The sequence below is a fragment of the Rhizobium sp. RU36D genome (assembly GCF_900176345.1).
Lineage (GTDB): Bacteria > Pseudomonadota > Alphaproteobacteria > Rhizobiales > Rhizobiaceae > Allorhizobium.
Genome location: NZ_FWXU01000021.1, coordinates 53701 through 109317 on the forward strand (window position 1 = coordinate 53701; position 55617 = coordinate 109317).

At 62.6% G+C, this 55617-nt stretch carries 59 protein-coding genes and 1 tRNA gene (2 of these 60 cut by a window edge); 26 read left to right on the forward strand and 34 right to left on the reverse strand.

What is annotated here, in order from left to right; all coding sequences use genetic code 11:
* The 3 genes from B9A97_RS21630 to B9A97_RS21640 form a co-directional block, all read left to right on the forward strand.
* Nucleotides 1–740, forward strand: partial view of an adenosine deaminase gene (locus B9A97_RS21630; protein ID WP_084367894.1) — the 3' portion only. Its footprint begins 226 nt before the window's first position; 740 of the gene's 966 nt are visible here — the last part of the coding sequence; its start codon lies off the left edge, out of view; it ends in the stop codon at nt 738–740.
* A gap of 94 nt (nt 741–834) precedes the next feature.
* Nucleotides 835–1464: a uracil phosphoribosyltransferase gene (gene upp / locus B9A97_RS21635; protein ID WP_084367895.1), complete on the forward strand. Its 630-nt coding sequence runs from the start codon at nt 835–837 to the stop codon at nt 1462–1464.
* 163 nt (nt 1465–1627) lie between these two features.
* Nucleotides 1628–2134 (forward strand): TIGR02281 family clan AA aspartic protease, encoded by a 507-nt coding sequence (locus tag B9A97_RS21640; protein ID WP_084367896.1) that lies wholly within the window; start codon nt 1628–1630, stop codon nt 2132–2134.
* A 47-nt stretch (nt 2135–2181) separates the two neighbouring features.
* On the opposite strand, the gene deoA is transcribed toward B9A97_RS21640, so the two are convergent.
* The 10 genes from deoA to B9A97_RS21690 form a co-directional block, all read right to left on the reverse strand.
* Entirely contained in the window at nt 2182–3489 is a 1308-nt protein-coding gene (gene deoA, locus B9A97_RS21645) for a thymidine phosphorylase (RefSeq protein WP_084367897.1), read from the reverse strand.
* 3 nt (nt 3490–3492) lie between these two features.
* On the reverse strand, nt 3493–4266 hold the full coding sequence (gene deoC / locus B9A97_RS21650; RefSeq protein WP_084367898.1) for a deoxyribose-phosphate aldolase: 774 nt from the start codon (nt 4264–4266) through the stop codon (nt 3493–3495).
* Nucleotides 4253–5068, reverse strand: coding sequence for a purine-nucleoside phosphorylase (locus tag B9A97_RS21655; RefSeq protein ID WP_084367899.1), 816 nt, complete (start codon nt 5066–5068; stop codon nt 4253–4255). Before B9A97_RS21655 ends, deoC begins: the two co-directional genes overlap by 14 nt.
* Nucleotides 5065–5457 (reverse strand): cytidine deaminase, encoded by a 393-nt coding sequence (locus B9A97_RS21660; RefSeq protein ID WP_084367900.1) that lies wholly within the window; start codon nt 5455–5457, stop codon nt 5065–5067. Before B9A97_RS21660 ends, B9A97_RS21655 begins: the two co-directional genes overlap by 4 nt.
* Nucleotide 5458: 1 nt before the next feature.
* Nucleotides 5459–6430 (reverse strand): ABC transporter permease, encoded by a 972-nt coding sequence (locus B9A97_RS21665; protein WP_084367901.1) that lies wholly within the window; start codon nt 6428–6430, stop codon nt 5459–5461.
* Nucleotides 6423–7574 carry an ABC transporter permease gene (locus B9A97_RS21670; protein ID WP_084367902.1) on the reverse strand — a complete coding sequence of 384 codons (1152 nt, stop codon included), beginning with the start codon at nt 7572–7574 and terminating at the stop codon, nt 6423–6425. Before B9A97_RS21670 ends, B9A97_RS21665 begins: the two co-directional genes overlap by 8 nt.
* A gap of 6 nt (nt 7575–7580) precedes the next feature.
* The gene (locus B9A97_RS21675; RefSeq protein ID WP_084367903.1) at nt 7581–9092 is read right to left on the reverse strand and encodes an ABC transporter ATP-binding protein; all 1512 of its coding nucleotides are present in this window, start codon (nt 9090–9092) and stop codon (nt 7581–7583) included.
* Between the two features lie 73 nt (nt 9093–9165).
* Complete coding sequence (locus B9A97_RS21680; RefSeq protein WP_084367904.1) at nt 9166–10158, reverse strand: BMP family lipoprotein; 993 nt, start codon at nt 10156–10158, stop codon at nt 9166–9168.
* 231 nt (nt 10159–10389) lie between these two features.
* Nucleotides 10390–11040 carry a peptide-methionine (S)-S-oxide reductase MsrA gene (gene msrA / locus B9A97_RS21685; RefSeq protein WP_084367905.1) on the reverse strand — a complete coding sequence of 217 codons (651 nt, stop codon included), beginning with the start codon at nt 11038–11040 and terminating at the stop codon, nt 10390–10392.
* Between the two features lie 37 nt (nt 11041–11077).
* Nucleotides 11078–11395, reverse strand: coding sequence for a hypothetical protein (locus tag B9A97_RS21690; protein WP_084367906.1), 318 nt, complete (start codon nt 11393–11395; stop codon nt 11078–11080).
* 190 nt (nt 11396–11585) lie between these two features.
* Here B9A97_RS21690 and B9A97_RS21695 point away from each other — a divergent pair.
* From B9A97_RS21695 to B9A97_RS21705, 3 genes are all read left to right on the forward strand, one after another.
* Nucleotides 11586–11675: transfer RNA gene (locus tag B9A97_RS21695), tRNA-Ser, on the forward strand.
* Nucleotides 11676–11958: 283 nt separating this feature from the next.
* Nucleotides 11959–12753, forward strand: a complete 795-nt coding sequence (locus B9A97_RS21700) for a glycosyltransferase family 25 protein (RefSeq protein ID WP_084367907.1) — start codon at nt 11959–11961, stop codon at nt 12751–12753.
* Complete coding sequence (locus B9A97_RS21705; RefSeq protein ID WP_084367908.1) at nt 12750–13460, forward strand: polysaccharide deacetylase family protein; 711 nt, start codon at nt 12750–12752, stop codon at nt 13458–13460. Before B9A97_RS21700 ends, B9A97_RS21705 begins: the two co-directional genes overlap by 4 nt.
* A gap of 30 nt (nt 13461–13490) precedes the next feature.
* On the opposite strand, the gene B9A97_RS29855 is transcribed toward B9A97_RS21705, so the two are convergent.
* From B9A97_RS29855 to B9A97_RS21795, 18 genes are all read right to left on the reverse strand, one after another.
* Entirely contained in the window at nt 13491–13802 is a 312-nt protein-coding gene (locus B9A97_RS29855; RefSeq protein ID WP_179145355.1) for a hypothetical protein, read from the reverse strand.
* 74 nt (nt 13803–13876) lie between these two features.
* Nucleotides 13877–14326, reverse strand: a complete 450-nt coding sequence (locus tag B9A97_RS21715; protein ID WP_084367910.1) for a CoxG family protein — start codon at nt 14324–14326, stop codon at nt 13877–13879.
* Nucleotides 14327–14350: 24 nt separating this feature from the next.
* The gene (locus B9A97_RS21720) at nt 14351–15175 is read right to left on the reverse strand and encodes an XdhC family protein (RefSeq protein ID WP_084367961.1); all 825 of its coding nucleotides are present in this window, start codon (nt 15173–15175) and stop codon (nt 14351–14353) included.
* Nucleotides 15176–15186: 11 nt separating this feature from the next.
* The gene (locus B9A97_RS21725) at nt 15187–16392 is read right to left on the reverse strand and encodes a vWA domain-containing protein (RefSeq protein WP_084367911.1); all 1206 of its coding nucleotides are present in this window, start codon (nt 16390–16392) and stop codon (nt 15187–15189) included.
* Nucleotides 16389–17267 carry an AAA family ATPase gene (locus tag B9A97_RS21730; protein WP_084367912.1) on the reverse strand — a complete coding sequence of 293 codons (879 nt, stop codon included), beginning with the start codon at nt 17265–17267 and terminating at the stop codon, nt 16389–16391. Before B9A97_RS21730 ends, B9A97_RS21725 begins: the two co-directional genes overlap by 4 nt.
* A gap of 238 nt (nt 17268–17505) precedes the next feature.
* Nucleotides 17506–19926 (reverse strand): aerobic carbon-monoxide dehydrogenase large subunit, encoded by a 2421-nt coding sequence (locus tag B9A97_RS21735; RefSeq protein WP_084367913.1) that lies wholly within the window; start codon nt 19924–19926, stop codon nt 17506–17508.
* Nucleotides 19923–20423 carry a (2Fe-2S)-binding protein gene (locus tag B9A97_RS21740; RefSeq protein ID WP_084367914.1) on the reverse strand — a complete coding sequence of 167 codons (501 nt, stop codon included), beginning with the start codon at nt 20421–20423 and terminating at the stop codon, nt 19923–19925. The genes B9A97_RS21735 and B9A97_RS21740 overlap by 4 nt, the downstream gene beginning before the upstream one ends.
* Before the next feature lie 14 nt (nt 20424–20437).
* Nucleotides 20438–21304 (reverse strand): FAD binding domain-containing protein, encoded by an 867-nt coding sequence (locus B9A97_RS21745; RefSeq protein WP_084367962.1) that lies wholly within the window; start codon nt 21302–21304, stop codon nt 20438–20440.
* A gap of 159 nt (nt 21305–21463) precedes the next feature.
* Nucleotides 21464–22693, reverse strand: coding sequence for an MHYT domain-containing protein (locus B9A97_RS21750; RefSeq protein WP_084367915.1), 1230 nt, complete (start codon nt 22691–22693; stop codon nt 21464–21466).
* A 104-nt stretch (nt 22694–22797) separates the two neighbouring features.
* Complete coding sequence (gene pncB, locus B9A97_RS21755) at nt 22798–24102, reverse strand: nicotinate phosphoribosyltransferase (protein WP_084367916.1); 1305 nt, start codon at nt 24100–24102, stop codon at nt 22798–22800.
* A gap of 134 nt (nt 24103–24236) precedes the next feature.
* Nucleotides 24237–24533, reverse strand: a complete 297-nt coding sequence (locus B9A97_RS21760) for a hypothetical protein (RefSeq protein ID WP_084367917.1) — start codon at nt 24531–24533, stop codon at nt 24237–24239.
* A 99-nt stretch (nt 24534–24632) separates the two neighbouring features.
* The gene (locus B9A97_RS21765; protein WP_084367918.1) at nt 24633–25595 is read right to left on the reverse strand and encodes a 2-hydroxyacid dehydrogenase; all 963 of its coding nucleotides are present in this window, start codon (nt 25593–25595) and stop codon (nt 24633–24635) included.
* Between the two features lie 22 nt (nt 25596–25617).
* The gene (locus B9A97_RS21770) at nt 25618–27246 is read right to left on the reverse strand and encodes an ABC transporter ATP-binding protein (protein ID WP_084367919.1); all 1629 of its coding nucleotides are present in this window, start codon (nt 27244–27246) and stop codon (nt 25618–25620) included.
* Nucleotides 27243–27701, reverse strand: a complete 459-nt coding sequence (locus B9A97_RS21775) for a type II toxin-antitoxin system VapC family toxin (protein ID WP_084367920.1) — start codon at nt 27699–27701, stop codon at nt 27243–27245. The genes B9A97_RS21770 and B9A97_RS21775 overlap by 4 nt, the downstream gene beginning before the upstream one ends.
* Before the next feature lie 3 nt (nt 27702–27704).
* Entirely contained in the window at nt 27705–27959 is a 255-nt protein-coding gene (locus B9A97_RS21780) for a hypothetical protein (RefSeq protein ID WP_084367921.1), read from the reverse strand.
* A 69-nt stretch (nt 27960–28028) separates the two neighbouring features.
* Nucleotides 28029–29168 carry an ABC transporter permease gene (locus tag B9A97_RS21785; RefSeq protein WP_084367922.1) on the reverse strand — a complete coding sequence of 380 codons (1140 nt, stop codon included), beginning with the start codon at nt 29166–29168 and terminating at the stop codon, nt 28029–28031.
* 1 nt (nt 29169) lies between these two features.
* Nucleotides 29170–30264, reverse strand: a complete 1095-nt coding sequence (locus tag B9A97_RS21790; RefSeq protein WP_084367923.1) for a microcin C ABC transporter permease YejB — start codon at nt 30262–30264, stop codon at nt 29170–29172.
* A gap of 132 nt (nt 30265–30396) precedes the next feature.
* On the reverse strand, nt 30397–32238 hold the full coding sequence (locus tag B9A97_RS21795) for an extracellular solute-binding protein (protein WP_084367924.1): 1842 nt from the start codon (nt 32236–32238) through the stop codon (nt 30397–30399).
* A gap of 254 nt (nt 32239–32492) precedes the next feature.
* Here B9A97_RS21795 and mepA point away from each other — a divergent pair, with 254 nt between their 5' ends.
* The 6 genes from mepA (at nt 32493) to B9A97_RS21825 (ending at nt 38444) form a co-directional block, all read left to right on the forward strand.
* Nucleotides 32493–33464 carry a penicillin-insensitive murein endopeptidase gene (gene mepA, locus B9A97_RS21800; protein ID WP_244564314.1) on the forward strand — a complete coding sequence of 324 codons (972 nt, stop codon included), beginning with the start codon at nt 32493–32495 and terminating at the stop codon, nt 33462–33464.
* Nucleotides 33465–33572: 108 nt separating this feature from the next.
* Nucleotides 33573–33953: a methylglyoxal synthase gene (locus B9A97_RS21805; RefSeq protein ID WP_084367926.1), complete on the forward strand. Its 381-nt coding sequence runs from the start codon at nt 33573–33575 to the stop codon at nt 33951–33953.
* A 26-nt stretch (nt 33954–33979) separates the two neighbouring features.
* On the forward strand, nt 33980–35023 hold the full coding sequence (locus B9A97_RS21810; RefSeq protein ID WP_084367927.1) for a glucokinase: 1044 nt from the start codon (nt 33980–33982) through the stop codon (nt 35021–35023).
* A gap of 129 nt (nt 35024–35152) precedes the next feature.
* On the forward strand, nt 35153–36961 hold the full coding sequence (locus B9A97_RS21815) for an ABC transporter ATP-binding protein (protein ID WP_084367928.1): 1809 nt from the start codon (nt 35153–35155) through the stop codon (nt 36959–36961).
* Between the two features lies 1 nt (nt 36962).
* Nucleotides 36963–37787: a 4-hydroxy-tetrahydrodipicolinate reductase gene (gene dapB, locus B9A97_RS21820; RefSeq protein WP_084367929.1), complete on the forward strand. Its 825-nt coding sequence runs from the start codon at nt 36963–36965 to the stop codon at nt 37785–37787.
* Between the two features lie 21 nt (nt 37788–37808).
* The gene (locus B9A97_RS21825) at nt 37809–38444 is read left to right on the forward strand and encodes a 2,3-bisphosphoglycerate-dependent phosphoglycerate mutase (protein WP_084367930.1); all 636 of its coding nucleotides are present in this window, start codon (nt 37809–37811) and stop codon (nt 38442–38444) included.
* Nucleotides 38445–38638: 194 nt separating this feature from the next.
* Here the strand turns inward: B9A97_RS21825 and phnF are convergent, their stop codons facing one another.
* Nucleotides 38639–39376: a phosphonate metabolism transcriptional regulator PhnF gene (gene phnF / locus B9A97_RS21830; RefSeq protein ID WP_084367931.1), complete on the reverse strand. Its 738-nt coding sequence runs from the start codon at nt 39374–39376 to the stop codon at nt 38639–38641.
* 83 nt (nt 39377–39459) lie between these two features.
* Between phnF and phnG the strand changes: the two genes are divergently transcribed.
* Genes phnG through B9A97_RS21845 form a run of 3 tightly spaced genes read left to right on the forward strand, consistent with a single transcriptional unit; the run spans nt 39460 to nt 41658 of the window.
* Complete coding sequence (phnG, locus tag B9A97_RS21835; RefSeq protein WP_084367932.1) at nt 39460–39936, forward strand: phosphonate C-P lyase system protein PhnG; 477 nt, start codon at nt 39460–39462, stop codon at nt 39934–39936.
* Nucleotides 39936–40544: a phosphonate C-P lyase system protein PhnH gene (gene phnH / locus B9A97_RS21840; protein ID WP_084367933.1), complete on the forward strand. Its 609-nt coding sequence runs from the start codon at nt 39936–39938 to the stop codon at nt 40542–40544. Before phnG ends, phnH begins: the two co-directional genes overlap by 1 nt.
* A 4-nt stretch (nt 40545–40548) precedes the next feature.
* Nucleotides 40549–41658: a carbon-phosphorus lyase complex subunit gene (locus B9A97_RS21845; protein WP_084367934.1), complete on the forward strand. Its 1110-nt coding sequence runs from the start codon at nt 40549–40551 to the stop codon at nt 41656–41658.
* A gap of 32 nt (nt 41659–41690) precedes the next feature.
* On the opposite strand, the gene B9A97_RS21850 is transcribed toward B9A97_RS21845, so the two are convergent.
* A complete protein-coding gene (locus tag B9A97_RS21850) occupies nt 41691–41873 on the reverse strand; it encodes a hypothetical protein (RefSeq protein ID WP_084367935.1) in 183 nt (60 codons plus the stop codon).
* Between the two features lie 65 nt (nt 41874–41938).
* Between B9A97_RS21850 and B9A97_RS21855 the strand changes: the two genes are divergently transcribed.
* The 11 genes from B9A97_RS21855 (at nt 41939) to phnN (ending at nt 52363) form a co-directional block, all read left to right on the forward strand.
* Nucleotides 41939–42820: an alpha-D-ribose 1-methylphosphonate 5-phosphate C-P-lyase PhnJ gene (locus B9A97_RS21855; protein ID WP_084367936.1), complete on the forward strand. Its 882-nt coding sequence runs from the start codon at nt 41939–41941 to the stop codon at nt 42818–42820.
* Nucleotides 42821–43157: 337 nt separating this feature from the next.
* Nucleotides 43158–43934 carry a phosphonate C-P lyase system protein PhnK gene (phnK, locus tag B9A97_RS21860; RefSeq protein WP_084367937.1) on the forward strand — a complete coding sequence of 259 codons (777 nt, stop codon included), beginning with the start codon at nt 43158–43160 and terminating at the stop codon, nt 43932–43934.
* A 16-nt stretch (nt 43935–43950) separates the two neighbouring features.
* Nucleotides 43951–44658, forward strand: a complete 708-nt coding sequence (phnL, locus tag B9A97_RS21865) for a phosphonate C-P lyase system protein PhnL (RefSeq protein WP_084367938.1) — start codon at nt 43951–43953, stop codon at nt 44656–44658.
* Nucleotides 44655–45269: a DapH/DapD/GlmU-related protein gene (locus B9A97_RS21870; RefSeq protein ID WP_084367939.1), complete on the forward strand. Its 615-nt coding sequence runs from the start codon at nt 44655–44657 to the stop codon at nt 45267–45269. Before phnL ends, B9A97_RS21870 begins: the two co-directional genes overlap by 4 nt.
* Before the next feature lie 125 nt (nt 45270–45394).
* Nucleotides 45395–46252, forward strand: coding sequence for a phosphonate ABC transporter ATP-binding protein (gene phnC, locus B9A97_RS21875; protein WP_084367940.1), 858 nt, complete (start codon nt 45395–45397; stop codon nt 46250–46252).
* A gap of 85 nt (nt 46253–46337) precedes the next feature.
* A complete protein-coding gene (phnD, locus tag B9A97_RS21880) occupies nt 46338–47243 on the forward strand; it encodes a phosphonate ABC transporter substrate-binding protein (protein WP_084367941.1) in 906 nt (301 codons plus the stop codon).
* 96 nt (nt 47244–47339) lie between these two features.
* Nucleotides 47340–48302: a phosphonate ABC transporter, permease protein PhnE gene (gene phnE, locus B9A97_RS21885; protein WP_084367942.1), complete on the forward strand. Its 963-nt coding sequence runs from the start codon at nt 47340–47342 to the stop codon at nt 48300–48302.
* 11 nt (nt 48303–48313) lie between these two features.
* Complete coding sequence (phnE, locus tag B9A97_RS21890) at nt 48314–49822, forward strand: phosphonate ABC transporter, permease protein PhnE (RefSeq protein ID WP_084367943.1); 1509 nt, start codon at nt 48314–48316, stop codon at nt 49820–49822.
* 102 nt (nt 49823–49924) lie between these two features.
* Nucleotides 49925–50614 (forward strand): DUF1045 domain-containing protein, encoded by a 690-nt coding sequence (locus B9A97_RS21895; protein WP_084367944.1) that lies wholly within the window; start codon nt 49925–49927, stop codon nt 50612–50614.
* 19 nt (nt 50615–50633) lie between these two features.
* A complete protein-coding gene (locus B9A97_RS21900) occupies nt 50634–51773 on the forward strand; it encodes an alpha-D-ribose 1-methylphosphonate 5-triphosphate diphosphatase (protein WP_084367945.1) in 1140 nt (379 codons plus the stop codon).
* Nucleotides 51773–52363: a phosphonate metabolism protein/1,5-bisphosphokinase (PRPP-forming) PhnN gene (gene phnN, locus B9A97_RS21905; protein WP_084367963.1), complete on the forward strand. Its 591-nt coding sequence runs from the start codon at nt 51773–51775 to the stop codon at nt 52361–52363. Before B9A97_RS21900 ends, phnN begins: the two co-directional genes overlap by 1 nt.
* A gap of 26 nt (nt 52364–52389) precedes the next feature.
* On the opposite strand, the gene B9A97_RS21910 is transcribed toward phnN, so the two are convergent.
* The 4 genes in view from B9A97_RS21910 to B9A97_RS21925 are tightly spaced (at most 10 nt apart) and all read right to left on the reverse strand, a layout consistent with a single transcriptional unit that may run on beyond the window.
* Nucleotides 52390–53448, reverse strand: coding sequence for a 3-carboxy-cis,cis-muconate cycloisomerase (locus tag B9A97_RS21910; protein WP_143530648.1), 1059 nt, complete (start codon nt 53446–53448; stop codon nt 52390–52392).
* A 2-nt stretch (nt 53449–53450) separates the two neighbouring features.
* Nucleotides 53451–54656, reverse strand: coding sequence for a 3-oxoadipyl-CoA thiolase (gene pcaF / locus B9A97_RS21915; protein ID WP_084367946.1), 1206 nt, complete (start codon nt 54654–54656; stop codon nt 53451–53453).
* A 10-nt stretch (nt 54657–54666) separates the two neighbouring features.
* Nucleotides 54667–55356, reverse strand: a complete 690-nt coding sequence (locus tag B9A97_RS21920) for a CoA transferase subunit B (protein WP_084367947.1) — start codon at nt 55354–55356, stop codon at nt 54667–54669.
* Nucleotides 55353–55617: the end of a 3-oxoacid CoA-transferase subunit A gene (locus B9A97_RS21925; RefSeq protein WP_084367948.1), read on the reverse strand. 467 nt of this gene lie beyond the right edge of the window; only the last 265 of its 732 coding nucleotides appear in the window; the start codon falls outside the window, past its right edge; its stop codon occupies nt 55353–55355. Before B9A97_RS21925 ends, B9A97_RS21920 begins: the two co-directional genes overlap by 4 nt.

A 55617-nucleotide genomic window follows, 5' to 3' on the forward strand; every position in this document is an offset into this window, starting at 1 on the left:
TGGAACTGGCGGCCGCCAATACCATCTATAGCGAGCTCTTCATTTCCCCCGATCACGGCGAGGCGGTGGGCATGGACCCTGTCGATTATATCGACGGGCTTGCCGCCGGCATCACCGCCGCGCGGGACAAGACCGGCATCGAGTGCCGCATGATCATCATCGGCGAGCGCCATCTCGGTCCGGAAAACGTGCTGCGTCGCGCAGAATGGACGGCAAAGCTCGACCATCCCCTGGTGACCGGCTTCAACATGGCCGGTGAAGAGCGGATGAACCGCGTGGCGGATTATGCCCGGGCATTCGATATCGTCCGTGAGGCCGGCTACGGCATCACCATCCATGCCGGCGAGCTGTGCGGCGCCTTCAGCGTGGCGGATGCGCTTGATCTCGTGCGGCCATCGCGGATCGGCCACGGCGTGCGCGCCATCGAGGACCCGGATCTCGTGCGGCGCCTCGCGGATCTCGGCACGGTGCTGGAGGTCTGCCCCGGATCGAACATCTCGCTCAAGGTATTTCCGGATTTCGAAAGCCATCCGCTGCGCGCCTTCGTGGATGCCGGCGTGCGGGTGACGCTCAATTCCGACGATCCGCCTTTCTTCCACACCTCGCTGCAACGCGAATACGACATCGCATCTGACATCATGGGGTTCAGCGACGAGGAGATCGACCGGATGACGCGGACGGCGCTGGAGGCCGCCTTCGTGGACGAGGAGACGCGAAGCCGGCTGTTGGCCAGGCTTTGAGTTCATCTTGCGGGGGATAAGGCGTCCATCGGCTCTTGCTCAGGCAAGCGCAAACGTGGAAAAACGGACTATCAGCGAAAATAGGGATACATCCATGGACGGCGTCACAGTCATCAATCATCCGCTCGTGCAGCACAAGTTGACGATCATGCGCCGCAAGGAGACCTCGACGTCCAGCTTCCGGCGGCTGCTGCGCGAAATCTCGACGCTGCTGTGCTACGAAGTGACTCGCGACCTCGAACTGACGATGCAGACCATCGAGACGCCGCTGACGGAAATGCAGTCGCCTGTTCTCGAGGGCAAGAAGCTGGTCTTCGCCTCCATCCTGCGCGCCGGCAACGGCTTGCTGGAAGGCATGCTGGAACTGGTCCCGGCCGCCCGCGTCTCGCATATCGGGGTCTACCGCGATCACGACACGCTGCAGCCGGTCGAATATTACTTCAAGGCCCCCGATGCGCTGGACGAACGCCTGATCATCGTCGTCGATCCGATGCTGGCGACCGGCAATTCGTCCATCGCCGCCATCGACAAGCTCAAGGAACGCGGCGCGAAGAACATCCGTTTCCTGTGCCTGCTGGCCGCACCCGAGGGCATCAAGAATTTCCGCGAGGCCCATCCGGATGTTCCGGTCTTCACCGCGTCGATCGATAGCCACCTCAATGAAAAGGGCTATATCGTGCCGGGTCTCGGCGATGCCGGCGACCGGATGTACGGCACGAAATAAGGGCTGCGGTCCTCAATTCATTTACCGTGACTGCAGGTGGCCGTGGATAGCGGCCAACCTTCGAGCATCGGCGCGATTTCCTTAGCAGCTTGTCAAGCATCGCTGGTTAGCGTGGCAGCGTGCCGCTTTTGGCGGCCGCGTGTCCATGACGCAGGAACAACAGATGCTTTTGCGGATCTCCGTCTTTGCCGCCCTCGTGGTTGTGGCCGCCGTCCAGTTTCCGGCCATCTACACCAAGGTGGCCACAGCGCCGGAACCTGCCCAGGAGACGGCAGCACCTGTGATGGCTGCAACGCCTTCCAATCTGGTGACCCTGAAGGCCGACGGGCGGGGACACTATAGCGGCACGTTCAAGATCAACGGCAAGCCGGTGGACGGGCTGATCGATACCGGGGCCTCGCTTGTCGCGATCAATGAGAGCACTGCGCGGCGGCTGGGCTATACCGCTGCTACCCTCAAGTTCGAGCACGAGATCAACACGGCCAATGGCAAGACCGATGCCGCCTATGTGAAGCTTTCCAAGATCGAAATCGGCGGGATCCGGGTCGACAATGTCGATGCCTTCGTGCTGCGCGACAACGCACTCTCGTCAACGCTGATCGGCATGAGCTTTCTCAAGAAACTCGGCGGCTATACGGTCAATGGCGACCGCATGAGCCTCAAGCGATAGGGCTTGTCCCGCAAACACCGACATAGACATGCCCCAGGCTTCGGTCGTCAAATGCGCCTTGCCACGACGGGCGTTTCGGTCGGAGCGCTGTCGCCAATGACGTAGAGCGCCGCCACGCCGGCAGCGATGCGTGCGCCGGATTCGCGGTCTGCCGCATGGACCCGGGCGATCACATCGCCTTTTTCCACCTGGGTTCCCAACGGCTTCAGGCCATCAAGCCCCACGCGATGATCAATGGCATCGGATGGACGCAGGCGTCCGCCACCGAGTTCGACCACGGCGAGCCCCAGCGCCCGCGCGTCGCAAGATGACAGCCAGCCAGCTGTCGGCGCCTCGACCTCGACCACCACAGGCGCCGTTTCAAGATAGGCGTTTGAACGCTCCATGAAATCGGCTGGTCCGCCGAGGGCATGCACCATCCGCCCGAAGATCTCCGCCGCCTGCCCGCTGTCCAGCGCCCGGCGGCAGAGAGTTTCTGCCGCAACCAGATCTGGGGTTGTGCCGGCATTCACCAGCATTTCGGCGCCAAGCGCCAGGGTCACCGCCTCAAGCCGCGATCCAGATTTGTTGCCCTTGAGGAAATCCACTGAATTGCGCACTTCCAGCGCATTACCGGCGGCGTCGGCAAGCGGCTGGTTCATGTCCGTCAACAGGGCCGATGTCTTGACGCCGGCACCATTGGCGACCCGAACCAGGGACTGGGCCAGGGCTTCCGCCTCCTCAAGGCTGGCCATGAAGGCGCCATTGCCGAATTTCACGTCGAGCACGAGGGTTTCAAGCCCGGCGGCGAGCTTCTTCGACAGGATGGAGGCGGTGATCAGCGGGATCGATTCCACCGTGGCCGTGACATCGCGAATGGCGTAGAGGCGGCGGTCGGCCGGCGCCAGATCCGCCGTCTGGCCGATGATGGCGCAGCCGACCTGATCGACCGTCCGGCGAAACAGCGCCGGATCCGGCATGACATTATAGCCTGGTATGGACTGCAGTTTGTCCAGCGTGCCGCCGGTATGGCCGAGGCCGCGACCCGAGATCATCGGCACCGCCAGCCCGCAGGCCGCGACGATGGGCGCCAGCATCAGCGAGACATTATCGCCCACGCCGCCGGTCGAATGCTTGTCGGCAACCGGGCGGCCCAGCCCCTGCCAGGACAGGACCTCGCCCGAATCGCGCATGGCAAGCGTCAGCGCCACGATCTCCTCGGAGCTCATGCCCCGAAAGAACACGGCCATGGCGAAGGCCGCGACCTGGCCCTCGGAGATCGTCTCGTCGGAAAGGCCTGATATGAAGCCCGCAATCTCAGCAGCGCTGAGAACAGCGCCATCACGCTTCCGGCGAATGATCTCCTGCGGGATCATGATTCAGTAGCCGGATGCCTGGGCGAGCGGCTTGGCGCCGGAAAGGATGCCCAGGACATCATCCAGCAGGCCCGACGCGCCGAACCGGAAGGTAGACGGCATGACCCAATCCTCGCCCATGATGGTATCGGCAAGTCTGAGATACAGTGCCGCCTCGGCAACCGTGGAAATGCCGCCGGCGGGCTTAAAGCCGACCTTGCCGCGACTGTCACGGATCGCCTGCAGCATGATATCGGCGGCTTCGAGGGTGGCGTTGACCGCGACCTTGCCGGTGGAGGTCTTGATGAAATCGGCACCTGCGGCGATGGCAAGTTCGCTTGCCCGGCGGATCAGGCTGACATCCTTCAGTTCGCCGGTCTCCAGGATCGTTTTCAGCACCAGCGGCGCCGGGCAGGCCTCACGCACCGCAGCCACCATGGCGGTGACGGCGGCTTCGTCGCCCTGCATCAGCGCGCGATAGGGGATCACGAGGTCGATGTCATCGGCGCCATCAGCCACGGCCTGGCGGGTTTCGGCGACAACCGTATCGATATCGAGGTCGCCTGAGGGGAAGTTGACGACGGTCGCAATGCGCACCGCACTGCCCTGCCCCAGCAGCGCGCGCGCCTGGGCGACGAAGCGGGGCCAGATGCAGATGGCGGCCGTGCTGCCAAAGGCCGTATGCGCGCGGGCGCACAGCGCCTCGATCGCCTCGGGCGTGCAGTCGTCCTTGAGATTGGTCAGGTCCAGAAGGGACAGGGCTCTCGCCGCTGTTTCGCGCATGTCATGGCTCTCCAAGGCTCGCGCCACCCTGGACGATCATCGTCCGCAGGATAGCCGCAAGTCGTTTACCTCCAATGGGTGCCATGTCCTTGGTTTCTTCGTGACTGAGTTCGGCACCCGTCATCCCCGCACCATAATTGGTCAAAACCGATGCGGCCGCAACACGCAGTCCCAAAAAGCGCGCGATCAGCACTTCCGGAACAGTGGACATGCCAACGGCATCGGCCCCGAGCGTGCGGGCCATGCGAATTTCGGCCGGCGTTTCGAAGCTCGGGCCGGAGAACCACATATAGACGCCGCTATGCAGCTCGATGTTTTCTGCCTTGGCAGCGGCATCCATGGCGGCGGCAAGCCTTGCGTCATAGGCATTGGTCATGCCGACGAAGCGGCCATCGCCTTCCGTTCCGATCAGGGGATTGGTGCCGGAAAAATTGATGTGGTCGCTGATGCGCATCACCGAGCCGGGCGGCATGTCGTGCCGCAGGGAACCCGCGGAATTCGTCAGCACCAGCGATTGCACGCCGAGCTCCTTCAGCACTTCGAGCGGCCGGCGCATGGCATTGGCGTCGCCGCGCTCATAATAATGCACCCGGCCTGACAAGGCGATGATCGGCTGCGCGCCAAGATAGCCGGCAACCAGCTTGCCGGCATGGCCCGAGACGCCGCTGACCGGGAAGCCCCGCAGATCCTCGTACGGGAAGCTCACCGCGTCGCTGATTTCGTCCACGAGGGAGCCAAGGCCGGAGCCGAGGACGACGGCAAGACGGGGCTTGAAGCCGCCAAGGCGGGCGGTCAGGAACTCAGCGGCTTCGCTCATCCCAGGATGTCCGTCTGGAAGGAAAAGGGCAGCAGTTCGTCCATGGTCAGGGTCTTCTTCACCCCTGTTTCGTCGCAGAGATAGATGCGGGTGCCGGCCGAGGCAAATTCCGCAATCTTCTGGCGGCAGCCGCCGCAGGGCGGGCACAGCGCCAGTTTCTCGGCGATCACGGCCATTTCCACGATCTTCTTTCCGCCGCCCATGACCATGCAGCCGATGGCGGTTGGTTCCGCGCACCAGCCCTGGGGAAAGGAGAGGTTCTCGATATTGGCGCCGGTATAGACCTTGCCGTCATCGGCGCGGATGGCCGCGCCGACGGGGAATTTCGAATAGGGCGCATGGGCAAAGGCCATGGCGCCGCGCGCCGCCTCGAACAGTTCGTGGGACATCTCAGCGCTCCTTCACATAGGGCACGCCGCCGGCCTTGGGCGGATTGGCGGCACCGATGAAGCCGGCCAGCAGGATGCAGGTCAGCACATAGGGCAGCGCCTGGAAGATCTGCACCGGCACTTCACCGATCAGCGGCATGGACTTGCCCTGCATGAAATTGGCAAGCGCATCGAGGAAGCCGAACAGCAGGCAGGCGAACATGACCGGCACTGGCTTCCACTTGGCAAAGATCAGTGCGGCGAGCGCGATATAGCCCTTGCCGGCGGACATGTTGTTGATGAAGGCAGCCGACTGAGCGATGGCAAGATAGGTGCCGGAAAAACCGCAGAGGAAGCCCGCGACGATGACGGCGCGATAACGCAGCCACGTGACCGAGATACCGGCGGTATCGACGGCGCCGGGGTTTTCGCCGACGGCCCGCAGGCGAAGGCCGAAGCGCGTGCGATAGAGCACCCACCAGGACAGCGGGATCGCGAGGAAGGCAAGGTAGGTCAGCAGGTTGTTGCCGGAGATCACGTTGGCATAGAGCGGGCCGATGATCGGCACATCGCGCACGAGATCGACACCAGGCAGCGTGATCGGCTGGAACCGCGCCGTGCCGGGCAACTGGGGCGTGCGACCGCCCTGGCCGAACCAGGTCTGGCTGAGGACGATCGTCAGGCCGGCGGCCACGAAATTGATCGCCACGCCGGACACGATCTGGTTGCCGCGGTTGGTGATCGAGGCAAAGCCGTGCACCAGCGAGAAGGCGATCGACACCAGGATCCCGGCGGCAAGCCCCGTCAGGGCCGAGCCCGTGAGGTGGGCCGCGACCGCTGCCGCGAAGGCGGCGGCCAGCATCTTGCCTTCAAGCCCGATATCAAAAATGCCCGCGCGCTCGGAAAACAGTCCCGCAAGAGCCGTAAAGATCAGCGGGATCGACAGGCGAACGGTCGATCCGAGAATGCTGACCAGAATATCGAAATTATCCATGGGTGCCTCCCGCGGGAACAGTGCCTGCCCTTGAGCGCGTCATACTCCTGCCGATCGACTGATAGAGCACCACGATGGCCGGACGGAACATGAATTCGAGCGCGCCGGCAAACAGGATGACGAGGCCCTGGATCACGACGATCATGTCGCGGGTAATGTTGGGCATGTCGAAGGAGAGTTCCGCGCCGCCCTGGTAGAGAATGCCGAACAGGATGGCGGCGAGCACGATGCCGAAGGGGTGGTTGCGGCCCATCAGCGACACGGCGATGCCGACGAAACCGGCGCCGGCGACGAATTCCACCTGCAAGCGTCCCGATGCACCCATGACTGGGTTCAGCGCCATCATGCCGGCGAGACCGCCCGAGATCAGCATAGTGACGATGACAATCTTGACATAGGAAATACCGGCATAATCGGCCGCCGAGCGGCTCTTGCCCAGCGTGCGCATCTCGAAGCCGAGCTTGGAGCGCCAGATCAGCACCCAGACGGCCACGCACATGACAAGCGCGATGAGGAAGGAGACGTTGAAGGGCGCCGGGCCAAGCTTCAGGCCGAACAGGGCCATCAGCCAGTCGAGCTTCGGCAATTGTCCGCCTTCCAGGAAGGTACGGGTCTCCGGCGCCATCTTGCCGGGCACGATCAGCACGTTCACCAGCAGATAGACCATCAGCGCTGCGCCGATGAAATTGAACATGATGGTGGTGATGACGACATGGCTGCCGCGCTTGGCCTGCAGCCAGGCCGGGATCAACGCCCAAGCGGCGCCGAAAATGGCAGCGCCAATGACCGCGAAGGGCATGGTGACATACCACGGCACGTAATGATCGAAGGCGAGTGCCACGAGCGCCGCCCCAAGGCCGCCGAGATAGGCCTGGCCTTCCGAACCGATGTTGAACAGGCCGGCATGGATGGCCACGGCGACCGACAGCCCGGTGAAAATGAAATTGGTGGCAAAGAACAGCGTCATGCCAATGCCATAGCCGCTGCCCAGCGCGCCCTGCACCATGAGGACCAGGGCTTCGATGGGGTTCTCGCCGATGACCCAGACGACGAGCCCTGAGATCAGCAGCGCCATCAGCAGGTTGAGGAACGGCAGGAGCGCGTAGGTGATCCAGTTCGGCAAGGATACGGATGCAGTACTCATGTCACCTCACGCAGCTATGCCGGCCATCATCAGGCCGAGCGTCTGTTCACCCGTCTCCGGTGTCTTTTCACCGACGACGCGACCGGCAAACATGACCAGGATGCGGTCCGACAAGGAGCGGATCTCATCCAGCTCGACGGATACCAGCAGCACGGCCTTGCCGGCGTCGCGGGTCTCGACGATGCGCTTGTGGATGAATTCGATGGCGCCGATATCGACGCCGCGGGTCGGCTGGCCGACGATCAGAAGCTTCGGGTCACGCTCGATTTCGCGTGCCACGACGATCTTCTGCTGGTTGCCGCCGGAAAAATTGGCCGTCTTCAGCCGGGGATTGGGCGGACGGATGTCGTATTTCTCGATCTCGACCTCGGCAGCCGCCTGGATGGCCTTGGGATCCAGCAGGAAGCCCGCGCCATAACGCGGGTCGCGGTGGTAGCCGAGGATGGCGTTTTCCCGCTCCTCGAAGCTCAGGACCAGGCCCATGTGGTGGCGATCTTCCGGAATATGGGCAAGGCCAATGGCACGCAGCTCTGCCGGATCATAGCCGGCGACCGGCTGGCCATCGATGAAGATTTCGCCCGATGTCGGCTTGCGGATGCCGGTGATGGCCTCCAAAAGTTCGCTTTGTCCATTGCCCGCCACACCGGCGATGCCGACGATCTCCCCGGCCCGGACGTCGAAGGAGACGTTGTCGACCATGGTCACGCCCCTGTTGTCCTTGACGGTGAGGTTGCGCACGGACAGTGCCACGGCCCCCGGCTTGGCGCTGCCCTTTTCCACATGCAGAAGCACGCGGCGGCCGACCATCAGCTCGGCCAGTTCTTCCACGGTGGTTTCAGAGGTCTTGCGGGTGGCGACCATCTCGCCGCGGCGCATGACCGACACGGTATCGGTGATGGCCATGATTTCGCGCAGCTTGTGGGTGATCAGCAGTACCGTCTTGCCCTGGTCGCGCAACACCCCAAGGATCTTGAACAGGTGATCGGCCTCGGCGGGGGTGAGCACACCGGTCGGCTCGTCGAGAATGAGGATCTCGGCGCCACGATACATCGCTTTCAGGATTTCGACGCGCTGCTGAAGGCCGACGGGCAGTTCCTCGATGACCGCGTCGGGATCGACATCAAGCCCGTAATCGTCGGCAAGCTTTTTCAGCGCCGCGCGGGCATTTTCCACGCCCTTGGCCAGAAGCGCGCCGCCTTCGGCGCCCAGCATCAGGTTTTCCAGGACGGTAAAATTCTCGACCAGCATGAAGTGCTGGTGGACCATGCCAATGCCGACGCCGATCGCCGCCTGGCTATCCTTGATGGTCACCGGCTTGCCATCGATTTTGATCGTGCCGCTATCGGCGCTGTAGAAACCATAGAGGATCGACATCAGGGTCGATTTGCCGGCCCCGTTTTCACCGATGATCCCATGGATCGAGCCCTTGGCCACTGTCAGGTTTATGTTCTTGTTGGCATGCACCGCACCGAACTTCTTGTCGATGCCGATGAGCTCGATCGCGGGGGCTTGGCTCATTCAAGGACTCCGGATTACAGACGAAAAAAGGGCGCAAGCCGAGCATCATGCCCGGCTTGCGCCCCGCATCAGATCACTTCGGGCAGGAATTGTCCGTCATGTAGTCGTGAACCTTGACCGTGCCGGCAATGATGTCGGCCTTGGCCTTCTCGACGGCCGCCTTCATGTCGTCGGTGACGAGCTTGGCGTTGTTGTCGTCGAGAGCGTAGGCAACGCCGTCTTCCTTGACGCCGAGTGCCTGGACGCCTGGGGTGAACTTGTCACCCTTGAGGTCGGCATAGGCATTGTAAACCGCCAGGTCGACGCGCTTGACCATGGAGGTCAGGACCGAGCCGGGATGCAGGTGGTTCTGGTTGGAATCCACACCGATCGACAGCTTGCCGGTGTCGGCAGCGGTCTGGAGAACGCCGAGACCCGAAGCGCCGGCTGCCGCATAGATCACGTCAGCGCCCTGGTCGATCTGGTTCTTCGCCAGTTCACCGCCCTTGACCGGGTCGTTCCAGGCAGCACCCGTCGTGCCGACCATGTTCTGGAACACTTCGGCGTCGGCCTTGGCAGCCTTCGCACCCTGTGCGTAGCCGCAGGCAAACTTGCGGATCAGCGGAATATCCATGCCGCCGACGAAGCCGACCTTGCCGCTCTTCGATGCCATGCCGGCGAGGATGCCGACGAGGTAGGAGCCTTCTTCTTCCTTGTAGACGACCGAGCGGACATTCGGCAGGTCGACAACGGAATCCACGATCACGAACTTGGTGTCCGGGAATTCAGCAGCGACCTTCTCGATAGCCGAGGTCCAGGCGAAGGACACGGCGACGACCGGGTTAAAGCCCTTGGACGCGAAGTTGCGGATCGCCTGTTCGCCCTGGGTGTCGCCCGTCGGCTCGAAATCGCGATAGTCGATGCCGGTTTCTGCCTTGAACTTCTCGGCGCCGGCATAGGCTGCTTCATTGAACGACTTGTCGAATTTGCCACCGGTTCCGTAGACCAGCGCCGGCTTGACGTCAGCGGCCATCGCCGTTGCCGACATCGCGGCCAGTGCAAAGAGTGTCAAAAGGGATTTCTTCATGGTGCAGCCCTGTTGTTGCTATTGATCTTTTTGGGTCCTCCCGCAAGCCTCCAGGAGGCATGTCTGCGGTGCCGCCGGCCGTCTTTCGACAGCCAAGCTTGATTTATCCTTGCATGGCTGAACCAAAAATTCACCCGATTTTTTTCATCTGGTAAAGAAATTCGGGTTCCGCCCCGGGACCGCGCACAACGCTGAAATTTTTGGCGGAATTGATCTCGAACTGCCGCTTAACTAGTCGATGGGGCAGGCGATTCCGAGGCCGCGCAACCCGCCCGGCGCGCCGGGATTTTTAGCGAGATACTGTTGATGGTAATCCTCCGCGGGATAGAAGCGGGCCGCGGAGAGCACGTCTGTCGCAACCTTGGCGTTGCGGCCCGCGGCCGTCAGCGCCTGCTGATACGCATCCCGCATGGCGAGCGCGACCGCACGATCGTCATCATCCTCGACGTGGATGAAAGATCGATAGGCAGTGCCGATATCATTGCCCTGGCGCATGCCCTGGGTGGGATCATGCCCCTCGAAGAACCGCTTCAAAATGTCTTTGAGCGATAGAACTGCCGGGGCATAGACGACCCTGACGACATGGACATGGCCCGTCAGACCGGTGATCGTTTCCTGGTAAGTCGGGTTGGGGGTAAAGCCGCCCTGGTAGCCGCAGGCGGTGATCCAGACGCCCGGCACCGTCCAGAAGGCCTTTTCCGCGAACCAGAAATTGCCCATGCCCAAATGGATGATCCGGAATCCGGAGGGATAGGAGCCCCAAAGTGGCCTGCCACTCACATGGTGACTGACCGCCGTGGGTATGGGGTCATTGCGTCCGGGCAGAGCCGTTTCCGCGGTCGGCATCGTCGTCTTGCGATTGAACATGTCGATCAGAAACATGCGTCTTCCTCCTCCCGCATTGCGGCGCCGCCGTCGGTCAGGCGGCAAACCGGCTTGGCGGCGGGCGACGATAGCCTATCATCCAAAATATCAGGGAAAGCGCAAGGAATACGCTGAAGGTGGGCTGGCGCAGAGTCCAGTCCACGGCCGCAAGCACGTAGGCCTGATCGACATGGCGGTCCAGGATTTCCTGGGCTCGATCGAGGCTTTGCGCATCAAGATCCTGCCAGGCCGAACCGAAGGGGGTGAGTATGACCTCGGACGAGGACACCGACTGGATCGAATCCATCGCCGCCGTCACCACGGCCAGCAAAAGCGCGAGAAAGCTGAGCGCCCTGAAGAAAAACCTGATCATCTCGTTGGTTCCCGAATTTCCCACCGCCAAGCCAGATAGGCCGAGCGGAGCGTGAGAGGCAAGAGAGCATCGAAACGCGATTTGTTCGGGCAAGTCAAAAATCTGTTAGATTCCGGTTGATCCGTGATGAATCCTCGGTATATATCCCGCCCCAACGGCTGCGTTGCTCCTCATGGCACTGGCTGGTAACGGACAGGTGGCCGAGTGGTTTAAGGCGCACGCCTGGAACGCGTGTGTGCGTGAAAGCGTACCGAGGGTTCGAATCCCTCCCTGTCCGCCACTATATTTTCCGAAAAATCCAATTTCGAATTCCGCTCGGATCGCTAGCAGCAATGTGTCGGGCATGTGCGCGTGAGCGGCGTCCGTGCCCCAGCATAGGCCCAACCCCTGCAATCAACCCAATTATCAATAAAATTCAGATACATGCAGGGTTGTATTTTTGCAATCACCCAAAATTGGACAGCCTATAATCCCCTGTTTCCTGTAGAGGCTCGCCAAAGCGCGTTGCCGCGAATCGCCTGGGCGAAAGGCGGCAACGCTTTGGAAATGCCTTTGGGGGCCATTTGGGCATCGAATTATTCGTCATTCATCTCGCCCGTGCGCAATCGCGCGCGCCGAACGTCAAGCACCTGATCGAATCCCTGCCCCTACCGGGCCGGATCATCGAGGCTGTCGACGGTCGCGACCTGACCGATGATGAGGTTCGCGCCGTCTACCGACCGAGGCTGCACCGGCCGCTCTATCCCTTCGCGCTGAGCCGCAATGAGATCGCGTGCTTCCTGTCGCACCGCCGCGCCTGGCAAGCCATTCTCGACCATGATCTCGATGCGGCCCTCATCATGGAGGATGACGCGGCGCCGAACGGCGATTTCCTGGCCGGTCTCAACCTCGCCATCGAGAATTTGCAGACATGCGGGTTCATCCGGTTTCCGTTTCGCGATGGTCGGGAATGGGGCTGCAGGACCAAGGTCGCCGGACAGGTTCGTCTGATGGCCCCGCGCCTTGTCGGGCTCGGCATGGTGACGCAACTGGTCAGCCGGACCGCGGCCGCGCAATTGTTGCGCGCCACCGAGGTGTTCGACCGACCCGTCGACACGCTTTTGCAGATGCCTTGGGCGAGCGGCATTGCACCCTGGTCGGTCAGCCCCGCCACCGTCAGGGAAATCTCCCCTTCCATCGGCGGCACCACGCTGCAAAAGCAGCGCGACAGGGCGGCCAAGCTTCATCGGGAGATCATGCGGCCTTTCTATCGGCTGCAACTCCTCCTGCATTCCGGCTTTTCCAGCATCCGAGTTGCCGATCGTTCGCTTGACGGGGACATGCCCATTGCAGCGACCGAGGCGCCGCCGACAGCATGACCCAGCGCGCCTTTCCCATCCTGATGTATCACCAGGTCGGCACGCCGGCCCCGCGCGGAACACCCTCGCGCAGCCTCTGCGTTGCGACCGATGATTTTGCGTCACATATGCGCTGGCTGAAGCGGTTCGGTTATCGCGGCGTGTCGATGCGCGATCTGATGCCGTATCTTGAGGGCAAGAAGACCGGGAAGGTGATCGGCATCACCTTCGACGACGGCTATCGCAACGTCCATGTTAATGCCCTGCCGGTGCTGCAGGAGCTCGGCTTCACGGCCACCAACTATTTCGTTTCAGGCGAGATCGACGGATTCAATCGCTGGGATGTCGCAAAGGGCATTCCGCAGGCGGCCTGCATGTCCAAGGCGGAACTGCGGGAATGGGCCGCCCTCGGTCACGAGGTAGGGTCCCATACGTCAAGCCATCCGCGTCTCGACCAGATTGCCCCGGCTGACGCGCGGCAGGAAATCCTTGATTCGCGGCATCGGCTGGAGGATCTGATCGGTGGCCCCGTGGACGCCTTCTGCTATCCCCATGGCGGCGTGAATGCTGCGGTTCGGGACATGGTGGAGGAGGCTGGCTACACCAATGCAACAACGATCAAAAGCCGTCGCGCGCGTGCCAACGACGATCCGCTGCTTTTGCCACGGCTGACGGTGAGGCGGGGTTATGGCTGGGCGCGGGTGCTGATAAAAAGCCTTATCGGCTAGGTCGTGCTGCCCTCAGCAACCGGATCGGTTTCAGTGAACGGTCTCGGCAGCGATCTCTTCTTGCAGCAGATGCAGGGTTTCCAGGAGGGCACCGACGAGAATGTCGGTCAGTTCGTCGCCTTTGCGTTCGACGAGCAGGATTTTCGCAGCCGCTTCCTGCTGTTCGAAAAATCGATCTGGCTCATCCGACATCAACGCATTCCTTCCTTCGCCGCGCACCGCATTCATGTTCGCCAAGCTAACGCCGCACACTTGCGCCGGGCTGGACACGGCTGAGACCACACTGGCGGCCTTTTGCCAACGCCGGACACGCGGATTTGATCCGCAGGAACAGACGTTCACGAACGCATCACCGGCGACGCCCCAGCGTTTCCGGTGATGCAGCTATCAAAGAGAAAGCTGTCAAAATGCTGTCGTCAGGCGCCGGCGGCCACCAGTTCTCCGAATTTGGAGAAAAATTCGCCTGCGAGCTTCTTCGAGGTCGAATCAATCAGGCGGCTGCCGAGCTGGGCGATCTTGCCGCCCACCTCCGCCTTGACGGTATAGCTCAGGATCGTGGCGTCGGGTCCATCGGCCTCCAGGGAGACATCAGCGCCGCCCTTTGCGAAGCCGGCAATGCCGCCCTTGCCCTCGCCCGATATGGTGTAGGAATGCGGCGGGTTGAGATTCTGCAGTTCCACCGCGCCTTCGAAGCGCGCCTTGATCGGCCCCACCTTCAACACGACCTTGGCGGTCATGTTGGTGTCGGATGTCTTTTCGAGGCTTTCGCATCCGGGTATCGCCTGCTTCAGGATCTCAGGATCGTTGAGTGCGCGCCATACCGCGTCGACCGGTGCCTCGATCCGCTCGCTGCCATTCATATCCATGCGTGGTTCCTCTTCCCTTTTCTGTTATGCGCCGGCGCTGCGTTGGCCGCGACGGCGAAGACCTGTGATTTCCGCCAGGATCGACAGGGCGATTTCCTCCGGCGTGATGGCGCCGAGATCCAGGCCCGCCGGCCCCTTCACCCTGTCCAGACTGTCTCGATCAATGCCCTCCTCCAGCAGTTCCGCCTTCAGGGCCTCCATCTTGCGCCGGCTGCCGACAAAACCGCAATAGGGCGATTGTAGCATCAGCGCCTGGCGCAGCGCCGCTTTGTCGCCCTTGCCCTGGGTCGAGACGACGACGAAGCCGGGTGGGCGATCCGCGGGATCAACCGCGAAACCGTCGATCCAGCGATCGGCCTCGGGTTGCGTCGCGAGGTCTGCCGCAGGTGCTGCGACGGTGACGTGATAGCCGAGACCGCGCGCCATGGAACACAGCGCCAAGGCCACAGGGCTTGCGCCGAATACAACAAGGGCCGGGCGCGGCAGAACCGGCTCGATGAAGACATCCATGGTGCCGCGGCTCGGGCACATATTGCGCGCAAACTGCACGCCATCGCGGGCTTCGCCAGGCTTGATGCCGAGGTCCGACAGGAGATCATCCGGCTGGACCGAGACAAGGCGCGCCTCGCCATCGACGAGGGCCTGGCGGGCGGCCCGCAGCACAGCGCCGCGGGCACAGCCGCCGCCGATCCAGCCGGCGGCAATGCTGCCATCGGGCCTGATCACCGCCTTGGCACCGGCCTTGGCGGCGGTCACGGAGACGGTTCGAACGACCGTCGCCAGCACGAAGGCCTCCTCGGCCGCCTTCATGCGCGACACCAGGTCCATCACATCGACATGCAGGGTCACGATACGCTCCTTCACATCTTCGCCAGATAGGGTTCGAGATCCGCCAGGCTTTGCAGGCTATGGGCCGGGGCGTGCAGGTCGACATAGGGAAGTGCGGCCTTGATGCCGCGCGCCTCCGGCGCATAGCCGTCCCAGCCGATCATCGGATTGAGCCAGACGATGCGGCGGCAGCGGCGGCGCAGGGCCGCCATTTCCATGCCCAGCCGCTCGGCATCACCGGTTTCATAACCGTCCGACACGATCATCACGCAGGTGCGGGAATGGATGACGCGAACCGCATGATGGCGGTTGAACTCGGCGAGGCATTCACCGATCCGCGTCCCGCCGCCCGCCCCTTGCGCCATCATCGACAGGCGATCCAGGGCGCGGGCCGGATCGCGCTCCTTCATGGCGTCGGACACATGCACAAGCCGGGTATGAAACAGGAAGGCGTCGGCTTCGCGGAAACTATCCAGCACGCCATGGACGAAACGCAGGAAGACGCCGGTATACATGCTCATCGAGCCGGAGGCATCGAGCAACAGCACCAGCCGCAGCGGCTTTTCCTTGCGGCGGCGATGGATCAGGTTCAGCGGAATGCCGCCCTGTCCGATATTGCGGTGGATGGTCCGCCTGAGATCGATGCGATAGCCGCGGCGGCGGGCGAGATCGCGGCGGGTCAGCCGCGTACGCATGGCGCGGGCCAGCCGCTCGGCAATCGCATGGGCCTGTTCGACGGCATCAGGATCGGAGAGCTTGCGGAAATCCGTGGTGGCGAGGTTTTCGACGACAGAGGCGCCTTCCATCCGGCCTTCGCCATTTTGGTCGACTGCGCCGTCATCACCCGCGGGCACCTGGTCGGTCGGTTGATTGCCATGGTTCTGGCGACTCGCGCCATCAAGCGACTTCAGGGCGGGATTGGACTGCCGTTCCGCCGATCCGGACACGGCAGCGCGCGACCGCACGCGCTTTCCCAGCCAGAAGGCGTCGAACAACCCGTCAAAACGATCCCATTCAGTCTTGCGGGCTGAGAAGAGGTGCTTGAAAGCCTCCCGCAGCAGCGCGGGTTTTTCCGCATAGCCCGCCGCCATCAAGGCCGCGGCATCGCGCGCCTCGGCAAGGCCGATGGCAAAGGCATTGCCGCGCAGGGTCTTGACGAAGGCGGCCAGCTTTTCGGACACCACCTTGCCGACGGCATCCATTTCCTCCTGCTGCATGGGGGCTCCGCAACAGCTCATGCCACCCTCCCGAGAATGCGGGCGGTGACCTCGGGGGTTACTCGCGCCTTGTCTTCCCGCGTCTTCAACAGACACAGCAGCGTTTCATGCACGGCCTCGGGATGATCATGCAGGTCACGGACATCGAGACCCACCAGCGCCGCGGCCCAATCCAGCGTTTCAGCCACGCCCGGCACGCGGCGCAGGTCCTCCTTGCGGATGCCTTCGACCATCCGGGCGATCTGCAGGGAGAGCGAGGCGCCAATGCCGGTTAGATGGGCCATGATGATGCGCGCCTCGCGATCCGGCTCGGGATAATCGACATAATGATAGAGGCAGCGGCGGCGCAGGGCGTCTGACAGTTCACGGGTGCCGTTGGAGGTCAGCACCACATGGGGGATGCTGCGGGCCGTGACGGTTCCCAGTTCCGGGATCGAAACCTGGAACTCGGAGAGCACTTCCAGGAGAAAGGCCTCGAACTCCTCGTCGGCGCGATCGACCTCGTCGATCAGCAGGACCGGCGGCTTTTCCTGGCGGATGGCGGCGAGAAGCGGGCGCTCCAGCAGGTATTTTTCGGAAAAGATCTCGTCTTCGATCATCGCCGCGTCGCGGCCCTGATGGGCCTGGATGGCGAGCAACTGGCGCTGGTAGTTCCATTCATAGAGCGCCGCCGACTGGTCCAGGCCTTCATAGCACTGAAGCCTAATCAGGTTGGTGTTGTAATGGTCGGCAAGGGCGGCCGCCACCGCCGTCTTGCCGACCCCGGCCTCGCCTTCGAGAAGCAGAGGCCGTTTCAGAAATGTCATCAGGGACACCGCCGTCGCCAGCTCGCCATCTGCAATGTAGCCGGCCGCGGAGAGGCCTGATGCGATGTCATCGCGGTTGAGCTTGGTCATGGTTCGTATCGCTTCTTTCGATGGTCACAAAACACCCGGCCTAGCTGACGACTCGCCCACAGGAAGGTAAAAGATTCCCCTCCCAACCCTCCCCACAAGGGGGAGGGCTTAACCCAGCCGAACCCTCGGCGGATAGAAGCGAGCGCTTTCCGCGATTCTTCTCCCCCCTTGTGGGGGAGATGGCTGCGCTTCGATGCAATCGAAGGAGGCCAGAGAGGGTTTTGTCTCGTCGCCTTCCTTACCCCGTCACGCCGAGCGACTTTGCGGCTTCCCAGTTGCGCCAGAAGTCATGCGGCATCTGGATATGGGTGGAGCCCAGGAAGCTGAAGGCGTCGTTGACGGCGTTGGAGAAGCAGGGGACGCTGCCGACATTGGGGCTTTCGCCGACCCCCTTGGCGCCGATCGGGTGATGCGGCGATGGGGTTACGGTGTGATCCGTTTCCCAACGGGGTGTTTCCACGGCGGTCGGGATGAAGAAGTCCATGAAGGACCCGCCCATCACATTGCCCGAATTGTCGTAGCGGATCTCCTGGCCCATCGCGATGGCAAAGCCTTCGGTGAGGCCGCCATGCACCTGGCCCTCGATGATCATCGGGTTGATGCGGGTGCCGCAATCATCGAGCGCGTAGAAGCGCCTGACCTTGTAGACCCCGGTATCGACATCGATGTCCATGACGCAGAAATAGGCGCCGAAGGGATAGGTCATGTTCGGCGGATCGTAATAGCTGACCGCCTCAAGCCCCGGCTCCATGCCCGGCGGCACGCTATTATAGGCCGCCCAGCAGATCTCCTTCATCGACTTGAACTTTTCCGGCAGGCCCTTCACCCGGAAACCGTCGACATCCCATTCCAGGTCGTCTTCGTGCACCTCCAGCATATAGGCGGCGATCATCTGCGCCTTGGCCCTGATCTTGCGGGCGGCGAGCGCGATGGCCGCACCCGCGACCGGGGTGGAGCGGGATCCATAGGTGCCGAGACCATAGGGCGCGGTGTCGGTATTGCCCTCCTCCACCATGATGTCATCGGCGGGAATGCCGATTTCGGTGGCGATGATCTGCGCCCAGGTCGTCTCATGCCCCTGGCCCTGGCTCTTCGTGCCCATGCGAGCAATACCGGCGCCGGTGGGATGCAGTCGGATTTCGCAGCTGTCGAACATGGCGATACCCAGGATATCGCAGTTCTTCGACGGGCCGGCACCGACGATTTCGGTGAAGAAGGAGGTGCCGATGCCCATGATCTCGCGGGTTTCGCCGCGCTTGAAGGCCTCGCGCTTTTCCGCCTGCTCGCGGCGCAGGCCGGCATAGTCGATGGTCTCCATCGCCTTCTTCATGGCCGTATGGTAGTCGCCCGAGTCATATTCCCAGCCAAGGGCGGAATGATAGGGAAACTGCTCGGCCTTGATGAAGTTCTTCAGCCGCAGTTCGGCGGGGTCCATCTCCAGCTTCTGGGCGAGGATATCCATGGCCCGCTCGATGCAATAGGCCGCTTCCGTCACCCGGAAGGAGCAGCGATAGGCAACGCCGCCCGGCGCCTTGTTGGTATAGACGCCATCCACGGCCAGATGCGCGACCGGGAAGTCATAGGAACCGGTGACGATGTTCATGAAGCCCGCCGGCCATTTCGACGGGTCGGCGCAGGCGTCAAAAGCGCCGTGGTCGGCCAGAACATGGACGCGCAGGCCCGTGACCTTGCCTTCCTTCGTGGCGGCGATTTCCGTCGTCATGTGGTAATCGCGGGCGAAGGAGGTGGTGGTGAGGTTTTCCATGCGGTCTTCGACCCACTTCACCGGCTTGCCTGTCACGATGGAGGCCACCGCGGCGCAGATATAGCCGGGATAGGCGCCGACCTTGTTGCCGAAACCGCCGCCAATATCAGGCGCGATCACATGGATCTTGTGCTCGGGGATCTTCGAGATCAGCGCCACGACCGTGCGGATGACATGCGGCGCCTGGAAGGTGCCCCAGATGGTCAATTCGCCCTTGATCTTGTCGAAGGAGCAGACGCACTGGCAGGTTTCCAACGGCGACGGATGGGTGCGGTGATAGGAGATCATTTCCTTGATCTTCACCTCCGCCTTGTCGAAGGCGATGTCGGTCATCTCCTTGTCGCCGACCTTCCATTCGAAGATGTGGTTGTGGTGCTTGCGGGGGCCATGGGCGCCCACCGTCTTGCCAGCCAGGTCCTCGCGCAGCACAGGTGCATCGGCGTTCATGGCCGTGAAGGGATCAACCAGAACCGGCAGGGCCTCATATTCCACCTCGACGGCGGCGATGCCGTCATCGGCAGCGTAGCGGTTGGTGGCAACGACGAAGGCAACTTCCTGGTTCTGGAACAGCACCTTGCCATCGGCCAGCACCATCTGCACATCGCCAGCGAGCGTCGGCATCCAGGCGAGATTGACGGTCTTCAGGGTCTCGGCGGTGATGACGGCGAGAACGCCCGGCACCTTCAGCGCCTTTTCCGTATTGATCGAAACGATACGCGCATGGGCATGGGGCGAGCGGACGAAATCGCCGTGCAGCATGCCGGGCAGCTTCACGTCATCGACGTAATTGCCCTTGCCCTGGGTGAACCTGATATCCTCGACGCGCTTGCGCTTGCAGCCCATGCCTTCAAGACGGGCTTCCCTCTGTTCCCGCGTGGGAGTCATGTCGTTCATTCTGCTGCCTCCTGGAACTCGGTGCCGTTGATCTTGGCGGCGGCGTATTGGATTGCCTTGACGATGTTCTGGTAGCCGGTGCAGCGACAGAGATTGCCGGCAATGCCGAAGCGGATTTCCTCTTCGGTCGGGTTGGGGTTTTCCTGCAGCAGGCGATGGGCGCGCACGATCATGCCGGGCGTGCAATAGCCACATTGCAGGCCATGCATCTGGCGGAAGCCTTCCTGCAGGGCAGACAGCGTGCCATCGGCATTGGCCACGCCCTCGATTGTCATGATCTCGGCGCCATTGGCCTGGACGGCGAACATGGTGCAGCTCTTGACCGACTTGCCGTTGATATCGACCGTGCAGGCGCCGCAATGGCTGGTTTCGCAGCCGATATGGGCACCGGTCAGGTTCAGGTTTTCGCGGATGAAATGAATGAGCAGGGTGCGGGGCTCGACGAGGCCTTCGACCTCCTCACCATTCACGCGGATCGTCACATGGGTCTTTGCCATGATAGCTTTCCTCCTCAGGATGCGGCGCGGGCGGCGGCGCGCTTCAGCGCCCGGGCCACCATGATGCCGCCGACATGGGTGCGATATTCCGACGTGCCGCGGGCATCCGCGGCCGGGTTCATGATGGCGCGAGCGGCTTCAACGGCTGCCGCAATCGCCTGATCATCCAGGCTGGTGCCAACAACCGCCGCTGCCGCGTCTTCTGCCAGCAAGGGTGTTTCGGAGAGATTGGTGAGCGCGATGGAACAGGTGGCCACCTTGCCGCCCGCCATGGTCAGCGTCACCGCCGCGGCGGCGGTCGCATAGTCACCCACCTTGCGCTTCAGCTTCTCATAGGCATAGCCGTGCCCTTGCGCAGGCAGCGGAATGGACACGGCGCTCAGGATTTCACCGGGCTCGAGCGCGGTGAAATAGGCGCCCTGGTAGAACTCGGAGGCCGGAACGTCGCGGGCGCCATCAGGGCCCTCAAGGCGGTAGGAGGCGCCCAGCGCCATCATGACAGCCGGCATGTCATTGCCCGGATCGCCATTGGCGACATTGCCGCCAAGCGTGCCCATGTAGCGGACCTGCGGATCGGCAATCAGCAGCGCCGTTTCCCGCAGCAGCGGCAGATGCGAGGCGATGTCTGCGGACGCGATGATGTCGCTCTGCGTCGTCATCGCACCGATCACCAGCGCATCGCCGTCGCGACAGATGCCCTTGAGGCTATCGATGGCGCTGAGGTCTACAAGGTGTTCAGGGGTCGCGAAACGCAGCTTCATCATTGGAATGAGGCTGTGGCCACCGGCCAGGGGCCGCGCCTCGTCGCCGAAATCAGCCAACAGCTTCACGGCGTCGGCCAGCGAAGCGGGCCGATGGTATTCGAATTCGCCTGGTATCATGGTCTCCTCCCATTCGTCGGTCTGGCGGGACACGAGCGATGCGGAAGGGTGTTCCGACTGTTTTTTCCGCGCAAGCCGCGAGCGGGCAGAGCCGCACGAGGACCGGATTTTCGCACGAATTGCGGTCGCGTCAGCACGAATTGCGTCAGGAATTCTGACTTATGGGCGCCCGGCCATGCTGCGGACGAGGCCGAGACGTGCCTTGACCTCGGCGATCTTGGCACGGCTGACGGGCACGAGATGAGCCACCTGTCCGCCGAGCTCCAGGATCGCGCCGTCACCCTCCTTGCGCATCAGGGTCACATGGGGCAAGGCGACGATATGGCTGCGATGCACCCGGGCGAAGAGTTCGGGATCGAGCCGCGATTCGGCTTCGGAAATGGACCAGGAACAGATGCGCTCGCGCTGGCCGTCATGCACCAGGGTGTAATGAGCGTCAGCGCGGATGCTCCTGATATCGGCGACATCGATCAGGTGCGTGCCGTCAGCGCTGGAGACCGGGATTCGCGAGGCTGGCTGCTGCCGTGGCGCGCCTATGCCGCCCAGCGGAGCGCTGCGACTGAAACCGCCGGCCTGGGGCGTCGGCGCCGGTACTGCGTTTTCCGGCGGAGGCTCCATCATCTCTGGGGCACCTGGAGGTTCCGCGAACAAACCGGGCGCCGCCGCGGGCTGCTGTTTCTGGCGCGGTTCCGGCACAAGAAACAGCAAGAAGCCCGCGGCAATGACGAAACAGAGGAGCGCCACCACCAGCGACAAGACCTGTGCGGAAGCCACCAGGCCGGCGGCATCGTGCCCGGCGCCGTCCATGGCTTCGAACTGCATGCCATACATGGCCGTGTAGTGCATGCCCGAGACGGCGATGCCGAAGGCGACAGCGCTCAGCACCAGCCGCATGCCGCCCTGGCGGGCGAGGTAAATCCGCAGGCCGCCATAGGCCGAGAGGATGGCGATCAGAGCCGACAGCAGGATCATATCCGTGCGATGAACGATGTGAAACGGACCGACCAGCGCATGCACGCCGACATAATGCATCGACACAATGCCCGCGCCGAGCAGGAGCGCCGAGGCCGGCAGCCGCAAGCCCGTGGTCTCGCCAATGCTGACGAAATAGAGCGACACGCCGACGACGAGCGCGCAAATGAGGAATGACACGATGGTGGGAAGTACCAAATAGACCGCCTCACCGGGGATGGGGGCTGCCAGCATGCCGACGAAATGCATGGTCCAGATGCCGACGGCCAAGAAAGCAGCCGCCCCGGCTAGCAGCACGCGACGCGGCAGCCCGGGCGTTCCCCTGATGCGCGCGGCGAGGCCGAACCCGGTATAGCCGCCCAGAATGGCGACGACGACCGAAAGCGCCACGAGATATGGATCGTGCCCTGCAAACATGTCCGCTTGGCCGCAACCTCTCCTGCCAGGTCACGGCTTCTCCTCATGCGGGAGTTTATAAGGCGCGGTCGCGCTTTGACAAGCGACCACGGCGCCGACAAATTTCAGACGAGCACGGCCTGCGCCACGCGATCCTTGGTGCCGAAGAAGTCAAGATAGCGCTGGACTTCTGCCGGATCGCCCGTGGCCTTGTTGGGATTATCAGACAGTTTGACGGCCGGACGGCCATTGGCATCCTTGACCTTGCAGACGATCGAGATGGGATTGAGGCCTGCAATCTCCTGCGGCGCGCAACCGGCGAAATCATTGGTGAGATTGGTGCCCCAGCCAAAGCTCATGCGGACCCGGCCCTCGAAATGCCGGTAGGTGTCGATGATCGCATCAACATCGAGACCATCCGAGAAGATCAGCAGCTTCTGGCGGGGATCGCGTCCCATCTTCTTCCACCAGGCGATGATTTTCTCGCCACCTTCGATCGGCGGCGCGCTATCCGGCCTGAAGCCGGTCCAGTCAGCGACCCAGTCCGGGGCATCGCGCAGAAAGGCCGTGGTGCCGAAGGCATCCGGCAGCACGATCAACAGATTGCCGCCATAGAGCCGGTTCCAGTCCTGCAGCACCTTGTAGGGCGCAGCCGCCAGTTCGGCATCCGTGCGCGCCAAAGCGGCGGCCACCATCGGCAGTTCGTGGGCATTGGTGCCGACCGCTTCCAGGTCGGAATCCATAGCCAGGAGGACATTCGAGGTGCCGGTGAAGGCCGGACCGATGCCTTCCTTCAGCGCCTCGACACACCAGCGCTGCCACAGGAAGCTGTGGCGCCGTCGGGTGCCGAAATCCGAGATGCGCAGACCCGGCAGGTCTTTCAGACGCTCAACCTTTTCCCACATCTTGGCCTTGGCGCGGGCATAGAGCACATCCAGGGTGAAGAAGCCGAGGGAGCGCATCGCCGCCCGGCTGCGCAGCTCATTGATGATGGCGAGGGCGGGAATTTCCCACAGTGTCGTCTCCATCCAGGTGCCGTGGAAGACGAGATTGTATTGGCCGTCCTGCTTGGTCAACTCGTATTCGGGCAGTTGCAGTGTAGACAGCCATGTCAGGAATTCCGGCTCGAAGATCTGGGCACGGCCGTAAAATGTATTACCGGCGAGCCAGATCATCTCCTTCTTGGAAAGCCGCAGCGAGCGGACGTGATCCAGTTGCTCGCGCAACGCGCCCTCGTCGATCTCATCTGCCAGACGAACGGAGCGGGTGCGGTTGATCAGCTCAAAGCTGGCATTGACCTTGGGATAGAGCTTCCAGATCATCTGCAGCATCAGGAGCTTGTAGAAATCCGTGTCGATCAGGCTTCTGATGATCGGATCCAGCTTCCAAGTGTGGTTGTAGACGCGCGATGCGATATCGGTCTTGGTCATCGAACCACTTTCCTGCGATCCGCGGCCCCGCGAAAAAGGCCGCAACTGATGCGGCCCAAATCACTTGTCGCCGCCCAAGCGGCAATCTTATGGGAAAAAGCGCCGGGGAAGTCCAGCCTTCGCAGCGCTCCAAATTAGGGTCGGGCTGGCGTGGCCTGACCGGGCGTTGGTGCTGCAGACTGGTCTGCTGCCGGGCTCGGTGCAGTTGCCGTAGGAGGCTGGTTCGCTGGATTTTCAGGCGCGATGGAGTTGCCCCACCATTCCACAGGGATCCAGAAAATCATTGCCAGCAGAAGTCCGCCAAGCAGCACGATCAACACGGGCTTTCCATAGGATCCCTGCCGCACTTCCGTTGGGGTCATCGGCTGTTGCCGCTGGCCAAAGGAGCGGCCTCGTTCTTCGTCTCGGGCGATATCGGTACGGCTCGGCATGATGACCTCCTTCGTGTTCCGGGCGCGACCTCAGCGTGCGGTCGCATTCGGGAACACAACGAAGGCCGGGTATTTATGTTCCGAGGAACGCAGAGAACTTCAGTATCCGGTGGTGCGATCCACCACGTGCTGGAGCTTTTCGCCACGCTCCAGGCGATCGATCTGTTCGGCTACATGGCGGAACAACGCCTTGACGTCAGAGGCCGCCGCAGCATGGGGCGTGATCACCACATTGTCCATCCGCCAGAGCGGGCTGTCGCCGGATAGCGGCTCGACCTCAAAGACATCGAGCGAGGCTCCGCCGAGGGTGCCATCCTTCAGCGCTACGAAGAGGTCGCCCTCGACCTGGCTGCCACCCCTGCCGGCATTGATGAAGATCGGTTTGCCGAGCGCGCCACCACGACGAAGTTTCGCAAAGAGGTCGCGGTTGTAGATGCCGCGCGTATTGTCTGTAAGCGGAAGCAGGCCGACGAGAATATCCGTCTGGCGCAGGAATTCATTGAGGCCGCTCTCGTCATAGGTCTGGATGCTGCGCATGTTCTTGCGACGGCGCGACCAGCCAATGACGTTGAACCCCATCACCCGGAGCTTTGAAACCGCATCCTTGCCGAGAACGCCGAGGCCCATGATGCCGACAGTCACATCACGCGCTTCCGGCTGGTTTTCCAACTCGTGCCAGAGCCGATCACGCTGCTGCACGGCATATTCCGGCATGCGCCTCAAATGCATGAGGCATTGCAGCACCACCCATTCGCTCATGCGGTCTGTCAGGCTGCGGTCGACGAAGCGGACGATCGGCAGATCCGGCAGTTCATAGGCGGTGAGGATGTGATCGACGCCCGCACCGCCGGAAAAGATCACCTTTAGGTCCTTGGCGCGGGAGAACAGCGTCGGGTTCGGCTTCCAGACCACGGCATAGTTCACGCCCGAGAGGTCACGGCCCGCATTCTCATGGTCAGCCATATCGATGATCTTGCGACCGGGAAAAGCACCCTTCAGCGCCTGCACGACACTTGGACGGGGGAACTTGAGGTCAAGGATGACGGGACTGAGGGCAGGCATGGTTGCTCCGTGAAGGAAGGTGTTACTGACGGATATCGCCGGTTTCGACAGCCTTCAGGTCAAAGGCCGCCGCCATCAGGGCACGGGTATATTCCGCCTTGGGGGCCGAGAAAATCTCGGTCGACGGCCCCTGCTCGACAACCTTGCCCATGCGCATGACGATCACCTCATTGGCAAGCGCCCGCACCACGCGCAAGTCGTGGCTGATGAAGAGATAGGCGAGGTCGTGACGCTGCTGGAGGTCGCGCAGCAGATCGACAACTTGAGCCTGCACGCTCATGTCGAGCGCGGATGTCGGCTCGTCCAGCATGACGAAGCGCGGCTTCAGGACCATGGCCCGGGCGATTGCGATGCGCTGCCGCTGGCCGCCGGAAAATTCATGCGGATAGCGCCAGCGGGTGGCGGCATCGAGCCCCACTTCCTCCAGGCCCCAGGCGACGCGGCGATCGCGCTCTTCGCCCGACAGGCCAGGCTCGTGAACACGCAAGCCCTCGGCGACGATTTCGCCCACGGACATGCGCGGGCTGAGCGATCCATAGGGGTCTTGGAAAACCACCTGGAGCCGATCCCGCAGCGGCCGCATCTGCTTGTAGGAATAGCCGCCGATTTCGCTGCCCAGAAAGGCAATGCGCCCCTGGGAGGAGATCAGGCGGGCGAGCGCCAGGCCAAGCGTGGTCTTGCCGGAGCCGGATTCGCCGACGACGCCCAGCGTCTGCCCGGCCCTCAGCGTCAGGTCGATGCCGTCAACCGCCTTCACATGATCAACGACCCGTCGAAGAAAGCCGGCCTTGACCGGGAACCAGACCCTGACATTTTCTCCGCGCATCACCTCGGGCTTGGCGGGATCGAGCGGCGGCGGCTCACCGCGCGGCTCGGACGCCAGGAGGTGGCGGGTATAGGCATGCTGCGGATTGGAGAAAATCTCGGCAACGGGTCCGGCCTCGACGATCCGCCCCTTGGTCATCACGCAGACCCGATCGGCAAACTTGCGCACGATGCCCAGGTCATGGGTGATGAACAGCATGGACATGCCGTGCTCTCTCTTGAGATCGGCAAGCAAAGCCAGGATCTGGGCCTGGACCGTGACATCAAGCGCGGTGGTCGGCTCGTCGGCGATCAGGAGTTTTGGGCGGTTGGCGAGCGCCATGGCGATCATGACGCGCTGCCGCTGGCCGCCCGAAAGCTCATGCGGATAGGCGCCGAGCCGCTTTTCCGGATCGCGAATGCCGACCTGGTTCAGCAGTTCCAGGGTCCGCGCCCGCGCAGCTGCGCCCGTCACGGACTGGTGGAGCTCGAGGATTTCGCCGATCTGCCGCTCGATGGTGTGGAGCGGATTGAGCGAGGTCATCGGCTCCTGGAAGATCATGGTGATGTCGTTGCCGCGAACCTGCCGCAGGTCTACATCGCTCAGCGTCATGAGGTCGCGACCCTCGAACAGGATCTCGCCGGAGGGATGGCTCGCCGCCGGATAGGGCAGGAGCTTGAGGATGGAATTGGCCGAGACCGATTTGCCGGAACCGGATTCGCCGACCAGCGCCACGATCTCGCCCGGCGCCACATCAAACGAGACATGATCGACCGCGAGGCTTTCCTTGCCCCCCTGGTGAAACGCCACCGACAGATCGCGGACGGAAAGGAGCGGGGCAGTCATGGGCGCAGGCCTTCGATCAGGGTGGTCAGGGTTGATTCGTCGGGGCGGAGGAATTGCAAGCGCACATAAGCGCTCTTTCCAGCCGCCAGCAAATCACTGTCTTCTGTCAAAAAGTCAGTGCAGTTGCGTTCCGAGGCTGTTGCCAGATGGATGGCGTCAGGAAGCTTCAATCCCTGCCTAGACGATCGCAATTGTGCAGCCTCCGTCAACGTGCGTCTGTCGACTGGTGCTATTTCCAACCATTTGTTCCCTGGATTGAACACTGCGTTGTAGGCACTTACCAGATGCTGATTGTCTTGCCGCAGCGGCAAAACGAGCAGTTCCGACAATGTCAATTCGCTGCTCACAAAGGAAGCAACTGTAGTGGAGGCCAGCATGCTCCCGAGACGATCGCTCAACTCATCTTTTCTTTCAAAAGCGGCGATGAATATGTTCGTATCGAGATATATGCGCACGCCTCAATAGTCCCATTCGTCGCGCAACTCGCGAATACGTGCGACGGCTTCCTCGCTGCTCACGGAGGGATAGCCGAGGTCCTTGTAACGGCGGATCATCTCCAAGGTCTCTTCTATTGTCAGCGGCTTTTTTGGCTCCGCAGAGGTTTCAGCTTCGGCCTCGATGACGATCTTCACGGTGGCGCTGTCGCCTAGGCCTTCGCGCAGGTCGGCGGGAAGCTTTTCGACCGGATAGTGATCTCGCACGATCTTATTCATGGCAGCCTGATCCCGAAGGTTCCTTTAGGAGGAACCTTACCCCGGAAAGCCGTTGAAGGCGAGCATCGGTCATCGGAACGTCTTCCTGGGATCGAAGGCGTCGCGAACCGCTTCGCCGACGAAGATCAAAAGCGACAGCATGATCGACATGGTGAAGAAGGCCGTCAGACCGAGCCATGGGGCCTGCAGGTTGCGCTTGCCCTGGGCGACGAGTTCGCCGAGCGACGGGGAGCCGGGCGGCATGCCGAAACCCAGGAAGTCCAGCGAGGTGAGGGTCGTGATCGAGCCCGAGAGGATGAAGGGCAGGAAGGTCAGCGTCGCGACCATCGCATTGGGCAGGAGATGGCGATACATGATCGTCCAATTGCCGACGCCTAACGCCCGGGCGGCGTTGACATATTCGAAGTTGCGCGCCCGCAGGAACTCGGCGCGTACGATGCCGACGAAGCCGACCCAGGAGAACATCAGCATGATGCCGAGCAGGATGAAAAAGCCTGGCGGCAGGATGGATGCGATGATCAGCAGGATATAGAGCACCGGTATGGACGACCAGATCTCGATGAAGCGCTGCATCAGAAGATCGGTCCAGCCGCCGAAATAGCCCTGGACCGCGCCGGCCGTGATGCCGACCAGAGCGGAGCCGATCGTCAGCGCAAAGCCGAAGAGAATGGAGATACGGAAGCCGTAGATCATCCGGGCGGCGACGTCGCGCGCCTGGTCGTCCGTGCCCAGCCAGTTCATGTTGCCGATCACGCAGTTTGGATCCGCGTCCTTCAGCGGATAGGCCGAACACCGCTCCGCCTTGTCCATGAGCCAGAACGGCGGCGTGGGGGCGGAATAGGGGATCTGCGAGTTCACCGTGAGATAGGAATAGCGGATCGGCGGCCAGATCATCCAGCCATTGGCATTGATCTCTTCAGAAATATAGTCGGTGCGGTAGTCCGTGACCGCCAGGAAGCCGCCGAATTTTTCCTCAGGATAGTCGATCACGACGGGGAACAGCAGTTCACCCTTGTAGGAGGCGATCAGCGGACGGTCATTTGCGATGAGTTCGGCGCATAGCGACAGGCCGAACAGCACGAGAAAGATCCAGAACGACCAGAAACCCCGGCCGTTGGCCCTGAAATTCTGAAGGCGCCTGATGGTGGTGGGCGACAGGCGTCCTTTCACGGGCGCGGTGTCGGTGGCTCCGGAGATGGTGTTCGCCATGTCAGACATCCCTTCTCTCGAAGTCGATGCGCGGATCGATCCAGGTGTAGATCAGGTCGGACAGCAGGCTCACGACCAGACCCATCAGGGAGAAGATGTAAAGCGTGGCAAAGACGATCGGATAGTCGCGGTTGACGATCGAGAGATAGCCGAGACGCCCCAGCCCATCCAGCGAGAAGATGTTTTCGATGAGCAGCGACCCGGTGAAGAAGGCCGAGATGAAGGCGCCGGGGAACCCGGCAATCACGATCAGCATGGCATTGCGGAACACATGACCATAGAGCACCTGCCGTTCGCCCAAGCCCTTGGCACGCGCTGTGACGACATACTGCTTTCGGATCTCATCAATGAACGAGTTCTTGGTCAGCAATGTGGTGGTGGCGAAGGACGAGATCAGCAGCGCGGTGAGCGGCAGGGCCAGGTGCCAGAAGTAGTCGAGGATCTTCTCCCACCAGGACAGCTCCGCGAAATTGTCCGAGACCAGACCCCGCAGCGGGAACCAATCGAAGAAGGACCCGCCGGCAAACAGCACGATCAGCAGGATGCCGAACAGGAAGCTTGGCACCGCATAGCCGACGACGATGACGCCCGACGTCCAGACATCGAAGGTGGAACCGTCCGATATGGCCTTGCGGATGCCAAGCGGAATCGAGATTGCGTAGGAAATCAGCATGATCCAGACGCCGAGCGATATCGAGACCGGCATCTTGTCGATGATCAGGTCGATCACCGAGGCATTGCGGAAGAAGCTCTCGCCGAAATCGAAGCGGATATAGTTCCACATCATCTCGATAAAGCGGGTGAGCGGCGGCTTGTCGAAACCGAACTGCTTCTCGAGCTTTTCGATGAGTTCGGGGTCCAGCCCCTGGGCGCCGCGGTATTTCGAACCGGATTCATCGACGGCGCCGGGCTGGCTCAAGAGGTCGCCGCCTCCGGTCAGCCGCTGATCCGCGCTTTCGCCCTGCCCCGTCAGCTGGGCGACAACCTGCTCGACGGGTCCGCCGGGCGCAAACTGGATGACAAGGAATGAAATGCCCATGATCCCGATCATGGTCGGAATCATCAACAGCAGACGTCGAAGAATATAGCCGCCCATTAAACCCTAGCCCCGCTCGTCACGCGGTATCCTTCGCTCGCATTCACTTGGCTCAAAACGACCCTTTCAAGATGGCTGCATCAGGCGATTCGCATTGCCCCATGTGAATGCGAGAACCTCGCGCAATGCAAGTCAGTTCGCGCCGGCCTTGGTGGACCACCAGATCGACGGCATGCCGATCGCAAATTCGGGCAGGTTGGCCGGGTGGGTGATCGTGTCCCAATAGGCGATGCGCGAGGATTTCGAGCTGTAGCTCGGCACCACGATGTGGTGGGCGAGAAGCACGCGATCGAGCGCCTTGACCGCGGCGATCTGCTCTTCCCGGTCCTTGGCGAACACGACCTTGCGGATGAGCGCATCGATGCCCGGGTCGCTGATGCCGCTGTAATTCTGCGACCCTTCCCGCGCGGCGGCCTGGGAGCCCCAATATTCGGCCTGTTCGTTGCCAGGGTTCATGGACTGCCCCCAAGCATTGTACATCACGTCGAAATCGCGCGAGCGCCAGCGATTGGTGAATTGCGACTGCTCGACGCTGCGAACAGTCACATCGATGCCGATGAGCTTGAGGTTGCGGGCGAAGGCAAGCGCCACGGGCTCGATGGTCGGACCGCCCAGCATGATCTCGAAATTCAGCGGCTGGCCGGTCTTCACATTGACCATCTGCGTGCCCTTGCGCTCGTAGCCCGCCTCCTTCAGCAGGCCAACGGCCTTACGCAGGTTTTCACGCAGTTTCGCGGGATCGCCATTCACAGGGTTGGTATAGGCCTCGGTGAACACCTTTGCCGGCACGAGATCCTTGACCTCGTTCAGGATTTCCAGCTCACGGCCCTGCGGCAGGCCTGAGGATGCCAGGTCGGTGCGGAAGAAGAAGCTGTCGATGCGCTCGTAGGAATTGAAGAAGATGGTGCGGCGCAGTTCCTCGAAGTCGAAGGCATAGTTCAAGGCCTCGCGCACCTTCGGATCGGCGAATTTCTCGCGCCTGAGGTTGAAGATGAAGCCGACCATGACGCCGACCTTGCGCATCTCGTTATCAAGCTCCTCGCGCTTGACGCGGCCATCCTTCACGGCGGGAAAATCATAGGCCGTTGCCCAGCGGCGGGCCATGTTTTCCCACCAGTAGTCCTCGTTGCCAGAGCGGAAGGATTCAAACATCACGTCCCGATCGGCGTAGTAGCGGTAGACGATCGAGCCGAAATTGTTTCGGCCGACATTGACGTTGATATCCTTGCCCCAATAGTCGGGCCGCAGTTCGTAGGTGATCGACGATCCCGGGGAAACTGCGGAGATCTTGTAGGGGCCGGACCCCATGGGCACTTCCATCGTGGTGCGGGAGATATCGCGCGGCTTGCCGTCAGGACCCGCAGCCTCCCACCAGTGCTTCGGCACGATGATCAACTGGCCGACGATCTGCGGCAGTTCCCGGTTGTTGGGCTCGTCGAAAGTGAAGGTGACTTCCCGCTCGCCGGTCTTTTCCGCCTTCACCACATGGCGATAGTAGAACTCCTGCTGCGGATCGCCCTTCTTGGCATTGTCGAAGCTGAAGATGACGTCTTCCGGCGTGACCGGCTGGCCGTCGGCCCATTTCGCTTCGGCACGAAGGCGAAACGTCACCGAGGAATAGTCGGCCGGGTATTTCACCCCATCCGCCAGCAGGCCATACATGGCCGAGAGCTCGTCTTCGGAGGAAATCATCAGGCTTTCGAAAACCAGCGACAGGCCGGAGCCGGCTTCGCCGCGGGCCAGGAGCGGATTGAGCGTGTCGAAACTGCCTTCCGCCGCGAGCCTCAGGGTTCCACCCTTAGGCGCATCGGGGTTCACATAGTCGAACCGTGGGAAGTCCTTCTGGTACTTCAGCTCCCCGATCGTGGCTATCCCGTTCTTCCAGTCCTGTTCCTGCGCGAAGGCCGACGGCGTGCCAGCCGTTATGAGAGAAAAGGACAGGATCAGTGAAGCCAGACGACAGGCCAGGACCATGCGGATACCCCTTTGATGTTCTTGTTTGGGCAGAGCATAGGACAATTCAGGGCAAAATACAGGCGTGTCGCGGTCACAAGCTTTTTATCGATCGGGCTCGGCGGCAAACTTCGTTTCAACAAAATCGTCTTTCACGGTAAATTGGACCAAAGTGATTTGCCAGGAAACGACGGACGGGCATGACATCTGCATTCAAGACGGTTTTTCGGGCAGCTGCGGCGATCGTGCTGGCGGGTGCGGTGTCCACTCCCGCCATGGCTGCGGAGGGCAAACCCGCCAAGGAACTGTTCGGCGCCATGAAACTGCCGTCGCGTGCCGCGCCGCAGCCCTTCGGCTCCTATGCCAAGGGTTGCCAGGCGGGTGCCGTTGCGATTGCAACCGACGGACCTACATGGCAGGCCATGCGCCTGTCGCGCAATCGCCGCTGGGGCCAGCCGGAGATGATCGCGCTGCTGGAGCGCTTTTCCAAGGACGCCGTGCAACTCGGCTGGGGGTCGGGCATCCTGATTGGCGACATCTCCCAGCCCCGCGGCGGGCCGATGCTCTCAGGTCATGCTTCGCACCAGGTGGGTCTGGATGCGGATATCTGGTTCACGCCGAAGCCGGCGCAGCCGCTGACCCCGGAACAGCGCGAGAAGATGCCGTTTACCTCTATGCTCGACAAGAGCAAGTTCCTGACGGTGGATTCGAAGCGCTGGACCAATACCCATGCCAAGCTTGTGGTCAGGGCCGCAAGCTATCCGCAGGTCGAGCGGATTTTCGTCAATCCGGCAATCAAGAAAAAGCTCTGCGACACATGGACCGGCGACCGGGCAGTGCTCGGCAAGATCCGGCCGATCTACGGGCATGACGAGCACTTCCATATCCGCATCAAATGCCCCGAGGGTGCCAGCGGCTGCAAGCCGCAGGCTGCCGTGCCGCCGGGCGATGGCTGCGACGCATCGCTGGCCTACTGGTTCACGCCCGCTCCCTGGGCTGCGCCGAAAAAGGACCCGAACGCAAAGCCGGCGCCGAAGCCGCGGGCGATGCAGCTTTCCGACCTGCCACAGGCCTGTTCCGCCGTGCTTCAGGCGCCGGCCGGGGATGCGGCCACAGCGGTTGCCAGCGGCATGGATCCCACACCGCCCACCGCCTCGGCCTTCGTGGAGCCGCAAACATCAAGCGATGCAGCCATGGCGCTTCCTCCTGTGATCCCGGTTCCCAAGGCGCGGCCGCTGCAGAACTGACGATCGATGCGAAAATCGGGCGTGCCCGGCGCGGGCGCCTTTGCAAGCGGATGGCAACTGATATAGTAGCCATCAAATCGATTTAAAAACTTGCGACGGTTGATATCCATGGCAGCCCAGAAGTGCATCGCTCTGATCGCGCACGACCAGAAGAAAGACGACATGGCGGATTTTGCCCGTCGTCACCAGAAGGCGCTAAAGGACTGGCAGATCGTGGCAACGGGCACGACGGGCGGTCGCGTGATGGAGGCCTGTCCCGAGCTGCAGGTCACCCGCCTGAAAAGCGGTCCGCTCGGTGGTGACCAGCAAATCGGCGCGTTGATCGCAACAGGCGAAGTGCAGTTCCTGATCTTCTTCGTCGATCCGCTGACCTCCATGCCGCATGATGTCGACGTAAAGGCGCTGATGCGTCTCGCTATCGTTTACGATATACCGATGGCACTCAACAGCGCGACGGCAGAGCTGCTGCTGACCACCGACCTGACCTGACCGCCCCCTGCACCACGGACCCGGCCATGCCCCTGACCCCTGACAGCGATACCCTGACCTTTCCGATTCTGATCGGCGATATCGGTGGGACCAATGCGCGCTTTTCGATCCTGGAGAACGCCCAAAGCGATCTCCTGCATTTTCCGCATGTCATCAACGAGAAGTTCGAGACGATCGACCAGGCGATCGTCGGCGCGGTGCTATCGAACACGCAGTTGAAGCCCCGCACGCTGATCCTGGCGCTGGCCGGGCCGATCACCGGCGACGCGGTGCCGCTGACCAATTACGACTGGGTGGTGAAGCCGAAGCAGCTGATCACGGAACTCGGCTTCGAGCAGGTGATCCTGCTCAACGATTTCGAGGCACAGGCGCTGGCCGCCGCCACCATGCCGGCACACTATCGCCATGCGCTGGGACCGGTCAGTGATGCGCCTGTCGCCTCGCGCGTGGTGCTGGGACCGGGCACCGGCCTTGGCGTCGCCGGCCTGGTGCATGCGCGTGACACCTGGTTTCCGGTACCGGGCGAAGGCGGCCATGTGGATGTCGGGCCGCGTACGAGCCGTGACTACCAGATCTGGCCGCATCTGACGCCGGTGAAGGACGAGACCGCGACGCTCGGGCGCATTTCTGCCGAAGAACTGCTGTCGGGCCGCGGGCTGATGAATATCTACTCAGCGCTCTGCCGGGCCGAAGGCAATCGCACGCCGCGCTATGAAAAGCCGGCGGGCATTTCCGAGGCCGGCCTTGGCGGCACGGATCCCATCGCTGCGGAGGCGCTTGAGCTTTTTGCCACCTATCTCGGTCGCCTGGCGGGTGACCTGGCGCTGATCTTCATGGCCAAGGGCGGCGTGTTCCTCGCCGGCGGCATTTCGCCGAAGATTCTGCCGGTCCTGGAAAAGCCCGCCTTCCGGACGGCGTTCGAGGACAAGGCGCCGCACAGCAAGCTGCTCCAGGCCATCCCGACCTTCGTGGTGACGGATCCCGTCGCGGCGCTCTCGGGTCTCGGTGCCTATGCCCGCAATCCGCAGAATTTCGGTCTTGCGCTCGAGGGCCGGCACTGGCGGGCATGAGATCCGGGCCGACGCCCGGCGGCTCTGACCCAAAGACCGGTTTCCTTTGTCCCGGAAAGGCTCTATAGAGCCGGAAAACGGGCCAAAGCCTTGCAAGGCGGCTCCCGACACGGAAGGAAATGCTCCAGTTTGTTGGCCAGCAGAAACACCAAGCATGCGGTCGGGTCGGAAGGCATCACCGTCATCCTGAAGCGGATCATCGCTGAGAACGGCCGCGACCATATCCGCGGCTACGCCCTGGCGATTGCCTGTCTCGCAACCGTCGCAGCCACCACGGCCTTTACCGCCTGGATCATGGAGGCCGTCGTCAACGAGGCCTTCGCCAAGCAGCGCGCGGAAGTCGTCTGGCTGATCTGTGGCTCCATTCTCGCCGCCTTCGTGCTGCGCGGCCTTGCCGGCTACGGCCAGGCCGTGACGCTGTCCAAGATCGGCAACAACATCGTCGCCCGCTACCAGCGCCGGCTCTATGCCCACCTGATGACGCTGTCGCTCGGCTATTTCACCGAGGCGCGCTCGGCGCACCTGGCGGCCCGCATCAGCGAAAACGTCAATGGCGTGCGCGACGTGTTGAATCTGACGATCACCTCCACTGCCCGCGACCTGCTGACGCTGGTGGCGCTGATTGGCGTGATGCTGGCCAAGGACCCGATCCTGACGCTGATCGTGTTCTTCGTCGCACCGCCGGTGCTTTATGCCCTCAGGCTCATCTCCAAGCGCCTGCGCTCCGCCACCAAGGAGGCCGTGCTTCTCAACAGCCATGTGCTGGGCGCCATGCAGGAGACGGTGCAGGGCATTGCCATCGTCAAGGCCTTCACCATGGAGGCCGAGCTCAACCGCAAGGTGGACGGCATCATCACCGAGGCCGAGCGGCGGGCGAACCGCATCGCGCGGCTTTCCGAACGTACCTCGCCAATCACCGAAACCTTTGCCGGCATCGCGATTTCAAGCGTGCTGGCCTATGCCGCCTTCCGCTCGATCTATGGCGGCGTATTGCCGGGGGCCTTCTTCTCCTTCGTGACGGCACTGCTGCTGGCCTATGAGCCGGCCAAGCGGCTGGCGAAGCTGCAGGTGCAAATGGAGCGCGCCGCGGTGAATGCGCGGATGATATACGAAATCCTCGACATGGAGACGCGCCAGCGCGATCCGGAGAGCGCCGGTGATCTTCAGGTGACCGCTGCGAGGATTGAATTCCGCAGCGTCAAGTTCGGGTATGACGCGGAGACCGAGATCCTGAAGGGGCTCGACCTCGTGGCCGAGGGCGGGCAGACCACAGCCCTGGTCGGCCCTTCCGGTGCCGGCAAGTCCACCGTCATCACGCTGATCCCGCGGTTCTATGACCCGACGGAGGGGCAGATCCTGATCGACGGGCAGGACATCGCCACGGTCACCAAGGCGTCGCTTCGCAAGCATATCGCCTATGTCTCGCAACAGCCCTACCTGTTCGAAGGCACGATCCGCGACAACATCCGCTACGGCCGGCCCGAGGCAACCGATGCGGAAATCGAGGAGGCGGCCCGGCTCGCCCATGCCCATGACTTCATCATGGGCCAGCCCCACGGCTATGAAACCGCGGTCGGCGAAAACGGCGTGACCCTTTCCGGCGGGCAGCGGCAGCGGCTTTCGATTGCGCGCGCCCTGGTGCGAAACGCGCCGATCCTGCTGCTCGACGAGGCGACCTCGGCGCTCGACACCGAATCCGAAGCCGCCGTGCAGAAGGCCCTTGAAGTGGCGATGAACGGCCGCACCGTGGTGGTGATCGCGCATCGCCTCTCGACGGTGGTCAAGGCGGACAAGATCGTGGTCATGCAGGACGGCCGGATCGTCGAGGAAGGCGCGCATGACGACCTTGCACGGCGCAAGGACGGGCTTTACGCTCGCCTCAACCAGTTGCAGGTGACATCGACGGAAAGCATTGCAGTGGGTGGAGAGACGATCTGATATGACCGAGCCGATGAAGCTTGTGGTGGTGGGCGCCGGTGGACGCATGGGGCAGACCCTGGTGCGACTCATTCATGGTGGCGAGGGGACCGTGGTGCATGCTGCCGTGGAGCGGCCGGGATCGCCGCATCTGGGCAAGGATATCGGCGAAATCGCCGGGCTTGGTCCCATCGGCGTCACCGTCACGGAAGACCCGCTTTCCGCCTTCCTGCATGCCGATGGCGTGGTGGATTTCACCTCGCCGGCATCCTCGGTGGAATTTGCCGGCCTCGCGGCCCAGGCGCGCATCGTCCATGTCTGCGGCACGACCGGCTGCTCTGTCGATGACGATGCGAAGATTGCGGCCGCGGCGCGCCATGCTCGCGTGGTCAAATCAGGCAACATGAGCCTCGGCGTCAATCTTCTCTCCGTGCTCGTCAAGCAGGCCGCGCGGGCGCTGGAAGCTTCCGGCTGGGATATCGAGGTGCTGGAAATGCACCACAAGCACAAGGTCGATGCCCCCTCCGGGACGGCGCTGCTGCTTGGCGAAGCGGCCGCCGAAGGCCGGGGCATCACACTGGCGGATCATTCGGTTCGGGTGCGCGATGGACATACCGGCGCGCGCGAAGACGGCACGATCGGCTTTGCCACGTTGCGCGGCGGCTCCGTCATCGGCGAGCACTCCGTGGTTATCGCTGGCGAGGGCGAGATCGTGACCCTGTCGCACAGCGCCGGCGACCGCACGATCTTTGCCCGCGGCGCGATCAAGGCAGCCCTTTGGGCACGCGACAAGAAACCCGGACTTTACTCCATGCTCGACGTGCTCGGGCTTTCCCAATCGAACTGAGTTTTCCAAGGAGCCTTTTCAATGAGCGGTACCCTCGTGCTTGTTCGCCACGGCCAGAGCGAATGGAACCTGAAGAACCTCTTTACCGGCTGGCGCGACCCCGACTTGACCGAACTCGGCGTGCAGGAAGCCAAGACCGGCGGCAAGGCGTTGGCCGATTACGGCATCAAGTTCGACGTCGCCTTTACCTCGGACCTGTCGCGCGCCCAGCGCACGCTCAAGATCATCCTCGAAAATCTCGGCCAGACCGATCTTGAGACGATCAAGGACCAGGCGCTCAACGAGCGCGACTACGGCGATCTCTCCGGCCTGAACAAGGATGACGCCCGCGCCAAGTGGGGCGAGGAGCAGGTGCATATCTGGCGCCGCTCCTATGACGTTCCGCCGCCGGGCGGCGAAAGCCTGCGCGACACCGGTGCGCGCGTATGGCCCTACTACCTCACCGAAATCCTGCCGCGGGTGCTGCGCGGGCAGAAGGTGCTGGTGGCCGCCCACGGCAATTCGCTACGCTCGCTGGTCATGGTTCTCGACCGGCTGACGAAGGAACAGATCCTGAAGCTCAACCTGGCGACCGGCGTGCCGATGGTCTACACGCTGAACGCCGATTCGACCGTCGCCACCAAGGACGTCCTTGGCGACATGTCCGGCGCCCATTGAGGATTTGCAGGGGCGGCGTTCGCGCCGCCCTCAGCCTGCTGAAAAACCATGCCATACATTGGGGTCATCCTCGGCCTTGAGCCGAGGATCCATTAACTTCAAGGGGTTATGGATATCAGGGTCAAGCCCGACCATGACGGAGGAGAGATCGTCGCACTTTGTCAGTAATCTGAGAGGCACCAGTCACGCTGCCCTCAGCCCGCGACGACCAGTTGCACATGATCGGCGGGAAAGCGCGTGATCGAATATTGGACCGGTTGACCGGTGAGATCGGTATTCACGGCCTTGGTGACGAGCACGATCGCCCCCGGCGAAAGCTGCAGCTCTGCCACATCCTCCTGCTCGGCATGCACGGCCGAAATTTCCGTTTCCTGCCGCACATAGTCTTCCAGGCCGCAATCTGCGAAGGCGCGGGTAATGGAGCCGGAGCGGCGATAGGCCTCGGCGATGCCGTCGAACCGCGGCAGAGGAAACCAGCTGGTGGAGACGGAGACCGGCCTGTGGTCGGCCTTGCGCAGAAGTTCAAGCTTCAACACCGACGCGCCCCGTTCAATCGATAGCCCGCGCGCAACATCCGCCCGCGCCTCCTGCACCGTCGAGGACAAGAGCAGTCCCTCGATGTCGCGGGCCTGGTCGCCGATGCCGGCTGTGAAGCGGGTCCTGCGTGAGATGGGAAAGCTCAGCCGCTGGCGATGGCGGATCATCGTGCCGCGGCCCTGCTCGGCCTTGACGATGCCTTCCTGCGCCAAGGCAGCGAGCGCGCTGCGCACGGTGTGGCGATTGACGCCGAACTGCTCCGCCAATACCATTTCCGCAGGAATCATGCCCGTGGCATCATAGGTGCCGGCATTGATCGCGGCCCGGATGCGGTCTGCGATCTGTCGCCAGAGGGCGACGCCATTTTGTCTTTGTACGGATTTCAGGTCGGTCATGTCACACTGATGTCATGCAGGGAACGTAGTTTCGAAGTCAGTTGTATAATTGTCTATATTAATAGACATCTGGAGGTTTGACAATGGAGGCGGTGAAACAATCGGCCGCGCAAGGCGAGGCGCAGGAACGTGCCAAGCGGGCGGCAGCCCTTCTGGCGCGCGCGCTGCCGCAGGAACTCAATGCTGCCTGGGCGGCGCTGGAGCCGAAGCCAGATTGGCAGGCATTGCGCGGACCGGAGACCGGGCTTGTCATGGTGCGCGGCCGCATCGGTGGCGGCGGGGCGCCGTTCAATCTGGGCGAAGCGACCGTCAGCCGGGCGACTGTCCGGCTCGCCTCCGGCGCGGTGGGCCACAGCCATGCGCTGGGGACCGACCGGGAAAAGGCACGATTGGCGGCGACTTTCGATGCCTACAGGCAGGAGCCCGGCGGCGAAGGCTTCGTGGAGGCGCATCTGTTGACGCCGATCGAGGCGCGCATCCACGCGGAAGACAGGCAGGCCGCTGAAGAGACCGCGGCGACGCGGGTCGAATTCTTCACCATGGTGCGGGGAGAGGACTGATGAGCATGAAGACCGATACCATGACCGGCGGCTTTTCCGAGCCGGTCTTCCAGGCGCAAAGCGTCTTCCGCATGCTGATGGATGCCATGGCGCGTCCGGGCAGTCTGCAGACGATCACTCCCGAGATTGCCCCGCCTGCCCCTCTGGGAGCTGCGGCCGGCGCCATTGCGCTGTCGCTCTGCGATCACGACACGCCGGTCTGGCTGACGGCAGGGCTTTCCAAGGTGGGCGCCGGTGCGTGGATCGGATTCCACACCGGCGCGCCGATCACGCGGGAAAAGGCCGAGGCCCGTTTTGCCTTTCTCGAGGCGGGCGCAGCACTCTCCTCCTTCGGCCTGTTTGCCGCAGGCACCCAGGAATATCCTGACCGATCGACCACGCTGGTGATCGAGGTGGCGCGGCTGGAGGGCGGCCCCTTGCTGGCGCTTTCCGGTCCCGGCATTCGCGAAACCACGATGATTGCACCGCGAGGACTGCCGGACCTCTTCCTGCGGCAATGGGCTGAAAATCGCACCCATTTTCCGCGCGGGGTGGATGTCATCCTGACCTCCGGCCGGCAATTCATCGGCCTGCCACGCACCTGCAAGATCACCGACAGGGAGATTTGACGAGATGTATGTTGCCGTAAAAGGCGGCGAGGCGGCCATTGCCAATGCGCATCGGCTGCTGGCCGACCGGCGCCGGGGCGATCGTTCGCTGCCCGCGCTGACCATCGAACAGGTCATCGAACAGCTGGCGCTCTCCGTCGACCGGGTCATGGCCGAGGCCTCGCTTTACGACCAGTCGCTGGCGGCGCTGGCGATCCGCCAGTCGCGCGGCGACATGATCGAGGCGATCTTCCTGCTGCGCGCCTATCGCACCACGCTGCCGCGTTTCGGCTCCTCGGTGCCGATCGATACCGCGGCGATGCAGATCGAGCGGCGGATTTCCGCCACTTACAAGGACCTGCCGGGAGGCCAGTTGCTGGGGCCGACCTTCGACTATACCCACCGGCTGCTCGACCCCACGCTTTTGACCGATACGCCTGTCGACGAAGGCGCCCGCAAGCCGGCCGAGGGCGGATCGACCATGCGCGTGTCGGAGATCCTGGCCGAGGAAGGGCTGATCGAGGCCGATGGTGAGATGCCGGAAGAGCATGTGGCCGGCGATATCACCCGCGAGCCGATGGAATTTCCCATGCCGCGTGACCTGCGCCTGCAGGCACTTGCCCGCGGCGACGAGGGCTTTCTGTTGGCTCTGGGCTATTCCACCCAGCGCGGCTATGGCCGGACCCATCCATTCACGGGCGAAATCCGCATCGGCGAGGTCGAGGTGGAACTCGACGTGCCCGAACTCGGCTTTGCCGTGTCGCTGGGGCGCATCCGTGTGACCGAATGCCAGATGGTCAACCAGTTCAAGGGGTCCGCCAAGGCGCCGCCGCAATTCACCCGCGGCTATGGCCTGGTTTTCGGACAGAGCGAGCGCAAGGCGATGTCGATGTCACTGGTGGACCGGGCTCTGAGAGCCGGCGAATTCGGCGACGACATTGTCGCGCCGGCGCAGGACGAGGAATTCGTGATTTCTCATTGCGACAACGTCCAGGCAACCGGTTTCGTCGAGCATCTGAAGCTGCCACATTACGTGGACTTCCAGGCAGAGCTCGATCTGGTACGGCGCATGCGGGCCGAATACGAAGCCAAGACCGCGAGGGGTCACGACGACATGAAGGACGCGGCGGAATGAGCGCGGCTCATGCCGCGGTCGGGTGGGGAGCCTCAGTCTCCACCACCGCCGCCATCACCCCCGCCATCGCCGTCGCCGTCGAAGATCGTGCCACCACCATCTCCGTTGCCGGAGGCCGTGCGGCGGCGGTTCCGTTGCACGCTCCTGTAGATGGCGAAGACAAAGACTGCGCCGAGCACGACGAAAAGCCAGCTTTCAGACTGTCCTGTGTCCATTCTTCCTCCTCGGCCTGCAGCGCCGCGTGATTTCTCCGTTCGCAGCTTGAACAAGGTATTCAACCATGACTGACCTTGCCACCTATAATTTCGCCTATCTCGATGAGCAGACGAAGCGCATGATCCGCCGCGCGATCCTCAAGGCGATCGCGATCCCCGGATACCAGGTGCCCTTCGCCTCCCGCGAGATGCCTATGCCTTATGGCTGGGGCACCGGCGGGGTACAGGTCACGGCCTCGATCATCGGGCCTGACGATGTGCTGAAGGTCATCGACCAGGGCGCCGACGACACGACCAATGCGGTCTCCATCCGCGCCTTCTTCCAGAAGGTCGCCAATGTCGCCGTCACCACCCATACAAAGGATGCGACGATCATCCAGACACGCCACCGGATTCCGGAGGACGGGCTGCAGCCCGGCCAGGTGCTGGTCTATCAGGTGCCGATCCCGGAGCCGCTGCGTTTCCTGGAACCGCGCGAGACCGAGACCCGCAAGATGCATGCGCTGCAGGAATATGGCCTGATGCATGTGAAGCTCTACGAGGACATCGCCCGCAACGGCCATATCGCCACGACCTATGCCTATCCGGTCAAGGTGGCCGGCCGCTATGTCATGGACCCCTCCCCCACGCCCAAATTCGACAATCCGAAGATGCATATGTCGGATGCGCTGCAGCTATTCGGCGCCGGCCGCGAGAAGCGCATCTATGCCGTGCCGCCCTATACCGAAGTGGTGAGCCTGGACTTCGAGGATCATCCCTTCGAGGTGCAGAGGTTCGACAAGCCCTGCGCGCTGTGCGGCGCCGAGGGCGTCTATCTCGACGAGGTAATCCTCGACGACAAGGGCGGCCGGATGTTCGTCTGTTCCGATACTGACCACTGCGAGGATCGCCGCGCCCACGGCCATGTCGGCGAGATGCTGGCCCCGAGCAAGGAGGCGGCGGAATGAGTGGTGTTTTGTTGGGGTGGGCTAAGGCGGCAATGACGTTGGCGTCGGGATACCCCCCTCTGGTCTGCCGACCATCTCCCTCTCAAGGGGGGAGATCGACGCGTGGCGGCCGCTCGCTTTTGTCATTTGCCAATTTTGAAGTCGCTAAAGCCCGGCAGCATTTGCCAAAGTTCCATGTCTTGGCGAGCGATTGCCTCCATCCGATCTCCCCCCTTGTAGGGGGTGAGGCATGGTCGGCGAAGCCGAGCAATCGATCCAGTGAATCGATTGCAATGCCGAACGCCGGCAGGGCAGAGGGGGGTGTGGCTCAGCGAAACCTTATCTGGAGTATCGCCCAATGACCGACCTCCCGCTTCTCAAGGTCCGTGACCTCTCGAAATTCTATGGCAGCCGGATTGGCTGTACCAATGTCTCGTTCGAGCTTTGGCCGGGCGAGGTGCTGGCGATCGTCGGCGAATCCGGGTCGGGCAAGACCACCCTGCTCAACTGCCTGGCGACGCGGCTGACACCGACAGCCGGCAGTGTCGAATACCATATGCGGGACGGCCAGTATCGCGACCTCTACCACATGGGCGAGGCGGAACGGCGCTTCCTGATGCGCACCGACTGGGGCTTCGTGCACCAGAACCCGGCGGACGGGTTGCGCATGACGGTGTCGGCCGGCGCCAATGTCGGCGAGCGGCTGATGGCGGTCGGCAACCGGCATTACGGCAAGATCCGCGCCACGGCCAGCGACTGGCTGGAGCGGGTGGAGATCAGCACTGACCGTATCGACGACCAGCCGCGCACCTTTTCCGGCGGCATGCGGCAGCGCCTGCAGATCGCCCGAAACCTGGTGACCGGCCCGCGGCTCGTCTTCATGGACGAACCGACCGGCGGTCTCGACGTCTCGGTACAGGCCCGCCTGCTCGACCTGGTGCGCGGCCTGGTCAACGATCTCGGGCTCTCGGCCATTGTCGTCACCCATGACCTCGCCGTCGCGCGCCTGCTGTCACACCGGATGATGGTGATGAAGGAGGGGCATGTGATCGAGCATGGGCTGACCGACAGGGTGCTGGACGACCCGCGCGAGCCCTATACCCAGCTGCTCGTCTCCTCGATCTTGCAAGTCTGACGCCGGAGATCAATCCATGGCCACGCCTCTTATTGTTTCGGAAGTCTCCAAGAGCTTCACCATGCATCTGCGCGACGGATTGCGCCTGCCCGTCGTCGCCAATGTCTCGTTTTCCGTCTGCGCCGGGGAATGCGTTGTGCTCGGCGGTCCCTCGGGCATCGGCAAAAGCTCGATCCTGAAAATGCTCTACGGCAACTATTCCGTGGAGTCAGGCCAGATCCTGGTCTCGCATCAAGATCATATTGTCGACATCGCCAGCGCCGACCCGCGCACCGTGATCGAGGTCCGGCGGCATTCCCTGGGCTATGTCAGCCAGTTCCTGCGCACGGTGCCGCGTGTGCCGGCGCTCGACGTGGTGGCTGAGCCGCTGGTGGCGCGCGGGCGGCCGGTGGAGGACGCCCGGCAGGCCGCAGCCACCCTGCTGTCGCGCCTCAACCTGCCGGAAGCGCTGTGGCAACTGCCACCCGCCACCTTCTCCGGCGGCGAACAGCAGCGTGTGAACATCGCCCGCGGCTTCATCACCGATCACAGCATCCTGCTGCTGGACGAGCCGACCGCCTCGCTCGATGCCGCCAATCGCGCTGTCGTGGTGGAGATGATCCGCGCCAAGAAGGCTGAAGGCGTGGCGCTGCTCGGCATCTTCCACGACGAGGAGGTGCGCGAAGCGGTGGCGGATCGCATTCTTGACGTCGCCCAGTTCTCGCCGCGAAAGGCCGCCGCATGAGCCGCAAGCTGGGCATCGAGCCCTATATCCATCAGACGGCGCAGGTCAGCAATTCCAAGCTCGGCCGCTATACCGAAGTGTCGGAACGCACCCGCCTCTCCGAATGCGAGATGGGTGACTATTCCTATATCATGCAGGACGGGTCGGTCTGGTGTGCCACCATCGGCAAGTTCGCCAATATCGCGGCGGCCGTCCGGATCAACGCCACCAACCATCCGACCTGGCGGGCGACGCTGCATCACTTCACTTATCGCGCCGCGGATTACTTCGAAGGCGCCGACATGGATGAGGATTTCTTCGCCTGGCGTCGACAGAACCGGGTGATCATCGGCCATGATGTCTGGATCGGCCACGGGGCGACCGTGCTGCCTGGCGTCACCGTCGGCAATGGCGCCGTGATCGGCGCAGGCGCCGTCGTTTCCCGCGACGTCGCGCCCTACACGATCGTCGGCGGCGTGCCGGCCAAGCTGATCCGGGACCGCTTCACCGCGGAACTGGGCGCCGCGATGGATCTGATGGCCTGGTGGGACTGGGAGCATGACCGTCTGCATGCCGCTCTTGAGGATTTTCGCCATCTCCCGGCGGAAGACTTCGTCGCGAAGTATTCCTGATAGCCGTTTAAATACATAGACTTATCGATTGTAATAAAACCTACACAAAACAGACATTAACACTTCATGAACGTGCGGTAGAGGCTTGCTCATGTGTGTTTCCCTAGCGGATCTGGCGAGCCAAAATGAAGTTTGAGCTGAAGAATGTCACCCGGCGCTTTGGGAGCAATATTGCGGTCGATTCCGTCAATATCGAGATCCCCCAGGGGCAGATGGTGGGCATTATCGGTCGCTCGGGCGCTGGCAAATCGACCTTGCTCCGGATGATCAACCGGCTGGCCGATCCAAGCTCAGGCTCCATTCATTTTGGCGGACAGGAAGTCTCGGCTCTGCGCGGCAAGGCGCTGCGCAACTGGCAGCGCGACTGCGCGATGATCTTCCAGCAGTTCAATCTCGTGCCGCGTCTCGATGTGCTGACCAATGTGCTGCTCGGCCGGCTCAACCATCGCCCGACGGCGCTCAGCATCCTCAACATCTTCACGCGCGAAGAGCGGATCATGGCGATCGCCGCACTGGAGCGGCTCGGCATCGAACAGACGGCGCTGCAGCCGGCCGGCACGCTGTCGGGCGGCCAGCAGCAGCGCGTCGCCATCGCCCGCGCGCTGATGCAGGGGCCGAAGATGGTGCTGGCCGACGAGCCGATCGCCTCGCTCGACCCGCTCAACGCCAAGATCGTGATGGACGCGCTCAAAGACATCAACGAGCGCGAAGGCATTACCGTCATCACCAACCTGCATACGCTCGATACGGCGCGCGCCTATTGCGAACGCATCATCGGCATGGCCAAGGGCCGCGTCGTGTTCGACGGAACGCCCGACATGCTGACCAGCGAGGCCGTGTCTGAGATCTACGGTTCCGACAGCCATGGCGCCGGGATCGACGAGAGTATGACCTCGACTGCCATTCGCATTCCCGGCGCACGGCCGCAGGCCGTCGCTCATCCATCCGGAGGCATCGAGTCCCTGGCACCTGCCGGGGCTTGATGGCCAGCCACGATCGATTGCCCGCGTCAAGGGCATCCTATCCCAGGACGTCATCCGGAAGACCCGGAAAACAGGAGATGAACTCATGTTGAAGAAGATCCTTCTTGCCACTGCGGCGCTTGTATCGCTTGCCGGTGCAGCCGCAGCCGAAGACCTCAAGGAATTCCGCATCGGCATCCTCGGCGGCGAAAACGAAGCCGACCGCCTGCGCAACTTCCAGTGCATGACCGAAAAGCTGCCTTCGGTCCTGGGCGTCGAAAAGGTTTCGCTGTTCCCGGCTGCCGATTATGACGGCGTCGTCCAGGGCCTTCTCGGTGGCACGCTCGACTATGCCGAACTCGGCGCTTCGGCCTATGCCAAGGTCTATCTCGCCAAGGCCGACGCTGTTCAGCCGATCCTGACCACGCAGCAGACCGACGGTTCCACCGGCTACTACTCGATCATGGTTGCCCGCAAGGATTCAGGCATCACCAAGCTCGAAGACATGAAGGGCAAGAAGCTCGGCTTCGCCGATCCCGACTCCACCTCCGGCTACCTGATCCCGATCGTCACCCTGCCGGAAGCCGTCGGCGGCCCGGTCAAGGAATTCTTCGGCGAGACCGGCTTTGGCGGTGGCCATGAAAACCTGGTGCTTGAAGTCCTGAAGGGCACCTTCGTTGCCGGCACGACCTGGGGTTCTGGTGTTGGCGAGTTCAAGGACGGCTACACCTCCGGCAACCTGCGCAAGATGGTCGACAAGGGTATCCTGAACATGGATGACCTCGTCGAACTCTGGAAGTCCCCGCTGATCCCGAACGGCCCGATCGTCGTGCGTTCGTCCCTGAACGATGACATGAAGGCGAAGTTCAAGGCCTTCATGATGGGCCTGCCCAAGTCTGACCCGGCCTGCTTCTCCGCCATCCAGGGCGGCGACTTCTCCGGCTATGTCGAAGTCAACTCGGACTTCTACAAGCCGATCATCGACGCCCGCAAGGCCACCATTGGCGGCTGATCGCCTGTCGCTGACACACGATGCCGCCGGACTCTCTGTCCGGCGGTTTTTTGTGGTTGACGACAGGATGGCGCAACCCCGCATGAGGATCGGTTCATGACATCATCGATAGCCCGGCCGCAGCTTGGCCAAGGCGGATTGCTGGTAGAGCAGCACTGGCAGGCGCTGGCCGGCCAACGTCGGCTGTATTCGATCCTTTGCCTGGGTCTCTTGGCCCTTGCGCTGGGCGGTTCGCTCTGGTTTGCCAATGAAACGAGCTCCGGCAAGTTCTTCGATCGGCTGCCGCATTTCTTCGATTTCGTCCAGCATCTCGTGCCACGCGACGGCTATGAGGTGTTCCGGGCGCTGTTCGACCTGCCGTCTCCCTATGACGACGGCAGCATGAAATACAATTATCCGGAAGGCCGGCTGTATTTCACCGAGAGCCTCTATATCCCCGAATACATTCACAAGATGATCGAGACGATCAACATCGCGATCCTTTCGACGCTGATCGGGTTGATCTTTGGCTTCTGCCTGTCGTTTCTCGCGGCCAGGAACATGGTGTCCAATCCCTGGCTGCGCGGCATTGTTCGCCGGTTCATGGAAATCCTGCGCGCTTTTCCCGAGGTGGTGATCGCCGGCTTCTTCCTTGCAATCCTATCGCTTGGGCCGATCCCGGCCATCATGGCGGTTTCGATCCATACCATCGGCGCACTTGGCAAGATGTTCTTCGAGGTGATCGAGAACGCCGACATGAAGCCTGACGAGGGACTGAAGGCTGTCGGCGCCAATTGGCTGGAGCGGGTCTGGTTCGGCATGGTGCCGCAGGTCATGCCCAATTTCATGAGCTATTTCCTGCTGCGGCTGGAGATCAATGTGCGTGCCTCCACCATTATCGGCGCAGTTGGCGGCGGCGGTATCGGCGAGTTGCTGCGCCTCTCCATCGGCCAGGGCCATGAAGCCAAGACGCTTGCCATCATCCTGCTGCTGCTCTGCACCATCATCGCCGTCGACCAATTGTCCGCCTGGCTGCGCCGCAAGCTCGTGGGCGAACAGGCCTTCCAGGCCGTGCAATGAGGAGCTTGACCATGCAAAGCACAAGCACGATCGATCTGGAATCCGTGGCCGCCCGTCACCCTGACCTGCTGCATCGGACCGTGTGGCAAACGTTCAAGCTACCCATTATCGGCGGCTTGATTCTCCTCTATTTCGTCTTCGCCTGGTGGATGTTCTCGATCGGCAAGGTTCTGAACAACGCCAACTGGTCGATTGCCGGGTCCTATCTGGCGGACTGGGTGTCCTATGAGGTGCGTCCGGATATCGAGATTTCAGCCAATGGCGGCATGAAGATAACCTATCCGCGCTTCGATCCGCTCGGTCCCAATGCCAATCCCGACTGGCTGAAGGCCAAGCGGGAAACGATTACGCGTATGATCGAAACACCGGCGGCATCCGCTAGCCCTCAAGCGCCCGCCAAGTCCTCCAGCTTCAGCTTCATGGCGCCGGCGGCGCCGGTGGGCGCGGCCACTGCGCCATCGGCACAGGCGGTGACGGAAACCCGGACCGAGGAGGTCGTGACCGCGGCGCTGGTGGAGATGGGCAGCAGGCGAACCGTCGATGTCGGTCCAGACCGCGTAACGCTGGTGCGGGATGGGGAGACGGTGGTTCTCGATCTCGACGTGAAAGCCGACACGGTGACCAGCGAGGCACCGCTTCCCGTCTGGGCCGAGCAGCGGCGCCCGGGTGCCAAGGTCGTGGCGAGCTTCGGCGTGTCCGGCTGGCTGGAAGTCGAGGCGGACAAGGTGAAGATCCGCAAGCGGTTCTTTGGCTGGGAAAACTTCCTGTTCGATACCAACTCGCCCTTCTTCGACAAGTCTGCGTCCGAGGTCATCTCGCTGATTGCATCAGGCGAACGGGTCGATCCGGCGCAAAGCAATCTATCGCTGGCGATCGATAACATCCTCTACAATCCATCCTGGCAGCATCTCGATGTCTGGACCAAGCTGCTGCAGACCATCGTCATGGCCTTTGTCGGCACCTTGTTCGCCATGGTCATCGCCTTCCCGCTGTCCTTCATCGCCGCGCGGAATATCTTCCGCAACCGGCCAGCCAACCAGGTGGTCAAGCGCTTCTTCGACTTCCTGCGCTCGGTCGACATGCTGATCTGGGCGCTGTTCTTCACCCGCGCCTTCGGTCCGGGGCCGCTGGCCGGCATCTCCGCGATCTTCTTCACCGACACCGGCACGCTGGGCAAACTCTATGCCGAAGCGCTTGAAAACATCGACGACAAGCAGCGCGAGGGCGTCAAATCGGTGGGCGCCTCGCCGGTTGCCGTGCAGCGTTTCGGGGTCTTGCCGCAGGTCCTGCCGATCTTTGCATCGCAGGCACTTTACTTCTGGGAATCGAACACCCGCTCGGCGACCATCATCGGCGCTGTCGGCGCGGGCGGCATCGGGCTGAAGCTCTGGGAGGCGATGCGCACCAATTCCGACTGGGAAAACGTCGCCTATATGGTGCTGCTGATCCTGATCGTCGTCTTCATCTTCGATTCGATCTCGAACGCCTTGCGCTCCCGGTTGATGGGCAAGAGGTCGTGATGCGTGTCGTCAGAGAGCGGTCGCGGCGCCTGCCGCGGCTTGCCTTCCGCTCGGCGTCGGGACCATTGTGCGCCATTGATTCTGTCATATAGGACCCTGCCATTGCGATACGCTGTCTACTTCTCGCCCTCCGAACACGACGCGCTCAGCCAGGCGGCCGCCGCGTGGCTGGGCCGCGATGCCTTTTCCGGAAAGACGGTGACACGTCCAGATGTCGATGGCATTGAGCGCGGGGCGTTGGATGCACTGTTGTCCGATCCCAGACGCTACGGTTTCCACGCAACGCTGAAGGCGCCGTTCGAACTGGCCGAGGGGACCAGCGAGAGCGATCTGATGGCGGCTTTTGCGGCATTCTGCGCCGGACACGCCCCCTTCGACATTCCCCGCGTGATCGTCAGTCAGCTTGGCCCGTTCTTCGCGATCGTGCCGGATCAGGTCTATCCGCAATTGCAGGATTTTGCCGCATCGGTGGTTCGGGATTTCGAGCCGTTCCGCGCGCCGCTCAGCGAGGCCGATATAGCCAGGCGCAAGCCGGAGCGGCTGTCTGACAGCCAGCGCGAAAACCTGATGCGCTGGGGTTACCATCATGTCATGGACGACTTCCGTTTTCATATGACGCTGACTGGGCCCGCCCAGCCCGAGATCGCACCGCTTCTGCAATCCGTCCTCAGCGACCGCTTTGCGGCCTTCGTCGATCGGCCGCTCACCGTGTCCGGCCTTGGCCTGTTCGTCGAGCCGGAGCGGGGCGCGCCCTTTACCGTGAAATCCTGGCTGCCGCTATCAGGCGCCTGAACCAATCGAAAGTCTTTCCATGTCCGCCGAAACCATCCTGTCCAACGCCACCATCGTCCTGGAAGACCGGGTCTTCACCGGTTCCGTCGTCGTTCGAGACGGCCAGATCGTTGCCCTTGACGAAGGCGTGAGCCGAATTGGCGAGGATTTTGGCGGCGATTATCTGATCGCCGGCCTGGTGGAGCTTCACACGGACCATCTCGAATCGCATTATTCCCCGCGACCTGGCGTGCGCTGGCACATGACCTCGGCCATCCAGGCCCATGACGCCCAGGTGGCATCGTCAGGGATCACCACGGTGTTCGACTGCCTGCGCATGGGCTCCGACGAAGATGGCGGTTTCGACAAGGGCGAGATGCGCGACATGGCGGACGCCATCCAGGCGGCGGAGCGGGAAGATCGGCTGCGGGCCGAACACCTCATCCACCTGCGATGCGAAGTCGCGTCCAACAATGTGCTCGATCACTTCGCCGACTTCGAGAACGATCCCAACGTGCGCCTCGTCTCGCTGATGGATCATTCTCCGGGCCAGCGGCAGTTCCAGACCATGGAGCAATATACGCTCTACTACAAAACCAAGCGCGGCCTGACGGACGAGCAGTTTGCCCGTTTCGTCGAAAGCCGGCTTGAACTCTCCGAACGCTATTCGACCATGCACCGCGACGCGCTGGCCAGGTCATGCGCCGAGCGCGGCATCACGGTGGCGAGCCATGACGATGCGACCCTCGCCCATGTCGAGGAAGCCAGGGGGCACGGCGTGAAGCTTGCTGAATTCCCAACCAGTTTCGAGGCGGCCGAAGCCTCCCACCAATCCGGCATGAGCGTGCTGATGGGGGCGCCCAATGTCGTGCGCGGCAAGTCCCATTCCGGCAACATCGCCGCCCGGGATCTCGCGGCGCGCGGCGTGCTTGATGTGCTGTCGTCGGACTACGTGCCGCTCAGCCTGCTGCATGCGCCCTTCGTGCTGGCGGACGAATTCGAGGGGATCACGCTGCCCCAGGCGCTGGCCATGGTGACCTCCACGCCGGCGCGGACCGTGGGTCTCGACGATCGCGGCCGCATCGCATCGGGGCTGCGTGCCGATTTTATCCGCGTGCGGCGTGACCATGGGGTGCCGGTCGTACGCGCGGTATGGCGGCAGGGACGGCGCGTGGCCTGATGCACCAGATCCTGTCACAGACGCCGGCCGGCGGAACGCTGATCGTGGTCGTCGGCCCCAGCGGCGCCGGCAAGGACACGCTGATTGCGCATGCGATGGCGCATTTTTCCAACCGTGGCGACGTGCATCTGGTGCAGCGCTTCATCACCCGCGCCCATGATGCCGGCGGTGAGGCGCATCAGAGCGTCAGCCAGCAGGAATTCGACAGCCTGCAGCGGCAGGGTGCCTTTGCCGTGCATTGGCAGGCCCATGGCCTCAGCTATGCCATTCCAGCCGCCGTGCACGAGAAGCTGGCATTGGGGCATGTCGTGCTCGCCAATGGTTCGCGGTCGATGCTCAGACATTTTGCCGAGGCGTTTCCGTCCCTGCTGGTGGTCAATGTCATCGCGCGGCCGGACGTGCTGGCGGCTCGGCTGGAAAGCCGGGGCCGGGAAAGCCGCGAGGATATCTTGAAGCGCCTGGCCCGCGGGTCCCTTGATGTCGAAGGGGATTTCGATGTCGTCACGATCGACAACAGCGGCGCAATCGAGACCGCCGCGGGCCAGTTGATCGCAACCATCAGCCGGCAGTTAGCGAAAAACGAGGCTTGATCCTCTAGAGAAAGCCGCCGCAATATCTAGGCCGGATCGCCGATCCGCTCTACCGCCGCCAGCATGCTCTGTGCGTGTAGCAATGCCGTACCGGTTGTCTCCAGCATCCGCGGCAAGACGAGCCATTCCAGCGTCCAGGCACTGCCGGAGCGTTCCTGCTCGTGAATGAGAGCCTGATGCACCGCGGACAGTTCCGTGGCATTAAAGCCCGCAAGGGCGACCAGGACTTCCGCCCTGACCGGATTCTGCTTGTGCGGCATGGCCGAGGAGCCGCCGGATCCGGCGATCTTGATGGCGTCGATACCATTCTGCGCCATCAGGGCCGCATCCTGGCCGATCTTGCCAAGGGCGCCCGTCACGCGGGACAACCAATCCGCCAGCTTCGCGATCCGGCCGCGGTCGGCATGGGGCACGTAATCGGGCACGGCAAGGCCGAGGTCTTCGGCAAGGCTCTGGCGCAGGCCGCCGATCTTATCGCCGAATTTCTCGGCCGTGCCGGCAGCACCGGCCAGAGACAGAATGAGCACGTCGTTGCGCAGGTCGGGCAGTTCGGCCGCAAGCCGGGCAAGGCTCGACCGCCAGACCCGGATACGATCTCCTGATGTGATGGGGATGGCCGCCTGCATGCGTGAGCGCCCCATCAGCGGAGCGGTACCGAAGCTGTCCAGAAGGTTGGCAAGCGTGCGGTCAAGTTCATCAAGCCGCGAAGCGAACAGGTCGAGAAGCCCTTTAAGGCGCAGGGCCAGGGCCGTATCGACGACGTCCTGGCTGGTCGCGCCGAAATGCACCCATTTGCCATGGTCCGGGCCAACCGCTTCGCGCAATTGGGCAACGAGATCCGGCACGGGAACGCCATCCCGCAGCGTTGCCGCGGTCAGGCGGGTAAGGTCGGGCTTGAAGCCGTCCAAGGCGGCGGCAATTGCACCTACCGCCGCCTGGGGAATGAAACCGGTCGCCGCCTCTGCCCGCGCCAATGCGGCTTCGAACCGCAACATGGCGTCCATGTCGGCCTCCACCCTCAAGAGCGCGGCGACGTCCGCGTCGCCGAGGAGGAGATCGAGATAGGCGAGCGAGGTCAGCGACATGGTCAGACGCGCTCGAGCGCGACGGCAATGCCCTGGCCGACGCCGATGCACATGGTGGAGAGCGAATAGCGACCGCCCGACAGAGCAAGTTCCAGAGCGGCCGTGCCGGTGATGCGCGCGCCGGACATGCCAAGGGGATGGCCGAGCGCGATGGCGCCGCCGTTCTTGTTGACCCGCGGATCGTCATCGGCAATGCCGAGCATGCGCAGCGTGGCCAGCCCCTGGGAGGCGAAGGCCTCATTCAGCTCGATCACGTCGAACTGGTCCTGGGTCATGCCGAGGCGCGCCATCAGCTTCTGCGACGCCGGTGCGGGACCGATGCCCATGACGCGCGGCGGAACACCGGCAGTCGCACCACCGAGAACGCGGGCGATGGGGGTCAGGCCGTATTTCTTTGCAGCCGCTTCCGAGGCAATGATCAGGGCGGCGGCACCGTCGTTGACGCCGGATGCATTGCCGGCCGTCACGGTGCCGCCTTCCTTCTTGAAGGGCGTGCCGAGCTTGGCAAGCGCCTCTATCGTGGTGGCGCGCGGATGCTCGTCCTTGGCCACGACAACAGGATCGCCCTTGCGCTGCGGGATCACGACATCGGTGATTTCCTTGGCGAGGCGGCCGTTTTCCTGGGCAGCGGCGGCCTTGGCTTGGGAACGAACGGCAAAGGCGTCCTGATCCTCGCGGTTGACCTTGTAGTCTTCGGCCACGTTTTCGCCGGTCTCCGGCATGGAGTCGACGCCGTATTGCTTCTTCATCAGGGGATTGACGAAGCGCCAGCCGATGGTGGTGTCGTGGATTTCGGCATGGCGGGAGAAGGCGGTTTCGGCCTTGGGCATGACGAAGGGCGCGCGCGACATGCTTTCCACGCCGCCGGCGATCATCAGCTCGGTTTCGCCTGCCTTGATCGAGCGGGCCGCCATGATGACGGCATCCATGCCCGAGCCGCAAAGCCGGTTGATCGTGGTGCCGGTGACCGCGGCGGGCAGGCCAGCCAGCAGCGACGACATGCGCGCGACGTTGCGATTGTCCTCGCCGGCCTGGTTGGCGCAGCCGAAGATCACATCCTCGATGGCTTCGAGATCCAGGCCTGAATTGCGCGCGATGAGCGCCTTCAGCGGGATGGCGCCAAGGTCGTCGGCGCGCACCGAGGAGAGCGAGCCGCCGAAACGGCCGATCGGTGTGCGGATGTAGTCGCAGATAAAGGCTTCGGTCATTGCATGATCCTTACAGTTTCGGCACCACGAGATCGGCCACGGGGCCATCGGTATGCAGCGGAGCCCCCGTCATCGCCTGAAGCTCTTCGAAGGTCATCTCCGCAAGCTTCTCGCGCAGCACGAAGCGCTTGTCGGCGATGTCGATGACGGCGTGGCTCGTATAGATACGGGTGATACAACCAACGCCGGTCAACGGAAAGGTACAAGCTTCAACTAATTTCGGCTCGCCATTCTTGGTGACGTGCTCGGTGATGACGCAGACCTGCTTGGCGCCATGCACCAGGTCCATGGCGCCACCGACGGCCGGCACGCCCTTGGTGCCGACGCGCCAGTTGGCCAGATCGCCGTTCTGCGCCACCTGCAGCGCGCCGAGGATGGCAACATCGAGATGGCCGCCGCGGACCATGGCAAAGCTATCGGCATGGTGGAAGAAGGCAGCACCCGGCTTCAGCGTCACGGCCTTCTTGCCGGCATTGATCAGGTCCCAGTCTTCTTCACCGGCTGCCGGAGCCTCGCCGAAATTGAGGATGCCGTTTTCCGTATGGAAGATCGCCTCGCGGCCTTCGGGCTGGTAGCGGGCCACCATCTCGGGAAAGCCGATGCCGAGATTGACATAGGCGCCGTCCTTGATGTCCTGGGCGGCCCGCCAGGCAATCTGAGCGTTGGTGAGCTTGATGTCTTCGCGCGTGTTGACGGTCATGCCTGCCTCCCTTCGTAGGCCGGAGCATAGGCCACGCCTGCCCGGATCAATTCTTCTTCCTGGCTCGGATTGGCGATTTCAACGACATGGTCGATGAAGATGCCGGGGGTCACGACATGCTCGGGATCGATATCGCCGGCCGGGACGATCTTCGAGACCTGCACGATGGTCGTTGCGGCCGCCATGCACATCAGCGGATTGAAGTTCCGGCCGGCCTTGTTGTAGGTGAGGTTGCCATGGGTATCGCCCAGATGCGCCTTA

What these genes read in the sequence shown, in the direction of transcription:
- upp (WP_084367895.1), top strand. Translation starts at nt 835, where the DNA reads ATGGACGGCGTCACAGTCATCAATCATCCGCTCGTGCAGCACAAGTTG.
- B9A97_RS21640 (WP_084367896.1), top strand. Translation starts at nt 1,628, where the DNA reads ATGCTTTTGCGGATCTCCGTCTTTGCCGCCCTCGTGGTTGTGGCCGCC.
- deoA (WP_084367897.1), bottom strand. Translation starts at nt 3,489, where the DNA reads ATGATCCCGCAGGAGATCATTCGCCGGAAGCGTGATGGCGCTGTTCTC.
- B9A97_RS21655 (WP_084367899.1), bottom strand. Translation starts at nt 5,068, where the DNA reads ATGAGCGAAGCCGCTGAGTTCCTGACCGCCCGCCTTGGCGGCTTCAAG.
- B9A97_RS21660 (WP_084367900.1), bottom strand. Translation starts at nt 5,457, where the DNA reads ATGTCCCACGAACTGTTCGAGGCGGCGCGCGGCGCCATGGCCTTTGCC.
- B9A97_RS21665 (WP_084367901.1), bottom strand. Translation starts at nt 6,430, where the DNA reads ATGGATAATTTCGATATTCTGGTCAGCATTCTCGGATCGACCGTTCGC.
- B9A97_RS21670 (WP_084367902.1), bottom strand. Translation starts at nt 7,574, where the DNA reads ATGAGTACTGCATCCGTATCCTTGCCGAACTGGATCACCTACGCGCTC.
- B9A97_RS21675 (WP_084367903.1), bottom strand. Translation starts at nt 9,092, where the DNA reads ATGAGCCAAGCCCCCGCGATCGAGCTCATCGGCATCGACAAGAAGTTC.
- B9A97_RS21680 (WP_084367904.1), bottom strand. Translation starts at nt 10,158, where the DNA reads ATGAAGAAATCCCTTTTGACACTCTTTGCACTGGCCGCGATGTCGGCA.
- msrA (WP_084367905.1), bottom strand. Translation starts at nt 11,040, where the DNA reads ATGTTTCTGATCGACATGTTCAATCGCAAGACGACGATGCCGACCGCG.
- B9A97_RS21690 (WP_084367906.1), bottom strand. Translation starts at nt 11,395, where the DNA reads ATGATCAGGTTTTTCTTCAGGGCGCTCAGCTTTCTCGCGCTTTTGCTG.
- B9A97_RS21705 (WP_084367908.1), top strand. Translation starts at nt 12,750, where the DNA reads ATGACCCAGCGCGCCTTTCCCATCCTGATGTATCACCAGGTCGGCACG.
- B9A97_RS21715 (WP_084367910.1), bottom strand. Translation starts at nt 14,326, where the DNA reads ATGGATATGAATGGCAGCGAGCGGATCGAGGCACCGGTCGACGCGGTA.
- B9A97_RS21725 (WP_084367911.1), bottom strand. Translation starts at nt 16,392, where the DNA reads ATGAGCTGTTGCGGAGCCCCCATGCAGCAGGAGGAAATGGATGCCGTC.
- B9A97_RS21730 (WP_084367912.1), bottom strand. Translation starts at nt 17,267, where the DNA reads ATGACCAAGCTCAACCGCGATGACATCGCATCAGGCCTCTCCGCGGCC.
- B9A97_RS21735 (WP_084367913.1), bottom strand. Translation starts at nt 19,926, where the DNA reads ATGAACGACATGACTCCCACGCGGGAACAGAGGGAAGCCCGTCTTGAA.
- B9A97_RS21740 (WP_084367914.1), bottom strand. Translation starts at nt 20,423, where the DNA reads ATGGCAAAGACCCATGTGACGATCCGCGTGAATGGTGAGGAGGTCGAA.
- B9A97_RS21745 (WP_084367962.1), bottom strand. Translation starts at nt 21,304, where the DNA reads ATGATACCAGGCGAATTCGAATACCATCGGCCCGCTTCGCTGGCCGAC.
- B9A97_RS21750 (WP_084367915.1), bottom strand. Translation starts at nt 22,693, where the DNA reads ATGTTTGCAGGGCACGATCCATATCTCGTGGCGCTTTCGGTCGTCGTC.
- pncB (WP_084367916.1), bottom strand. Translation starts at nt 24,102, where the DNA reads ATGACCAAGACCGATATCGCATCGCGCGTCTACAACCACACTTGGAAG.
- B9A97_RS21760 (WP_084367917.1), bottom strand. Translation starts at nt 24,533, where the DNA reads ATGCCGAGCCGTACCGATATCGCCCGAGACGAAGAACGAGGCCGCTCC.
- B9A97_RS21765 (WP_084367918.1), bottom strand. Translation starts at nt 25,595, where the DNA reads ATGCCTGCCCTCAGTCCCGTCATCCTTGACCTCAAGTTCCCCCGTCCA.
- B9A97_RS21770 (WP_084367919.1), bottom strand. Translation starts at nt 27,246, where the DNA reads ATGACTGCCCCGCTCCTTTCCGTCCGCGATCTGTCGGTGGCGTTTCAC.
- B9A97_RS21780 (WP_084367921.1), bottom strand. Translation starts at nt 27,959, where the DNA reads ATGAATAAGATCGTGCGAGATCACTATCCGGTCGAAAAGCTTCCCGCC.
- B9A97_RS21785 (WP_084367922.1), bottom strand. Translation starts at nt 29,168, where the DNA reads ATGGCGAACACCATCTCCGGAGCCACCGACACCGCGCCCGTGAAAGGA.
- B9A97_RS21790 (WP_084367923.1), bottom strand. Translation starts at nt 30,264, where the DNA reads ATGGGCGGCTATATTCTTCGACGTCTGCTGTTGATGATTCCGACCATG.
- B9A97_RS21795 (WP_084367924.1), bottom strand. Translation starts at nt 32,238, where the DNA reads ATGGTCCTGGCCTGTCGTCTGGCTTCACTGATCCTGTCCTTTTCTCTC.
- mepA (WP_244564314.1), top strand. Translation starts at nt 32,493, where the DNA reads ATGGCTGCGGAGGGCAAACCCGCCAAGGAACTGTTCGGCGCCATGAAA.
- B9A97_RS21805 (WP_084367926.1), top strand. Translation starts at nt 33,573, where the DNA reads ATGGCAGCCCAGAAGTGCATCGCTCTGATCGCGCACGACCAGAAGAAA.
- B9A97_RS21810 (WP_084367927.1), top strand. Translation starts at nt 33,980, where the DNA reads ATGCCCCTGACCCCTGACAGCGATACCCTGACCTTTCCGATTCTGATC.
- dapB (WP_084367929.1), top strand. Translation starts at nt 36,963, where the DNA reads ATGACCGAGCCGATGAAGCTTGTGGTGGTGGGCGCCGGTGGACGCATG.
- B9A97_RS21825 (WP_084367930.1), top strand. Translation starts at nt 37,809, where the DNA reads ATGAGCGGTACCCTCGTGCTTGTTCGCCACGGCCAGAGCGAATGGAAC.
- phnF (WP_084367931.1), bottom strand. Translation starts at nt 39,376, where the DNA reads ATGACCGACCTGAAATCCGTACAAAGACAAAATGGCGTCGCCCTCTGG.
- phnG (WP_084367932.1), top strand. Translation starts at nt 39,460, where the DNA reads ATGGAGGCGGTGAAACAATCGGCCGCGCAAGGCGAGGCGCAGGAACGT.
- phnH (WP_084367933.1), top strand. Translation starts at nt 39,936, where the DNA reads ATGAGCATGAAGACCGATACCATGACCGGCGGCTTTTCCGAGCCGGTC.
- B9A97_RS21845 (WP_084367934.1), top strand. Translation starts at nt 40,549, where the DNA reads ATGTATGTTGCCGTAAAAGGCGGCGAGGCGGCCATTGCCAATGCGCAT.
- B9A97_RS21850 (WP_084367935.1), bottom strand. Translation starts at nt 41,873, where the DNA reads ATGGACACAGGACAGTCTGAAAGCTGGCTTTTCGTCGTGCTCGGCGCA.
- B9A97_RS21855 (WP_084367936.1), top strand. Translation starts at nt 41,939, where the DNA reads ATGACTGACCTTGCCACCTATAATTTCGCCTATCTCGATGAGCAGACG.
- phnK (WP_084367937.1), top strand. Translation starts at nt 43,158, where the DNA reads ATGACCGACCTCCCGCTTCTCAAGGTCCGTGACCTCTCGAAATTCTAT.
- phnL (WP_084367938.1), top strand. Translation starts at nt 43,951, where the DNA reads ATGGCCACGCCTCTTATTGTTTCGGAAGTCTCCAAGAGCTTCACCATG.
- B9A97_RS21870 (WP_084367939.1), top strand. Translation starts at nt 44,655, where the DNA reads ATGAGCCGCAAGCTGGGCATCGAGCCCTATATCCATCAGACGGCGCAG.
- phnC (WP_084367940.1), top strand. Translation starts at nt 45,395, where the DNA reads ATGAAGTTTGAGCTGAAGAATGTCACCCGGCGCTTTGGGAGCAATATT.
- phnD (WP_084367941.1), top strand. Translation starts at nt 46,338, where the DNA reads ATGTTGAAGAAGATCCTTCTTGCCACTGCGGCGCTTGTATCGCTTGCC.
- phnE (WP_084367942.1), top strand. Translation starts at nt 47,340, where the DNA reads ATGACATCATCGATAGCCCGGCCGCAGCTTGGCCAAGGCGGATTGCTG.
- phnE (WP_084367943.1), top strand. Translation starts at nt 48,314, where the DNA reads ATGCAAAGCACAAGCACGATCGATCTGGAATCCGTGGCCGCCCGTCAC.
- B9A97_RS21900 (WP_084367945.1), top strand. Translation starts at nt 50,634, where the DNA reads ATGTCCGCCGAAACCATCCTGTCCAACGCCACCATCGTCCTGGAAGAC.
- phnN (WP_084367963.1), top strand. Translation starts at nt 51,773, where the DNA reads ATGCACCAGATCCTGTCACAGACGCCGGCCGGCGGAACGCTGATCGTG.
- B9A97_RS21910 (WP_143530648.1), bottom strand. Translation starts at nt 53,448, where the DNA reads ATGTCGCTGACCTCGCTCGCCTATCTCGATCTCCTCCTCGGCGACGCG.
- pcaF (WP_084367946.1), bottom strand. Translation starts at nt 54,656, where the DNA reads ATGACCGAAGCCTTTATCTGCGACTACATCCGCACACCGATCGGCCGT.
- B9A97_RS21920 (WP_084367947.1), bottom strand. Translation starts at nt 55,356, where the DNA reads ATGACCGTCAACACGCGCGAAGACATCAAGCTCACCAACGCTCAGATT.